The organism is Acinetobacter dispersus (assembly GCF_009884975.1).
Lineage (GTDB): Bacteria > Pseudomonadota > Gammaproteobacteria > Pseudomonadales > Moraxellaceae > Acinetobacter > Acinetobacter dispersus.
Genome location: NZ_CP041970.1, coordinates 1,211,099 through 1,268,769, shown reverse-complemented (window position 1 = coordinate 1,268,769; position 57,671 = coordinate 1,211,099). Strand labels below are relative to the sequence as shown.

58 protein-coding genes and 1 pseudogene (2 of these 59 running past the window's edge) are annotated in these 57,671 nt (G+C 39.4%); 37 read left to right on the top strand and 22 right to left on the bottom strand.

Annotated elements, in window-relative coordinates; genetic code table 11:
• From mtlD to FPL17_RS05710, 7 genes and pseudogenes are all read left to right on the top strand, one after another.
• A protein-coding gene (gene mtlD / locus FPL17_RS05740; RefSeq protein WP_159883880.1) for a bifunctional mannitol-1-phosphate dehydrogenase/phosphatase crosses the window boundary here: on the top strand, positions 1-1,420 show its 3' portion. Its footprint begins 704 nt before the window's first position; the window shows 1,420 of its 2,124 coding nt (coding positions 705-2,124); its start codon lies off the left edge, out of view; the stop codon is at positions 1,418-1,420.
• 84 nt (positions 1,421-1,504) lie between these two features.
• A complete protein-coding gene (locus tag FPL17_RS05735) occupies positions 1,505-2,128 on the top strand; it encodes a 2'-5' RNA ligase family protein (protein ID WP_159883878.1) in 624 nt (207 codons plus the stop codon).
• A gap of 2 nt (positions 2,129-2,130) precedes the next feature.
• Positions 2,131-2,649, top strand: a complete 519-nt coding sequence (cobU, locus tag FPL17_RS05730; RefSeq protein ID WP_159883876.1) for a bifunctional adenosylcobinamide kinase/adenosylcobinamide-phosphate guanylyltransferase — start codon at positions 2,131-2,133, stop codon at positions 2,647-2,649.
• Position 2,650: 1 nt separating this feature from the next.
• Positions 2,651-3,720, top strand: a pseudogene (gene cobT, locus FPL17_RS05725) (nicotinate-nucleotide--dimethylbenzimidazole phosphoribosyltransferase).
• A complete protein-coding gene (locus FPL17_RS05720; RefSeq protein ID WP_159883874.1) occupies positions 3,710-4,315 on the top strand; it encodes a histidine phosphatase family protein in 606 nt (201 codons plus the stop codon). The pseudogene cobT and the gene FPL17_RS05720 overlap by 11 nt, the downstream one beginning before the upstream one ends.
• Before the next feature lie 92 nt (positions 4,316-4,407).
• Complete coding sequence (locus FPL17_RS05715) at positions 4,408-5,991, top strand: histidine-type phosphatase (RefSeq protein ID WP_159883872.1); 1,584 nt, start codon at positions 4,408-4,410, stop codon at positions 5,989-5,991.
• Between the two features lie 100 nt (positions 5,992-6,091).
• Complete coding sequence (locus FPL17_RS05710; RefSeq protein WP_159883870.1) at positions 6,092-6,835, top strand: adenosylcobinamide-GDP ribazoletransferase; 744 nt, start codon at positions 6,092-6,094, stop codon at positions 6,833-6,835.
• Positions 6,836-6,896: 61 nt separating this feature from the next.
• Here the strand turns inward: FPL17_RS05710 and FPL17_RS05705 are convergent, their stop codons facing one another.
• From FPL17_RS05705 to FPL17_RS05695, 3 genes are all read right to left on the bottom strand, one after another.
• Entirely contained in the window at positions 6,897-8,360 is a 1,464-nt protein-coding gene (locus FPL17_RS05705; RefSeq protein ID WP_159883868.1) for a PepSY domain-containing protein, read from the bottom strand.
• Positions 8,361-8,363: 3 nt separating this feature from the next.
• Positions 8,364-10,475 carry a TonB-dependent receptor gene (locus tag FPL17_RS05700; RefSeq protein ID WP_159883866.1) on the bottom strand — a complete coding sequence of 704 codons (2,112 nt, stop codon included), beginning with the start codon at positions 10,473-10,475 and terminating at the stop codon, positions 8,364-8,366.
• A 73-nt stretch (positions 10,476-10,548) separates the two neighbouring features.
• Positions 10,549-11,052: a hypothetical protein gene (locus FPL17_RS05695; RefSeq protein ID WP_159883864.1), complete on the bottom strand. Its 504-nt coding sequence runs from the start codon at positions 11,050-11,052 to the stop codon at positions 10,549-10,551.
• A gap of 119 nt (positions 11,053-11,171) precedes the next feature.
• Here FPL17_RS05695 and FPL17_RS05690 point away from each other — a divergent pair, with 119 nt between their 5' ends.
• Positions 11,172-11,990, top strand: a complete 819-nt coding sequence (locus tag FPL17_RS05690) for an AraC family transcriptional regulator (RefSeq protein WP_159883862.1) — start codon at positions 11,172-11,174, stop codon at positions 11,988-11,990.
• Between the two features lie 24 nt (positions 11,991-12,014).
• Here the strand turns inward: FPL17_RS05690 and FPL17_RS05685 are convergent, their stop codons facing one another.
• The 3 genes from FPL17_RS05685 to FPL17_RS05675 all read right to left on the bottom strand — a co-directional run bounded on the left by FPL17_RS05685 (position 12,015) and on the right by FPL17_RS05675 (position 14,857).
• Positions 12,015-12,617 carry a LysE family translocator gene (locus tag FPL17_RS05685; protein ID WP_159883860.1) on the bottom strand — a complete coding sequence of 201 codons (603 nt, stop codon included), beginning with the start codon at positions 12,615-12,617 and terminating at the stop codon, positions 12,015-12,017.
• A 142-nt stretch (positions 12,618-12,759) separates the two neighbouring features.
• Positions 12,760-13,851 carry a 3-deoxy-7-phosphoheptulonate synthase gene (locus tag FPL17_RS05680; RefSeq protein WP_004653380.1) on the bottom strand — a complete coding sequence of 364 codons (1,092 nt, stop codon included), beginning with the start codon at positions 13,849-13,851 and terminating at the stop codon, positions 12,760-12,762.
• A gap of 118 nt (positions 13,852-13,969) precedes the next feature.
• Positions 13,970-14,857, bottom strand: coding sequence for a sulfite exporter TauE/SafE family protein (locus tag FPL17_RS05675; RefSeq protein WP_151716744.1), 888 nt, complete (start codon positions 14,855-14,857; stop codon positions 13,970-13,972).
• A gap of 216 nt (positions 14,858-15,073) precedes the next feature.
• Here FPL17_RS05675 and FPL17_RS05670 point away from each other — a divergent pair, with 216 nt between their 5' ends.
• Positions 15,074-15,448 carry a hypothetical protein gene (locus FPL17_RS05670; protein WP_159883858.1) on the top strand — a complete coding sequence of 125 codons (375 nt, stop codon included), beginning with the start codon at positions 15,074-15,076 and terminating at the stop codon, positions 15,446-15,448.
• 36 nt (positions 15,449-15,484) lie between these two features.
• Positions 15,485-15,676: a hypothetical protein gene (locus FPL17_RS05665; protein ID WP_151716742.1), complete on the top strand. Its 192-nt coding sequence runs from the start codon at positions 15,485-15,487 to the stop codon at positions 15,674-15,676.
• Positions 15,677-15,732: 56 nt separating this feature from the next.
• Here the strand turns inward: FPL17_RS05665 and FPL17_RS05660 are convergent, their stop codons facing one another.
• Genes FPL17_RS05660 through FPL17_RS05650 form a run of 3 tightly spaced genes read right to left on the bottom strand, consistent with a single transcriptional unit; the run spans position 15,733 to position 17,857 of the window.
• On the bottom strand, positions 15,733-16,011 hold the full coding sequence (locus FPL17_RS05660) for a DUF1634 domain-containing protein (protein ID WP_159883856.1): 279 nt from the start codon (positions 16,009-16,011) through the stop codon (positions 15,733-15,735).
• Complete coding sequence (locus FPL17_RS05655) at positions 16,008-17,561, bottom strand: PepSY-associated TM helix domain-containing protein (RefSeq protein ID WP_159883854.1); 1,554 nt, start codon at positions 17,559-17,561, stop codon at positions 16,008-16,010. Before FPL17_RS05655 ends, FPL17_RS05660 begins: the two co-directional genes overlap by 4 nt.
• 2 nt (positions 17,562-17,563) lie before the next feature.
• Positions 17,564-17,857, bottom strand: coding sequence for a hypothetical protein (locus FPL17_RS05650; RefSeq protein ID WP_159883852.1), 294 nt, complete (start codon positions 17,855-17,857; stop codon positions 17,564-17,566).
• Positions 17,858-18,105: 248 nt separating this feature from the next.
• Here FPL17_RS05650 and lpxB point away from each other — a divergent pair, with 248 nt between their 5' ends.
• Positions 18,106-19,284 carry a lipid-A-disaccharide synthase gene (lpxB, locus tag FPL17_RS05645; RefSeq protein WP_167515357.1) on the top strand — a complete coding sequence of 393 codons (1,179 nt, stop codon included), beginning with the start codon at positions 18,106-18,108 and terminating at the stop codon, positions 19,282-19,284.
• A 42-nt stretch (positions 19,285-19,326) separates the two neighbouring features.
• Here lpxB and FPL17_RS05640 read toward each other — a convergent pair whose 3' ends face one another.
• On the bottom strand, positions 19,327-20,196 hold the full coding sequence (locus tag FPL17_RS05640) for a DUF2797 domain-containing protein (protein WP_004653389.1): 870 nt from the start codon (positions 20,194-20,196) through the stop codon (positions 19,327-19,329).
• Between the two features lie 37 nt (positions 20,197-20,233).
• Between FPL17_RS05640 and FPL17_RS05635 the strand changes: the two genes are divergently transcribed.
• Together FPL17_RS05635 and FPL17_RS05630 are read left to right on the top strand one after the other, a co-directional pair.
• Entirely contained in the window at positions 20,234-20,695 is a 462-nt protein-coding gene (locus FPL17_RS05635) for a DUF6231 family protein (RefSeq protein WP_151716737.1), read from the top strand.
• 147 nt (positions 20,696-20,842) lie between these two features.
• Positions 20,843-21,460: a YidB family protein gene (locus FPL17_RS05630; protein ID WP_005188693.1), complete on the top strand. Its 618-nt coding sequence runs from the start codon at positions 20,843-20,845 to the stop codon at positions 21,458-21,460.
• Positions 21,461-21,523: 63 nt separating this feature from the next.
• Here FPL17_RS05630 and FPL17_RS05625 read toward each other — a convergent pair whose 3' ends face one another.
• From FPL17_RS05625 to FPL17_RS05615, 3 genes are all read right to left on the bottom strand, one after another.
• Entirely contained in the window at positions 21,524-22,621 is a 1,098-nt protein-coding gene (locus FPL17_RS05625) for a porin (RefSeq protein WP_159883848.1), read from the bottom strand.
• 252 nt (positions 22,622-22,873) lie between these two features.
• On the bottom strand, positions 22,874-23,287 hold the full coding sequence (locus tag FPL17_RS05620) for an HIT family protein (RefSeq protein WP_159883846.1): 414 nt from the start codon (positions 23,285-23,287) through the stop codon (positions 22,874-22,876).
• 95 nt (positions 23,288-23,382) lie between these two features.
• Positions 23,383-23,652: a YARHG domain-containing protein gene (locus FPL17_RS05615; RefSeq protein WP_005152820.1), complete on the bottom strand. Its 270-nt coding sequence runs from the start codon at positions 23,650-23,652 to the stop codon at positions 23,383-23,385.
• Between the two features lie 2,260 nt (positions 23,653-25,912).
• Between FPL17_RS05615 and FPL17_RS05610 the strand changes: the two genes are divergently transcribed.
• The gene (locus FPL17_RS05610; protein WP_159883844.1) at positions 25,913-26,497 is read left to right on the top strand and encodes a lysozyme; all 585 of its coding nucleotides are present in this window, start codon (positions 25,913-25,915) and stop codon (positions 26,495-26,497) included.
• Positions 26,498-26,745: 248 nt separating this feature from the next.
• Positions 26,746-27,858 carry an OmpW/AlkL family protein gene (locus FPL17_RS05605; protein ID WP_159883842.1) on the top strand — a complete coding sequence of 371 codons (1,113 nt, stop codon included), beginning with the start codon at positions 26,746-26,748 and terminating at the stop codon, positions 27,856-27,858.
• 497 nt (positions 27,859-28,355) lie between these two features.
• Here FPL17_RS05605 and FPL17_RS05600 read toward each other — a convergent pair whose 3' ends face one another.
• Together FPL17_RS05600 and FPL17_RS05595 are read right to left on the bottom strand one after the other, a co-directional pair.
• Positions 28,356-28,673 carry a DMT family transporter gene (locus tag FPL17_RS05600; RefSeq protein ID WP_005188669.1) on the bottom strand — a complete coding sequence of 106 codons (318 nt, stop codon included), beginning with the start codon at positions 28,671-28,673 and terminating at the stop codon, positions 28,356-28,358.
• 199 nt (positions 28,674-28,872) lie between these two features.
• Positions 28,873-29,316, bottom strand: a complete 444-nt coding sequence (locus FPL17_RS05595) for a BLUF domain-containing protein (RefSeq protein WP_032864497.1) — start codon at positions 29,314-29,316, stop codon at positions 28,873-28,875.
• Between the two features lie 467 nt (positions 29,317-29,783).
• Between FPL17_RS05595 and FPL17_RS05590 the strand changes: the two genes are divergently transcribed.
• The 5 genes from FPL17_RS05590 to FPL17_RS05570 all read left to right on the top strand — a co-directional run bounded on the left by FPL17_RS05590 (position 29,784) and on the right by FPL17_RS05570 (position 32,836).
• Entirely contained in the window at positions 29,784-30,377 is a 594-nt protein-coding gene (locus FPL17_RS05590; protein ID WP_005212262.1) for a LysE family translocator, read from the top strand.
• A 48-nt stretch (positions 30,378-30,425) separates the two neighbouring features.
• A complete protein-coding gene (locus tag FPL17_RS05585) occupies positions 30,426-30,635 on the top strand; it encodes a hypothetical protein (RefSeq protein ID WP_005188660.1) in 210 nt (69 codons plus the stop codon).
• 162 nt (positions 30,636-30,797) lie between these two features.
• The gene (locus FPL17_RS05580; protein WP_159883840.1) at positions 30,798-31,679 is read left to right on the top strand and encodes a DUF4882 family protein; all 882 of its coding nucleotides are present in this window, start codon (positions 30,798-30,800) and stop codon (positions 31,677-31,679) included.
• A 256-nt stretch (positions 31,680-31,935) separates the two neighbouring features.
• Positions 31,936-32,217: a hypothetical protein gene (locus tag FPL17_RS05575; RefSeq protein WP_159883838.1), complete on the top strand. Its 282-nt coding sequence runs from the start codon at positions 31,936-31,938 to the stop codon at positions 32,215-32,217.
• A gap of 61 nt (positions 32,218-32,278) precedes the next feature.
• Entirely contained in the window at positions 32,279-32,836 is a 558-nt protein-coding gene (locus tag FPL17_RS05570; RefSeq protein ID WP_159886803.1) for an isochorismatase family protein, read from the top strand.
• A 115-nt stretch (positions 32,837-32,951) separates the two neighbouring features.
• On the opposite strand, the gene FPL17_RS05565 is transcribed toward FPL17_RS05570, so the two are convergent.
• The 3 genes from FPL17_RS05565 to FPL17_RS05555 form a co-directional block, all read right to left on the bottom strand.
• A complete protein-coding gene (locus FPL17_RS05565; RefSeq protein WP_159883836.1) occupies positions 32,952-34,358 on the bottom strand; it encodes a molybdopterin-binding domain-containing protein in 1,407 nt (468 codons plus the stop codon).
• Between the two features lie 323 nt (positions 34,359-34,681).
• On the bottom strand, positions 34,682-35,554 hold the full coding sequence (locus tag FPL17_RS05560) for an NAD(P)-dependent oxidoreductase (RefSeq protein ID WP_159883834.1): 873 nt from the start codon (positions 35,552-35,554) through the stop codon (positions 34,682-34,684).
• Between the two features lie 3 nt (positions 35,555-35,557).
• Complete coding sequence (locus FPL17_RS05555; RefSeq protein ID WP_159883832.1) at positions 35,558-36,643, bottom strand: alpha/beta fold hydrolase; 1,086 nt, start codon at positions 36,641-36,643, stop codon at positions 35,558-35,560.
• A 135-nt stretch (positions 36,644-36,778) separates the two neighbouring features.
• Here FPL17_RS05555 and FPL17_RS05550 point away from each other — a divergent pair, with 135 nt between their 5' ends.
• From FPL17_RS05550 to FPL17_RS05535, 4 genes are all read left to right on the top strand, one after another.
• Positions 36,779-37,966 (top strand): O-succinylhomoserine sulfhydrylase, encoded by a 1,188-nt coding sequence (locus tag FPL17_RS05550; RefSeq protein ID WP_159883830.1) that lies wholly within the window; start codon positions 36,779-36,781, stop codon positions 37,964-37,966.
• 12 nt (positions 37,967-37,978) lie between these two features.
• Positions 37,979-38,308 (top strand): YbaB/EbfC family nucleoid-associated protein, encoded by a 330-nt coding sequence (locus FPL17_RS05545; protein WP_159883828.1) that lies wholly within the window; start codon positions 37,979-37,981, stop codon positions 38,306-38,308.
• Between the two features lie 83 nt (positions 38,309-38,391).
• Positions 38,392-38,988 carry a recombination mediator RecR gene (gene recR, locus FPL17_RS05540; protein ID WP_005188637.1) on the top strand — a complete coding sequence of 199 codons (597 nt, stop codon included), beginning with the start codon at positions 38,392-38,394 and terminating at the stop codon, positions 38,986-38,988.
• A gap of 289 nt (positions 38,989-39,277) precedes the next feature.
• Positions 39,278-40,420 (top strand): ribonuclease D, encoded by a 1,143-nt coding sequence (locus tag FPL17_RS05535; protein WP_005188635.1) that lies wholly within the window; start codon positions 39,278-39,280, stop codon positions 40,418-40,420.
• A 20-nt stretch (positions 40,421-40,440) separates the two neighbouring features.
• On the opposite strand, the gene FPL17_RS05530 is transcribed toward FPL17_RS05535, so the two are convergent.
• Entirely contained in the window at positions 40,441-41,175 is a 735-nt protein-coding gene (locus FPL17_RS05530; protein ID WP_159883826.1) for a class I SAM-dependent methyltransferase, read from the bottom strand.
• 215 nt (positions 41,176-41,390) lie between these two features.
• On the opposite strand from FPL17_RS05530, the gene FPL17_RS05525 reads away from it, so the two are divergent.
• The 7 genes from FPL17_RS05525 (at position 41,391) to aroC (ending at position 47,602) form a co-directional block, all read left to right on the top strand.
• Positions 41,391-41,651: a YcgL domain-containing protein gene (locus FPL17_RS05525; RefSeq protein ID WP_241311599.1), complete on the top strand. Its 261-nt coding sequence runs from the start codon at positions 41,391-41,393 to the stop codon at positions 41,649-41,651.
• Entirely contained in the window at positions 41,644-42,030 is a 387-nt protein-coding gene (locus FPL17_RS05520) for a hypothetical protein (protein ID WP_005152862.1), read from the top strand. The genes FPL17_RS05525 and FPL17_RS05520 overlap by 8 nt, the downstream gene beginning before the upstream one ends.
• Before the next feature lie 37 nt (positions 42,031-42,067).
• Entirely contained in the window at positions 42,068-42,919 is an 852-nt protein-coding gene (locus FPL17_RS05515; RefSeq protein ID WP_005188627.1) for an AAA family ATPase, read from the top strand.
• Positions 42,920-42,931: 12 nt separating this feature from the next.
• Positions 42,932-44,119 (top strand): vWA domain-containing protein, encoded by a 1,188-nt coding sequence (locus FPL17_RS05510; protein WP_159883824.1) that lies wholly within the window; start codon positions 42,932-42,934, stop codon positions 44,117-44,119.
• 37 nt (positions 44,120-44,156) lie between these two features.
• Positions 44,157-45,362, top strand: coding sequence for a tryptophan synthase subunit beta (trpB, locus tag FPL17_RS05505; RefSeq protein WP_159883822.1), 1,206 nt, complete (start codon positions 44,157-44,159; stop codon positions 45,360-45,362).
• A 126-nt stretch (positions 45,363-45,488) separates the two neighbouring features.
• Positions 45,489-46,499, top strand: a complete 1,011-nt coding sequence (gene prmB / locus FPL17_RS05500) for a 50S ribosomal protein L3 N(5)-glutamine methyltransferase (RefSeq protein ID WP_159883820.1) — start codon at positions 45,489-45,491, stop codon at positions 46,497-46,499.
• Between the two features lie 11 nt (positions 46,500-46,510).
• Positions 46,511-47,602 (top strand): chorismate synthase, encoded by a 1,092-nt coding sequence (aroC, locus tag FPL17_RS05495; RefSeq protein WP_151716720.1) that lies wholly within the window; start codon positions 46,511-46,513, stop codon positions 47,600-47,602.
• A gap of 109 nt (positions 47,603-47,711) precedes the next feature.
• Here aroC and FPL17_RS05490 read toward each other — a convergent pair whose 3' ends face one another.
• Positions 47,712-48,941, bottom strand: coding sequence for a GGDEF domain-containing protein (locus FPL17_RS05490; protein ID WP_005188613.1), 1,230 nt, complete (start codon positions 48,939-48,941; stop codon positions 47,712-47,714).
• Between the two features lie 294 nt (positions 48,942-49,235).
• Between FPL17_RS05490 and FPL17_RS05485 the strand changes: the two genes are divergently transcribed.
• Positions 49,236-49,982, top strand: coding sequence for an iron-containing redox enzyme family protein (locus tag FPL17_RS05485; RefSeq protein ID WP_005188611.1), 747 nt, complete (start codon positions 49,236-49,238; stop codon positions 49,980-49,982).
• Between the two features lie 101 nt (positions 49,983-50,083).
• Here FPL17_RS05485 and FPL17_RS05480 read toward each other — a convergent pair whose 3' ends face one another.
• Complete coding sequence (locus FPL17_RS05480; RefSeq protein ID WP_159883818.1) at positions 50,084-52,312, bottom strand: phosphocholine-specific phospholipase C; 2,229 nt, start codon at positions 52,310-52,312, stop codon at positions 50,084-50,086.
• A 30-nt stretch (positions 52,313-52,342) separates the two neighbouring features.
• Positions 52,343-52,567 (bottom strand): hypothetical protein, encoded by a 225-nt coding sequence (locus tag FPL17_RS05475; protein ID WP_159883816.1) that lies wholly within the window; start codon positions 52,565-52,567, stop codon positions 52,343-52,345.
• A 170-nt stretch (positions 52,568-52,737) separates the two neighbouring features.
• Here FPL17_RS05475 and FPL17_RS05470 point away from each other — a divergent pair, with 170 nt between their 5' ends.
• From FPL17_RS05470 to FPL17_RS05450, 5 genes are all read left to right on the top strand, one after another.
• On the top strand, positions 52,738-53,223 hold the full coding sequence (locus tag FPL17_RS05470) for a sigma-70 family RNA polymerase sigma factor (protein ID WP_005188603.1): 486 nt from the start codon (positions 52,738-52,740) through the stop codon (positions 53,221-53,223).
• Between the two features lie 7 nt (positions 53,224-53,230).
• Positions 53,231-54,199, top strand: a complete 969-nt coding sequence (locus FPL17_RS05465; RefSeq protein WP_159883815.1) for a FecR domain-containing protein — start codon at positions 53,231-53,233, stop codon at positions 54,197-54,199.
• 71 nt (positions 54,200-54,270) lie between these two features.
• The gene (locus FPL17_RS05460; RefSeq protein WP_159883813.1) at positions 54,271-54,855 is read left to right on the top strand and encodes a biliverdin-producing heme oxygenase; all 585 of its coding nucleotides are present in this window, start codon (positions 54,271-54,273) and stop codon (positions 54,853-54,855) included.
• The gene (locus FPL17_RS05455) at positions 54,848-55,336 is read left to right on the top strand and encodes a YbaN family protein (RefSeq protein WP_228277594.1); all 489 of its coding nucleotides are present in this window, start codon (positions 54,848-54,850) and stop codon (positions 55,334-55,336) included. Before FPL17_RS05460 ends, FPL17_RS05455 begins: the two co-directional genes overlap by 8 nt.
• 71 nt (positions 55,337-55,407) lie before the next feature.
• On the top strand, positions 55,408-57,671 hold the 5' portion of the coding sequence (locus tag FPL17_RS05450) for a TonB-dependent receptor (RefSeq protein WP_159883811.1). The gene runs 427 nt beyond the window's last position; only the first 2,264 of its 2,691 coding nucleotides appear in the window; the start codon lies at positions 55,408-55,410; the stop codon falls past the right edge of the window.

Genomic DNA, 57,671 nt, shown 5'->3' with positions numbered 1-57,671 from the left:
ATTATTTCCGCAAAGTGTCAATCAATTGACTGTTGGGATCCATGGCTTTGGTGCCATTGGTGGGGGATACGTAGCACAGATTCTGTCTTATTGGGATGGTTACACACGCCCAAAACGGATTCTGGCATCAACCCGAAATCGTCTTTATTTGGAATCAGTGAATAGTTTTGGCAGCTATAGTATCCGATATGGCCAGTCTTCATATGATGAGCGTATTGATAATCTCACTGTGGTTGATGCTGACAATGAACAGCAGATGTTAGAGATGTATACGCAATCTAGCCTGATTGCACTATGTTTGCCAGAACAGGCAATTGAGTCCGAGGCGAAAACGATTGCGAAGGGACTATTGGCCCGTTTTATGTCAGCAGATGCAGACAATAATGAGCCCATTACCTTTTTAATTATTCTGAATAAAGTGTGCGCAAAGTATTTGGTCTTAAAACATATCCGTGAAGCCTTACTTTCCATGACGGATGAAGATATTGCAGAACATATTTTAAGTGAACATTATTTTTGCGATACCGTGGTCAATCGAATGGTGTCAAAACTGACGGATCAGGCCTTATATCGTCAGCTCAATATCAAGCACAATTTATTTAAACAATATCAAAATGATCTCAATCCAGAAACGATTGAACTTTCAGAGGAAACCGCTCTGACTGAAAAGCAAGAACAGCAGATCACTTACTGTTTAGAAGACATGCGTGGGCAGTTCCAAACAGGGCAATTCCTACAAAATATGGACTTGATCCTATTCCATAGTGAAATGGATATGCCGATTTACGTGGAAAATCGCAGTCCATTGTTGAGCAAAATGCGTCAGATGATTTTAGTTGATCAAATTTCTGAGATTCAAATCATTAAAAATCGGCTATGGAATGGCTGTCATGCCATGTTGGCGTGGTATGCCAGTGCACTTGGACATGAAACCATTGGTATCGCTATGGCCGATCCAAAAATCATGAAATATGCAGAGCAGGTGGTCAATGAGGTTAAATTGGGTTTGGCCAATATGATTCCCAACCAAGCGAAAGAACTGGACCGTATAGCGGAAAGTTTTATGCATTCTTGCCGAGCCGCCTATAAAGATCCATGTGAGCGTGTGGCTCGTGATCCGCTTAGAAAACTAAATCTGAATGAGCGTGTTTTAGGCAGTTTAGAATCTCATGTGCAGCAACAACTTCCTTACCAGAAGTTAATGCAAGGTGCAATTTATGGCTATGCCTATGCGCTGAAAATGCTTGAGCTGGACGAGATTAAGATTGTAAAACATGTCCAGACCAATATTGAGCATATGGACATCACTGAAAATCAGAAGAAAGCCTTATTAAACCAGCTCTATCACGGAATTCAGGCGGAACTCAATGATAATGCATTCATGTCACAGTTGGAGGAATTGAAACCTCTAACTGCATAAGTGGCAATGATCACAGTGAAAGTACCTTAACTTCTATCTGGGTTTATGTTTGAATAACACAACGTTAAACAGAATGCTGAAGTTGTGTTATTACAAGCAGAGACCCAATTGATTGCGACCAAAATACGCGATTATCCTGAATGGCATAAGGGTCGCTCAGATTATGGGCTTTGGTATATTGAAATTGATAAACCTGAATTGATTCAATATTTAGATGAAATCCAGACACAATTTTCAGATCTATTACTTCCTGCACAGCAACGCCAATATCACATTACTTTATTTGTTTGTGGTTTCTTGCAGCCTGTTGTTAAGCAATTCGACGATGATTTTCAGATTCAACAATTACAGCAGCAGATCAAGCTAATTGAAGCATTACAGCTCAAACCTTTTGAGCTTGAAATCACGCACATCGATAGCTTTAGTAGTGCTTTGTTCCTACACATTAAAGATCAGCAGGGTGTACTAGCACAAATTCGTCAGCAATTTGCCTATATTTCAGAAGAGATTGCAGCACTTGAATATTGTCCGCACATTACTTTAGGTTTGTATGGTGAAGCTTGGCCGAGTGATAGGGTATTGCAGCGGATACAACAACTTCCGCCAAGAACCATAAAGATTCAGGTCAAAAAACTGACTTTTGGCTATTATAAGGCACAGATTTTACAAGGATTACTGTATCCTTATCAGCAAATTGAACTAGGTTAGATATGTTGCAACTGATTTTAGGTGGGGCGCGCTCAGGTAAAAGTCGTTTGGCAGAACAAACTGCCAAAGAGGCAGGTTTATCGGTCATTTATATTGCAACGGCGCAGGCCTTAGATGCAGAAATGCAGCAGCGGATTGCCCATCATCAACAGCAACGTCCAGCTCATTGGCAAGTGATTGAAGAACCGATTTATTTGGCAGATCGACTATTGCAATGCGATCAAGCCGATCAGCTGATTTTGGTTGATTGCTTAACCTTGTGGCTGACTAATCTGTTATTGGCTGAAGACCCAGCCTTACAGCAACAACAGATGCAAAAACTATTCGAGGTCTTACCGCAACTGCAGTCTCAAATTATTCTGGTCAGTAATGAAACTGGGCTTGGAGTGGTACCGATGGGAGAAATCAGTCGTCGTTTTGTGGATGAAGCAGGGCGTTTGCATCAGACCTTAGGGCAACTTGCCAATAAAGTCATGTTTTGTGTAGCAGGCTTTCCAATGATTTTAAAAGATGAGAAATAACATGACTGAACAAGCACAATGGTTTTTAGCTGCAGTACAACAACCAGATTTAGATGCCAAACAACAAGCTGAACAACGTCAACTGCAATTGACCAAACCTACAGGGGCTTTGGGGAAACTTGAGCAGCTAGCCATTCAATTGGCGAGCTTACAGGGCACAGTACATCCTCAGATTCAACAACCTTGGATTACCATTTTGCAGGCGATCATGGGGTGGTTGCAGAAAATATTTCGGCTTATCCGCAAGCCGTGACCCGTCAAATGCTGCAAAATTTCGCCTCAGGCGGTGCAGCCATTAGTGTCATTGCCAAACATCATCATGCACATTTACAAGTGGTGGATTGCGGAACAGTGGGTGAGGTCTATGATTATGTAGGGGTTGAGCGCCATTGCATTCGTGCAGGTACAGCCAATTTTGCCCAACAAGCTGCAATGACCGAACAGGAATGCTTGGCGGCTTTACAACTGGGTAAAGACAGTGTTGATCGTGCCAAAGCTCAAGCTGCCGATATTTTTATTGCTGGTGAAATGGGGATAGGCAATACCTGTTCAGCTTCAGCACTGGCTTGTTTATTGTTGAATGAAGGTGCCGCACAACTGACGGGTGTGGGGACAGGAATTAATAATCAACAGCTGCAACACAAGGTCTCTGTTATTGATCAAGCAGTGAAACGACATCAAGCAGATGTTGCTGACGATGCTTTAAAAATCTTGGCTGCGGTTGGTGGTTTGGAAATTGCTGCAATGACCGGCGCTTATATCCGCTGTGCACAACTTGGTTTGCCAGTCGTGGTGGATGGTTTTATTAGCTCAGTTGCCGCTTTATGTGCGGTACGCATTCAACCCCACAGTCGCGAATGGATGCTGTTTGGACATCAATCGGCTGAATATGGCCATCAGCGCGTGCTAAAAGCCTTAGAGGCTCAGCCCATTTTAAATATGAATTTGCGTCTTGGTGAAGGCAGTGGTGCAGGAGCTGCATTGTCGATGCTGCAACTGGCTTGCGTGTTGCATAACCAAATGGCCACCTTTGCTGAAGCTGCGGTGACAGGTGATAAAGTTGCACCTTGATTTGCTGCGGCATGGTGAAACCACACTCAGCCACACCTTGCGTGGGCATCTTGATGATGCCTTGACTGAACAAGGTTGGTTGCAAATGCAATCCACCATTCAGCAGCAGCTTGATGCTCAGATACAGTGGGATGTGGTCATCAGCTCGCCCTTGCAACGCTGCCAAAAGTTTGCGGCAGAATTAGCCAAACAACTCGAATTGCCCTTACTACTCAATGCTGAAATCAAGGAAATGTATTTTGGTGATTGGGAAGGTGTTGCGACTCAAACTATTTATGAAACAGCACCTGAGCGATTGGCTAATTTCTGGCAATTTCCAACACAATATCATGCACCGAATGGGGAGTCGTTGAATCAATTCCAACAGCGTGTCATGCATGGTTTTAATGAAATTTATGTTCAAATGCAGCAACACAACTGGAACAAGGCATTGATTGTGACGCATGGCGGGGTGATTAAGTTGCTGACTTGTCTGGCCCGTCAGCAAAAGCTGGATGAACTATTAACCATGCCTGCGGAGTTAGGAAAATTATATGCTTTAAACCTAACCCAAGTTGACAATAAAATTCATTTTTCTGAAAAGACAAAGATCTAGCAGATTCCAGTATTTGCTTGGGTCATGTAATCGAACTGTCATTGCGACTGCCTATGATACATGGCATTTCTTGACCTATAAGCAAATCATTCATGAATATATTATTGAAAAGCAGTGTGTTATGCGCAAGCATTTTATTGGCAGCATGTAATAGCGACAATCACTCAGAATCGAAAAGACCCCCTGAAAATAACGCTGAATCAAAATATTATCAGACCAAAACTCCATACCAACCACAACAAGATCTCAAAAAATATGAAGCCATTCCGCAAGGCTTTCAGCCTGTATTTACTGAACTGGTTGCACGTCATGGCTCTCGCGGTTTATCCAGCATCAAATATGATTTAGCGTTGTATAACCTTTGGAAACAAGCCAAAGCTGAAAATGCACTCACACCTTTAGGTGAAAAGCTGGGGGCAGATTTAGAAAGCATGATGAAAGCCAATATTCTTTTGGGTTATGGGGTAGAGGGCATTCGTCAGTTTGGCTATGGTAACGAATCCATGACCGGTATTCAGGAGCATCGTGGAATTGCAGATCGCTTATTAAAACGCTTACCCAATCTATTTAAAGCTGCCTCGACCCAACCTGCTTCAATTTTAGTGCAAAGTTCAGGTGTAGACCGTGCAGTGGATAGTGCCAAGTTTTTTACCGCTGAATTGATCCAGCAGCAACCGCAATTAAAGGCACACATCACCCCAGTCTCATACACCAGTTTAGCCAGTAGCAGTGTGCCATCAATTGAAGATGGTGGGGTGGATCGTTTTAAGCTTTATTTTCATAGTTTGAATAAAGAGCAAGATTTAGCACAACCCTTATCCGCACAACAACAAGCGATTTACGATGCCAGCCAAGCCTATCAACATTTTGAAGAAGAGGATGCAGATCTGGTCAATAAGTTAAATGAGCTTACGAAAAATATTCGCGCTGAATTAGTGGCAAAGAGTGTATTGAATCCACTGTTCAAAGCCGAATTTATCCAAAAGTTGGGAAGCACAGGCTATGTATTTAGTAATACTGGTTCATACAGCGTCACTTCACCTAAAGGTGAAACCATCACTGAAAAAGGCAAGGGTAAAAACAGTATTGCCAGTGCTGTGGATGCGGCGGCCTATGTATATGAGTTATATTCAATATCAGGTGGTATGAAAACTGAACTGAAAGGTGTTGATTTTGAGCAGTATATGCCTGTAGATGCTGCAAAATTCTATGCTGAATTTAACGATGCCAATGATTTTTATAGCAAAGGGCCAAGTTTTACCGAATCGAAGAACGTCACCAGTGCAATTGCTCAAGGCTTAAAGCAGGACTTATTTAAACAAGTCGATGCGATTGTAGATCAGCAGCAAGCACATCGTGCGGTATTACGTTTTGCTCATGCCGAAATCATTATTCCTTTGGCGACCAGTTTAGAGTTGTACAATATGATGCAGCCTTTACCTTTACGTCAAACTTATAGCTACAACAGCAGCGCTTGGCGGGGTGAGCTAGTGTCACCAATGGCGGCGAATTTACAGTGGGATATCTATCAAGACAAGCAAGGCACAACCTTGGTGAAGATGTTCTATAACGAGAAAGAAACTTTGTTTAAGTCGAGCTGTAACTATGCACGTTATAGCAACAACAGTTTTTATTATGACTATTTGAAGCTTAAACAATGTTATCAAATTCAATAAACTAAGATATTCAGCCTTTTCATTTGGGAATCGCTTGCTATTCCCAATTTTATTTCTTCATAATTCAGGCATGATGAACCCGTTGTCATTGAGAGGTTGCATGACACCTTTTTGGATTGCCTTGCAGTTTTTGACTGTTTTACCCATTGAACTCAAAACGATGCCAAGCGCAAAGCAGAATGCTCAGGCCATGCTGTTTTATCCTTTGGTGGGTGTATTACTTGGTCTCATTTTGTTTGCATCTGCCATGTTATTGGCAAAGCTTCCGATCATCTTGAGCGCAGCACTGATTCTCGTACTCTGGATTTGGCTGACAGGTGGATTACATCTGGATGGTTTAGCGGATACAGCCGACGCATGGGTCGGTGGATTTGGTGATCCTGAAAGAACCTTGAGCATCATGAAAGACCCTGCATGTGGTCCAATCGGGGTGCTGAGTTTAATTGTCGTTTGCTTGCTAAAATTTGTTGCCTTATACGTTTTGCTTGAACAACAACTGGCTGCTTTTTTAATTGTCTTGCCCATGCTTGGGCGCAGTGTGCCAGTGTTTTTATTCCTCACCACGCCTTATGTCCGTGCTCAAGGCTTAGGGCGGTCTATTACCGAGTTCATGCCAAAAAAGAGACTTTGGATAGTTTTTGTCATTACAATAGCATTGCTTTGTGTGTTTAAATGGCTTGGATTAATTGCCTTACTGGTTTTTTTAGTGCTACTTTTTTATATGCGATCAGTATTTATTAAACGAATTGGCGGGATTACTGGAGATACAGTAGGCGCTGCAATTGAGCTGGCTGAAACTGGAGTGCTTCTCAGTGCTGTGATTACTTCGTTCTATATCATTTAAAAAAATTGATCACTTGGATTGGCGTGATCCTCCTGCAAACAGAAGGATCACTTTAACGATTTTAACGTTTACGCAGTTGAACCCAGAAACCCAACACAGCGAGTAAGGCAACCAGTGCTGCAATCGTAGCCAGAATGATATCTCGAAGCGTTTTATCTATCGGCAACCATGTCCATTTGTGTAAATAAGCAAAACTAAATCCTTCTAAGGCATCTTGTTGTGTGACCTGAGCTGCAATCACACCGCTGCTCGGTTCTATATACAGTCTGAGTTGATTCTCTAACAGGGTCTCAACCTTGATCACGGGTAAGCGTTTGTTGATAAACCCATATTCTCCTCCAAAACTTGTCACCCATGAGGCCTGTTGAACTTGTTCTGGTTGTAAAGCTAAATAGCTTGCGGCTAATTGTTTGCTTTGTTCAAGAATATCAAGCGCTTTACCATTACCTGCATCTACAAACTGAATCGCGGGAGCAGCTGCTTTGGTCGCGTGATGATCATGCATTTTGCTTGCCGCCGTCATGCTGCCTTGTAAAGGGCTTTGTCCGACAGCTTGAATCATCCATGCAGCACGAGTATGTGTTTGGCTAAAGGTGGTGGGTACAAGATCCAGACGCTGAATGGGCTGCTGAGTGACCTGCTGCCATGCTTCGGTACTTAGATCAGCTGTATGAAAAACAGGTTGAATGTTTTTAATATCGGGCTTTTTTTGCCAGATATGATAGAAACCACTGAACACCCAAAGCAGAATAAAGACACTTAAACTGATACCTAAATAGCGATGTAGAAAGCGGATCGGTTTTTGCCCTAGACGGTGATTGCGGCGATTATGAATCTTAAAGAATAAGCCAATCCCCATAAAAAGCATGCACAGTATGCCAATCAAAGCCATTTGCATGAGAATAGTTTGACCTGTCCAAACTTGATCACCCCACGTCCAGGTATGACCTAAGCGGAATATTTTTGTCATCCACATCTTTTGATCATTAGACAGTGTGGCCAGTCGTGCTTGTGAAGGGTCTATATAGGCACGTAAACCATTTTGAAAATCAACACGCCAAACAGGCAGTAAACGATTAACGCTCGGATAATCATCACTGAATGTGGTGATAATTTGACTGGATACGATTTCCTGATGAGAGAGACCCGTGTACCAGCGCGCTATACGCTCGGCATCTTGTTGTTCGGCATTAACCAGCAATTGACCGGTCTGACTATCATAGTATTCAGCAATCTTTCGGTTGGGCTGTAATATGCGATAGGCAATCTGCTGATTTTCTAATTCAATCACCTGTAAGGCTGAAAATTGCGCGATTTGATGTTGCTTCAGAACATCCGTTGCTGCTAAGGCATGTGTTAAATCCAGTTGTTGAGATGGAGGTATCCGTTTCACAGGCTGAGGTTGTGTTGCACTCATCATCGGATGCAACACACCTGTTAAAGACCAAAGTAAAACGAGAACGCCCAACACCATCCCAAAACTACGGTGTAAAGACAGTAGTTTTTTCAGTTGTTTGGCATTCATTGCTTATTTCCCAAAATGGTAACGTAAACCTAATAAATAGGTTCGTGGTGCAGCGGGGGTATAACTGACTTGGTTATTACTAAATGAGGTACTTTCCGCATAATGCTGATCTGTGGCATTCAGGATTTGCCCATAGATCTCATAAGCATTTTTACGGTAATTGGCACGTAGGTTGAGCAAAGTATGACCATCATACTTTTCCGTGTTGGCATCATTGATCCAGTAAGCGCCGACATAAACCGCTTCTGCAGAAAGTAATAGCTCAGGTATTGGCTTGATCTGGTATTCAAGCGTACCAAATGTTTTCGGCGCACTCGGCATGGTGTTGCCGCTATAATCTAAAACACTCGACGGTTGAAACTGCTGATACTCATGTTTGGCCACACTGCCTGAGAGTTTTAAGCGCTGATCATATAAATCACTGAGCTTCAAGGTTCCTCCAATTTCAATTCCCTGATGTAAGGTTTTACCTGTGTTGCGTGGTTCGCGTGTGTTATCTGGCTTGGTATAGCTAATCACTTCATCTTCGCCTTCTAAGCGATATAGGGTGATTTCACCGTCTAAGCGATCATCCAATAATTTAAAACGCAGACCTGCATCGATGTTATTAAATGTGGCTTCTTTTAAGTCTGGTGTCACCAAATTTGCACCGTATAAACTGCTCACTTCGGGTGGTACAAAGCCTTGCGACCAGTTGCTATAAAGATCAATTGCTGGCGTGATGTTCCATACAAAACCGACTTGAGGGCTGGCTTTATGAAAATCACGTTTTTCATTCGGTGCGCCTGTGGTTTTTGATGGGGTTAATTTATTTTCATAGTCATAACGAATCCAGTCATAGCGTGCACCACCGACTAAATTTAAAGTCGGTAACACTTGCCAATTGGCTTGCGCATAGAGGGCTTGGTTATTGACGTCTACCTTAAAGTCGCGCAAGCGCTGGCGTTGTTGATAACCGGTATACACCAAGGTATTCGGGTCTCGGAACACCTGAATATCATTGGTTTTGGCTTGGTTGGGTGAATGGTCCGCCATCGCACCAACAATCAGTTTGACCTGATCAAATGTAGCCGAATGCTGCGCATTTAAACCATAGGACTGAAAGGTGTTATAGGTAGTTTGTCCACTATAAGTGCCTGTCGGTTTGCCATTTTTAACATCGGTACGGATGTTATAACTTGGGTTTTGCTCGGTGGCATTGTCTCGATAATATAAGGTAACTTGGCTTTGCTGCTGATCATTCCATTGATGGCTAATTTGAGAAGAAAGCCGTGTGGCATCAACTTCACGATAGGTAAAGGTTTGGTAGCTGTATCCAGGGCGGTTGCGATAATCGTCCAGATTTAAACTACCGGTCATATCCGCTTTTAAATGGTTATAGCTGACAATATTTTTGATTTGTGTGGCATCAGAGATGTGCCAGTCATGTCTGAGCGTCACACTCTGTTTATTGCTTTCAGCGTGGTCTTGCCAGCTATCACCACGATCACTGGCATAGGCAGAAAGTCTTAACCCATGCTCACCCCATTCGCTATCAAAGATATTGGATGCACCGACATCGATACGGCGATATCCTTCAGAACTGGCACTGATGCCAAGATCGGCTGTGGGTGTAGTACTCGGTGCTTTGGTGAGAAAATTAATGGTTCCACCAATCGCATTGCTGCCATATAAGCTACTGGCAGGGCCACGTAAAATTTCAATGCTATCAATACCCGCTAAATTCATTTCATATAAGGCATTGTGGTTAAACACACCCACAGGACGAATCGAAATACCATCTTCTAAATATTGATAAACGGCTGCTGTGGTAATCGGTTGGCGAATGGACATCATATGCTGTTCATTGCCCAAGTCATTCATTAACACGCCTGGGGTTTGATTCAGCACCTGTCCAATAAAGGTTGCATGTTTATCTTCAATGTCCTTGCTATTAATTTTACTTATCGCAGCAGGGGTATTATTAATCGATTCACCTTCACGACTGGCGGTGACAACAATGGTGGCTAAGGTTTCGGTGGTATTAGATGGCACAGTTTCAGCAAAAGTAGCAGAACTATAGCCAACAGACAGGCACGCAGCCGCTAATACAGACAAACGGAATTGAGTATTCATTTTGAACTCTATAAAAAGCAAGAACTAAGGACGTACCAACGTTATTTACGGGGCACGAAGTAAAATTTGCGATTTATAAAGCGAGTGGCGGGGCTTGTTTGATTGGAAAAATATAGAAGATGCGGGCGATGTGCAGATCTTCTGTCCACGTATGGCACAGGCAGCGAACGCGACTGAACCAAGCCAGTAGAAATATAATAATGAATGCAATAAGCGGGACAATCGCAGCGGCATCTAAACCATGTGAGCATAAAGGACAATGCTTCATGATTTGGCCCGCCAGTGCATATACTTGTTGTGCATATTCACTGAGCTGAGTATGTTTGGCGTGTTGTAGCTGCGGTCCGTGATGCATGTCGTGCATGCTATGTTGATGATGACTTGAATGTGTCTGTGACATCAGCGAGACATTTTGAATCTCTGTGACTTGGCAATGGCTTGGCATTGCATAAAGTGCAGGTACGATGCCTGTATGGACCATCGTTGGTAAGAAGATATGCCAGAGTAAACAAAGCAAAGTTATCGCGCCGAAACTGGCACGCCACTTAAGCAAATGTTGACGAAAACTGGACTTCATATCAGCGATACGTCGTAGGAGAAATGTGGCAGCAGTATAATCAAAAAATGACTTATAGATCAAAGCAAAATTAAGGTATTCTGAGACTGCTGAATTCAATAATTTATAGGCAGATCAGCGTGTCAAAAATAGTAAATCATTCCGATTGGATTGTGCGGGCTTCTGATAGTGATCGCTTGGAACGAATAGAAGCTTTCTTTTCTGATCATGCATATGAACCGCACCAACATGATACTTTTGCGATTGGTCGTACCTTGTCTGGTGTACAAAGCTTTCATTATCGTGGTGAGGTTAGACATAGCCAGCATGGCATGACCATGGTATTGCATCCAGATGAAAAACATGACGGTAGTGCAGGGACTCAAGAGGGTTTCCACTACCGAATGATGTACGTTGAACCTGCATTGATTCAAAAGATCATGAAAGGCAAGCCGCTGCCTTTTTTCAAAGATGGGCTGAGTGATGATCCACGGCTTTATCGAGTCACCCACACACTTTTGCAAAATATGCAGGATCCATTGGATCTTTTAGAAGAAGAAGATGCTTTATATGACTTGGCGACAACCTTGTATGAAGTTGCAGGTCAGCCAGTACGTGCGCGGCAACGCTATGATTATATTGCGGCGGAGCGTGCTAGAGAGTTTATACACGCTTCACTGGGTCAGAACATCAGTTTGGATGATTTAGAACAGAATATCCAACGTGATCGTTGGAGCCTTTCTCGTGATTTTAGACTGCTATTTGGCACCAGTCCGCATCGTTATATGACCATGCGTCGGCTAGATATCGTGAAAAGGTGTTTGATGTATGGAGAGTCGCTGACACAGGCCGCCATCATTGCTGGTTTTTTTGACCAAAGCCATATGACTCGGCATTTTAGCAAAGCTTTTGGAATTACCCCAGCAAGATGGAAAGAGATTTATACACATCAGAAATAAGCTGTGCTTGCGACTAAAAATGCTTTAAATAAGATGCATACCTTTTAAGAAATCACTCAACATAAATAGACCTGAAATAATTAAGAAGATACCCAGTATTTTATTCAGATGATTGAGCCAAATCGGATTACTCAAATTTTTGCCAATTACTGTTCCAGCAAATGAATAAAGCAACGGAGCACCCGCTGCACCAAGAGAAATGAGTAAAGATACAATCAGAATCAAGCTGCCAGTAATATGTGCAGCAGGGTACATAATGGTAGTGACAGGTAAAATCACCAAAATTGCTTTCGGATTCAGGCTTTGAATCCAGAAACCATTCCAAAAGTTGAGGCTTTTGTGTTGGGTTTGATCTGTTTTTAATTCTGTATGCGCTGTCATCATTTTATAGGCGATATAAAAGGTATAAAGCGCCCCGATCAAGGCAATAAAATGCAAATACGCATGGGGAATCAATGCTGCACCAGCATAACCAAATACAACAAATAGCATCAGCATAGAACAACCCACACCAGCAAAAAAGCCCAATGTTCGAGTGAGCTGTCCTGTTAGCCCAGCATTTAATCCCATAAAGTTTACAGGACCAGGGCTGTACATCACACTTAATGTATAAAGAAAAATTTCCATGATCAACCTAAATGAATCAATAACAAAGGATGATCAAAATAGGGCAAAGTGCCATGGGCTGTATTGTACGTTTGTGCAAGCTAGCTGAATTGACGAACAAAAAAATAGGCTCATAAGAGCCTATTTTTTTGTGAAGATCGAATTAACGTGTTGGTAAGACGTCTTTCAATGCTTCATGCATTTCGAGTAATGCTTTTTCTGTGGTTTCCCAATCGATACAGCCATCAGTCACTGACTTACCGTATTCAAGATCACAAAGGTTTTCAGGAATATCCTGACGACCACCTTTTAAGTGACTCTCCACCATGATCCCAACGATTGATTTGTTACCATCAAGGATTTGTTCCGTGATGTTTTTCAAAACCAAAGGTTGTAAGTACGGGTCTTTGTTTGAGTTGGCATGACTAGTATCAATCATGATCTTGTTGCTGACTTTAGCTTTTGCCAAAGCTGCTTCAGCTTCAGCAACTGAAGTTGCATCATAGTTTGGCTTGCCATTACCACCACGTAATACCACGTGCGCATAAGGGTTGCCTTTAGTATTGATAATCGCAACTTGACCATTTTCATTCAGGCCTAAGAAGCTGTGACCATGTTTAACAGATTGCATCGCATTGGTCGCAACGGTTAAACCACCATCGGTACCATTTTTAAAGCCAACAGGAGATGATAAGCCTGATGACATTTCACGGTGAGTTTGGCTTTCCGTGGTACGTGCACCAATCGCAGACCATGAAATCAAGTCTTGATAGTATTGTGGTGAGTTTGGATCAAGTGCTTCAGTCGCACATGGCAAACCTTTTTCATTCAAATCAATGAGTAATCCACGGCCGATATGTAAACCTTTTTCAATATTGAAAGAGTCATTCATGTCAGGGTCATTGATTAAACCTTTCCAACCGACTGTGGTACGTGGTTTTTCAAAATAAACACGCATCACCAAATATAAGGTGTCTTTTACTTTTTCGCTGAGAACCTTGAGGCGATCAGCATATTCATGTGCAGCTTTAGGATCGTGAATCGAACAAGGGCCAATCACCACAAACAAGCGTTTGTCGTTGCCATCTAAAATGTTACGTACAGTTGCACGTCCTTGTAACACAGTTTGAGAAGCAGCATCAGATAAAGGGAGGTCAGCTTTCAGTTCAGCTGGGGTAATCAAAGTTTGAATGCTTTTAATATTAACGTCGTCGATATCTGGCTGAGAAACTGGATTTGACTGTAGAGTATTCATTGCTGTCACAAATTCAATCGAAAGAAAAGGTTATTTTGTCTACGAATATAGCATGAAATGCCGATTGATTAACTAGCGAAAAGCATAATTTATGTAGAAATAATCGGCATTACAACGCTTAAACAATTGTTGTTACGTGCTTTGTTTGCTGAACCACAACCGCTTGATGTGTTTCAACTGGCTTTGGCTTCGCCTTAATTGGGTTCACCATGAAGTTCACCCCCAAAGCAAATAGGGTAATGCCTAGAATTTTACGGATTAGTCGTTCTGGCATACGTGAGCTGATGAGTGTACCGACAATAATGGCTGGAATTGAACCCACCAACAGCCACATCAACAGGGTAAAGTCGACATTACCTGAGGACATATGACTTAGACCAGCAACAGCTGTCAGTAATACCGCATGTACCACGTCTGAACCAATGATACGGATCATAGGAAGGTTCGGGAACATAAGCACTAAGGCCATGATACCGAAAGCACCTGCACCCACAGAAGACAAAGTCACAAAGATACCGAGTACAACACCCATAATGACAATGTAATGACGTTTGTGTTGCAATGCATGTTGTTCACTTTCCATATCCGCTTGTTCACGGTTACGGAACTTGTCAAAGAACTTTTCTATCTGTGCACGGAAAACAATTGAAATACCAGTCAAGGTCAACATAAAGCCCAAGACCATGGTCAATACCGCTTTATAATGGGTAGATTGACTTAAATAATGTTCAAGAACCCAAGAGGTTGCGAATGAGGCTGGAATACTTCCCAAAGACAGCCAAAGTACAATTGGCCACACAATATTCAGTTTTTTGGCATGAACGACTGAACCACAGAATTTAGAAATTGAGGCATAAAGTAGATCAGTACCAATGGCGATATGTGGTTCGATCTTAAACAGACTGATCAGGATTGGGGTCATCAATGAACCGCCACCGACACCTGTAATACCGACACAGAAGCCAACCAATACCCCAGCCATAATAAATTCTATAGGACCAAACATCGACAATATGCCTAATTATGCAAAAATCAGCATATCTTATGCTTTTTTTAGATAACTCGTTGTGATGAATAATGATTTACTTATGCAAAAAAAGCTAAAGAGAACCAAATTTTCGGCTTTTTAGATCGTATTTTATTCAGATTAGCTTGCTTTATGCGCTGTAATTGGTTTATTTTGAGATTTATACACGGATTGTATGTCTGATCATTTCACCTTATGTCTATTTTCATTCGAAGCCTCATTTCATTGCTTATTGCTATGTGTTTTATCACCAATAGCTATGCAATGGCTGTGTCTATGAATGAAGAGAGTCAATCTGCCGTAGCGCACGTCATTTCAAATCATGCTGCAATGTCTGATTGTGGAATGCCTACGATGACTAAGCATGACCCTATGGACAGTGGCAAAATGGATACATCACACTGTCAAAAGAGTCTGTGCTGTGTCGCTGCAACTTTTGAACATAGTCATCATTCCATTGAACGAAGCATACAATTAATTAAAACAGTAAATTCAGCTTATGTAGATCAATTGACTTTAGGCATTTATCAGTTACCTTATCGCCCTCCAAATCATGTCCTGGTTTTATAAATTCAAATTTCTTATTTATATTTAAAGGACATGATTATGTTTAATATTAAAACCTTATTGCTTTCAACGCTTCTATTGGCCACAACTGTACCTGCTTTTGCTGCAAGTGATTGTTGTAAGGAAAAAGAGGCCACCACAAAAAAAGAGTGCTGTGAAAAAAAGATGAAATGTTGTGATGACAAAGACAAAACTGCTTCTCAGGAAGACCATAGCCATCACGGGCATTAATTTCTAAGTAATAAAGCTATCCTTGGCAGAAGTTGAGGATAGCTGTTGTCGCAAAATCATTTTAGTTTTTTAGTGGGTCTAAGCTCATTCACTGATAACACCAAGATAAAGGTCACAGGTGTAGCAAAAATCCACCAACTAATGAATCCAATGGAATTACCATATTCTAAACAAAGCAGGCTGCCAGCCAGCAACAAGCAGAAATAAGCTAAGACTTTCAGATGTGTTTGATAGTGAATGAAAATCTGTTGTTTTGCTTTGTTGATCTGCTTGGAACTGCATTTATACAGCAACAGCATCCCGATCAACGTCAGTATAAGACTCAAAATAATCATGCTTTAACCTCATTTTTGGCTAATTTCGCTTTGATTTTTTGAGCAGATTTCACTTGAATCGGCTGAATATTCCTAAAAATAAACACAGCAAATAGGGCGCAGACCAATAGAAATAGATCAATCCGTAAGAATATCCAATAGCTGTGTAAATCGGTGATGAGCTGATGTTGAATTAAGTACACCAAGTTATAAACAGGCAGAGCCAAAGCAATCAAGCCGAAAATGCAGATCTGTGATTTCCATAAATATTGTTTTTTGGTCAATAAAGCGATGATAAAGCTCAGTCCCCATATACTGAAAAAGGTATAAATTTCATAGTTGGGTGTGGTTTCAGTGATATGGGCCAATCGATTGGCGAATAGATAGCCGAGCATTGCCATAGGAAGGCCGACAAAGGCTGCAACATTTAAACGATCCACCAAATAATAGCCAAAGTGGAATTGATCAGATTTGTTTTGAATCTGACGTTTTAAGCTCCAGAGCAATAGGCCAGAAGCAATCATTAAGCAGCCTAAAATTCCCGAACAAAAGAAAGCGAAGCGCAGTATCGGCTGTGCGAATGTTGCCATATGGAGACCATAAACACCCGAGTGTAGGGTTGCAATTGCACTATTATTACGGGTATTTCCTAGAATTTTTCCTGTACCATCAAAGGTAATTTGTGCCTGATTTAATGTGATCGATCGATCTTCTAATTGTTTAAAGGTAATGATGGCTTGGTCGGTATTGGGGTTTTTAACTTCAATTGAAGCCAAAGCCTGTTCACCCCATTGTTGTTTTACTTTTTCTAATAACGTGTTGATTGGCAACATTTCAGCTTTATTAGGAGGTGTGTCGGTCGTTGCTTGGTTCACTGTTCTGATTTCAGTAAAAAATTGTAATGGATTGTCTGGATAGACCTTTTTCATTCCCCAAGGCAAATATAGATAAAAGAAAATCGCCAAGCCTGTGAAGGTAATGGTGAGGAAAAATGGGAGTGCCAACACAGAAGAAACATTATGAAAATCTAACCAAGAACGCTGTGATTTAAAGGTTCTAAGGGTAAAGAAATCGGTAAAAATCTTTTTATGGGTGATGATGCCTGAAACCAAGGCAACTAACATGATGAATGCTGCGAGGCAGGCAATCAATCGCCCAACCATGATAGGCACGCCATAGAGCTGAAAATGAAAATTGTAAAAGAAATCTCCACCTTGAGTTGCAGAGAGTTGAAGCTCTTTACCCGTATTGGCATCTAAACTACGGCTTTCATAGCCACCACTGGCTTTCTCCCAATACATTTTATTGACAGGCTCTTCGTGATTGGCAATATTGAGATACCATGATTTTGCATCAGTCGCATTCTTAGCTAAATAATCCGTTGCTGTACGAATAGCAATGTCTTGATTAACTTGATATTGAGCCAGTTGCGGTTGCATCCATAGATTAATCTGATGGCGATAATATGAACTGGTACCCATTAAAAAAATGGCAAATACAAGCCAGCCAAAAATTAAGCCTGTCCACGCATGCAACCATGCCATTGATTGACGAACGCCTTTATTTTGCATTTTTAATTTAAACCTACAGATAAGCCAAACAAAGCACCTGTCAAAATCAGGCTGATCACAGTGAGTTTGAGTAATGAGTTTGCACAAAAACTAATGATGATGAACCCTAAATAAAAGAGGGTTGCAATAAATGCGGCCAGATAAACGGCTTCCGCTTTATCTAAAACCACTGTTAATAACATGGTTAGGCTAATACTTAAATACATCATACAGAGATAGCCAAGAACAAAGCTCAGCACAAAACGATAGAAAATGCTCAGTCGATAGACAAGCGGAATAGATGCAGATTTAGCCATAAAGGGTCTTGAAGCGGAAGAAGGGAGAAATAAATCACATATGGAAATGATTCTTGTTTATATTAAATCTTCGCTGAATTTCAATCAATTCTTCATTCATCGTAAATCTAGATTGTATTTAGAATAATAAATGCCATCTCAGATAATATTTGCTGTTCACCAATCATGAACAAATTGCATTATTTCTAGTGATTCGGTGTAAAATCATTCTGTTAGAATCATTTAAATATTTCAGTGGGGCGTGGGTCTTGTTAAAGCAAAAACTAAAAATTGGTATCGTGGTGGGGGAAGTTTCTGGAGATACTCTAGGAGTGAAACTCATGCGTAGTTTTCGCGAACAAGGTATTGATGCTGAATTTGAAGGAATTGGCGGTCCGCAAATGATCGCAGAGGGATTTCACAGCTATTATCCGATGGAAATTCTTTCGGTGATGGGAATTGTTGAAGTCCTTAAAGATTTAAAAAAACTGTTTGCTGTGCGTGATGGTCTAGTTGAACGTTGGACAGAGCATCCCGTTGATATCTTTATTGGTATTGATGCACCCGATTTTAATTTACGCTTATCTAAAACCATTAAAGAGAAGCAGTTACCGATTAAGACTGTACAATATGTCAGTCCATCTGTCTGGGCATGGCGTCAAGGTCGTGTACATGGTATTAAGCGTAGTGTTGATTTAGTTTTATGCTTATTTCCATTTGAAAAAACCTTTTATCAGAATTATGAGGTTGCCGCTGCCTTTGTTGGGCATCCATTGGCAAAGCAACTACCTTTAAAAAATCCAATTACTGAAGCCAAGCACCAATTAGGTTTGTCTGCGCATAAAACCCATATTGCTTTATTACCAGGAAGTCGCCGTGGTGAAATTGAACGATTGCTGCCATTGCTCACGGGTGCTGCTGAAATTCTTCATCGAAAACATCCTGATCTCGAGTTTTTAATCCCTGCAATTAATGATGCGCGCAAGCATCAGATTGAACAGGGCATTCAAAACCTAGATACGAGTCTGAAATCTAAAATTCACGTACTTGAAAATAGCGATGCCGAATCAAAAATTGGCCGTATGGTGATGAATGCCAGTGATATTGTGGCTTTGGCTTCTGGTACCGCGACTCTTGAAGCGATGTTATTGCATCGTCCAATGGTGACTTTTTATAAATTGAACTGGCTGACCTATCTGATTGCGAAATTCATGGTCAAAATTCCATACTACTCATTGCCGAATATCATTGCAGGCAAGAAAGTAATTGAGGAACTGATTCAGGCCGATGCAATGCCTCAGCATTTAGCCACTGAAATCGAAAAATTAATGGATCATGAAACGGCGCATATTCAAATGATGCAACATTTGAGCATGCATAAACAGTTGATCTCGGGTAATACCGAAGATCCAGTACAGGCGATTCTCAATTGTCTGAATGCAGGCTAAATAAAAAGGTGGCGATTAGGCCACCTTTTTTATGCATATGCTTCAGGCACGAAGGATTAGTTCATAACCTGTATATTTACGAATATTGATCACACCAATATCAAATAATAAGTATTGACCTTTAATCCCTTGCAACACACCTCGAATTTTTGGGGTTTTATCCAAATTCAGCGATTTAATCTTTTCAGGATAATGCTCAACGGGATAGATAAATTCACGTGGTGTTTCATCTTCCAAGAATTCCAAGCTTTCGTTAAATTCTAGGTTCTGATTGAATTCTTCACGGATGCTTTGAATTTTCGGAGCGAATTCTTCAAGAATTTGATCACGTTGCTCAAGCAGATTTAAAGGTTCAGCTTCACCTTTCAGCAATTTGCGCCAGTCGGTTTTATCTGCGATTTGTGTACCAATTAAAGTTTCCAAATGCCCAGACAAACGACGTGAACCAACTTTCATGATGGGTAAAGCTTGCGTTGCACCTTGGTCTAGCCAACGTGTCGGCATATTGACGATACGGGTAATCCCAATTTTTAAGGCGCTTGAGTTGGCTAAATAAACAATATGTGGCTGGAAACAAACATCATGTGCGAACTGGTCTTCACGACAGGTTCCCAAGTGATAATGGCAGGTTTCAGGCTTCATAATACAAAGATCACATTCAGCTTTTGTTTTAAAACATTTAAAGCAGTGACCTTGTGAATAAGACTTTGGTGTTTTTGCGCCACAAGAGGTACAAAAGATATTGCCAGTCCATTCGATCTCAATTTCTTGACCTAAAACAAAAGGAAGGTCAGTTTCTGAACGATCTAATATAAATTTATATTCAACATTTGCCTTGCTTGTTGATTGATCAGTTACACTATGCGTTTTGAGCGCTGCATGCATTTTATGACAAATGCCTTGTAGTTCCATTAATAAACTCTCATCTTTTCAATCAAGGGTTGCAGTTATGGCTGAACAAAATGTCATCACTTCTATGCTAGACGATTTATCTCAAGAACAGCCCATTCATACTGCACTTTGTATAGGTCAGCAGATTGACCAAAATGCTTCAATTCAATGGCATTATTTTAGCGTAACTGACTTTTTAAGTCTGCCATTTACGCAGCGTTATGATTTAGGTTTTGTATTATTTGATACAGAAGAAATGCAAAACCTCACTGAAACGCAAAAAGCACAGTTGTTGGTGAAATTACGTGACCTGATGGCCAAACGGATTGTGGTGGTTAGCAAATTAGATGATGAGAAGCTATTGCGTTCGCTTGGTTTCACTCAGCTGATTGATAAAACCCAACATGACCGTGATTTTGCCTTGTGGCAATTCAATATTTTAACCTATAAGCATGTACCAGATTGGTTTAACTCCAAGTTCTGGGCAAATCCAGAGAACTGGAATAAATTCCGCTGGTAAGTCCTTAAATGTCTATATTTTAGGTAAATAAAGATTAGGTGCGGATACGTTGCAAGTTCTTGCAAAATTTAACAATTTACCTTTGTTTTGTATTTTCAAAGCAGCGTATGCTTTTCGGATAAATATTCCAAAAGGAAAGTGTAACTCATGACAGATTTAACCAATATTGTTGAAATTTTAGCAAAGCAAGCTTTAGGCGGTCAGCAACAATCAGGACAGGCTGGTGGTTTAGGTGGCATTTTAGGTTCTGTCTTAGGACAACTTGGTGGACAGCAACAAAATACGCAGAACCAACAAGGCGGTTTAGGTGGGATTTTAGGTTCAGTATTGGGCCAATTGGGTGGAGGAAATACTTCAACTCAAAGTAATGCGACGGGTGGCGGTAACACAGCACAAACATTACTAATTGCCGTTTTACCTTTAGTTTTGGCGTGGATTCAAAAACAAGGCGGTTTGCAGGGTGCTTTGGATAAACTGAAAAATGCAGGTTTATCTAATCAAGTACAAAGCTGGGTAGATCCGCAACAGCAGAATGCTGCTGATGTTCCAGAACAGAACATTCAAAGCCTATTCGATGACCAAGATGTTGAGCAAGTTGCGCAACAAACTCAAGCACCTAAGCAAGCTATTTATGGTGCAATTGCTTCTGTTTTACCACAAGTAATTGACTCTTTAACCCCACAAGGCAGTAGCACCAATCCTCAAGAAGCCAATCAAGATATTCAACAAGTGCTGAATTTGGTCAGTGGTTTTTTAAAGAAATAAAAAAACAGCAAAAAATAAAAGGGCAGATTGCCCTTTTATTTTTTGTATGACTTGAACTTCAAATTAGAAGTTATATTCCATACCTAAACCGATTGTTGTTTTCTTATCATCTTTTACTAACCAATCACGTTTTTGTTGACCTACAACACCGTAGAAACGTGTTTGTTTATTGATTTGATAGTCAGCGCCTACACCGTAAAGATCTTGTTTACGATCATCACGACCATTCACTTCAGTTGTAGAAGAGATATATTCTGCTTTTAACTTCACTGGAGTTGATGGGATCGTATAAGCAGCTGTTACGCCATAAGCATCTTCTTGTAAACCTTTGTATGAAACAGCAGGTGTAGTACCGACCACAACTGTATCATCTGTTGGTTGAGCAGTTTGCCATAGAGCACCAAATACCAAACCATTAACGCCCGCAGGTGTTAAGTCTAAAGAACCAGTTACACGGATGGCATCTGAATAAACGCTATTATCGCCACTTAGGTCGCTATACGCGTTGTATTTAGATGCTACACCAAAGTTTCCAGCAACAGCTGCTGCTAAGCCCCAGTCCTTATTTTCATAAGTAAGCGAGGTAGAAACACCATCACCGAAACCATCACGGCTGCCTTTTTGACCTTTCGCATCATTTTTAACAGCAGATGATTCTTCACCTTGTTGGAACATGATGTTAAATGCTAGACCACCTAACAATTTCTTATCAGTTTCAAAACCAATTACGTTCTTTAAGCGATCTTCACCAACTAGAACTTTGGTCATATCTAGTTCGTTGTGATCGTTAAAAATATCTTGGTTGTTACCAGCAGCATTTTTAAAGTAAGAATCGAACTGACCAACTTTTAAAGTACCGATACCGTCAGATTTGATACCTACGTAGCGGTTACGGTTGCTGAATGATTGGTCGCCATCACCATCCGCATTGAATTGCCATTCAATCAAGTAAACTGCAGAAAGGTTATCAGTCAGTTTTTCTTCGCCTTTCACCCCGATACGAGAAGCGTTTGAGTTTACTTTAGTTACGCTTTCATCTTTAAAGCCATTATTATCAATTTGGTCCAAAGTCACATTGAGCTTACCATACAATGTTGGTGCTGCTTGCGCTGCATTCATGGCTAAAGTTGCTACAGTAGCAGCAAGAAGCAATTTTTTCATTGAGATTTCTCCAAAACACTTTTTGTAAATGGCTGATGCCTTAGTTACTGTTATGAGCTTGCTTATGTACATAAAGTTACATAGCTCACTGACTTGTATGCAGTATCGGTAAACTTTGTGACAGAGAAGTGAAAGAAAAATGACAGTTTGATGACGATTCATATTTAGTAATAATTATATTTCTTATTATTTTTCATTTAATTAGAACACAAAAAAACGGAGTAAAAACTCCGTCCTTTTAAAAATCAAAAACTAGAGTGCAGCTTTGATCTTTTCAGCTAATGCTTGAATTTTTTCTTGATCACCCATTTTTGCCGCATGACGACCAAGTTCATGCACTGAACTTGGAATCAAATGGAAGTGGACATGAGGTACAGTTTGCCCAGCAGCTGCGCCAGACAATTGCATCAAAACAATGCCTTTAGCATCTAAAGATGTTTCTATTGCTTTTGCAATTTTTTGCACAATTTGGATGGTATATGCTGCCGCTTCAGCTGGTAGATCTAGCAAAGTTACGGCAGGTGTTTTGGGAATCACTAAAGCATGACCATCTGCTTGGGGCATGATATCCATAAAAGCGAGGACCTGATCATCTTCATAGATTTTGATCGCAGGTAGCTCACCACGAAGGATGCGTGCAAAAATATTTTGGTCATCGTATGCCATGATTCATCCTTTAAATAGGGCGTATGTTTTAATCGGTGAAAGCTCACTCAATTCATATAGAGTGATACGGAGTGGTTAACTCAGTAAAAAACTGTTTATTTGCAGTTTAGCTCTTTTTGGCGAGCCTTGATTTCATCAAGTCGTTGTTGCTCTTTGTCTGAAAACTTAGGTTTCGTAGTGTGGCAGTTTTCATTACCAAATTTTGCTTTGGCATCTGCGTCTTTGAAACAGAAACCTTTAGATGCATAGATCAGATTATAGTCATCCTGTAACTTTTTACATTCTTGTTCTGGTGTTGCAGCTTGTACACTAAAACCTGTCAGGGTAACTAAGCCCGCGAAAACTGCAACCATTAACTTATTCATGAGGTGTTCCTCTAATCAAAAAAGTATAAATCAAAGCTGTATGGAATTTATTCATATGGCACTTGATTGCTACGTATATACCAATATAAGGTTAATTAATAAAATTTCAATGAAACTGTATAGTACGAGTGTAATTTTACTCCATAATTTATCCATATAATACGGAAAAACCTTATATATCAATGGTATTTATTTAATGCCATATAAAACAAGTAATTATATTTATTGCTGTTTCAGATAATGCCAACTTAGTTGTATGGCACTTTTTCTATTTTATCTGGTTATCTAGGCAAATAAGAACTGTACATTTAAATATTGTGAATTCTATCGTGAAAGAAAGATGGCTTAAATGAAATCACTTAGGACATAGACACAGAGGATGGTTATTGGATGAGTTGGGTGAATAAGGAGCTTGTTGGAATTAAAGGTGATCATGGTTTGATGCACGTAGCATGAGTTACTACGAAATAAATTAGATCTAATTGTCGGAAACAAGCTGCATCTATGTCATGAACAGCGTCTAGAGATACTTAATTATTTAGATAATCTTTAGAATAATTGCAAAATAAGCACAATTTTGTTGATTTACATCACACTTTTATCTATATTTGCCGTGTTGTTTGATAATAACTAAACAACAATAACCTTCATTCAGCGCAAAAGAATTAAGGGGAAGCCCACTCATTAGAGTGGGCTTTTTAATTTGGGAAAGTATATTTGAAGATCAAAGATCTCATTTAGCCTATATCCACGCATTAAACTGATTTACAACAAAATTATTTGACAGAGATAACTGTTACGAAGCTGGAGAGTAAAACTGACCTCTTATTCTTAGCGGCAAAGATCATATGAAAAAAAGTTGAGTACCCAATATTGATCACTCAGCCTTTTGAGATCGAGCTTGATGATAACTATGGGCTAAAACAAGAGTGAGGTTAAAACTTCATTTCAATGATCTTAGTTATTTATCAAAATTTCAAAACTCAATGTTAAAAATGACCCTTCAATAGTTTTAAATCTTTCGATGGAAATAAACATTTGTGAATCAACGCACACTATGTAAAATTTTGTAACAGGGAAAATCACTTAAACTAAAAGAATTATGCATAAAATTCAATCATTCAACTCTATTGTATAAAGTTTGTAATAGAATTAATTTATATGCTCTTGAAATTGTGTTTTGGGGAACATGATGAATGATGGGCTGGGAGTCGTTGTCTTTTATATTTTGAATATACTTGGTTTGGTAATTCTTATTGTGGGTAGTGTACTTGGAGATTTAACATTACTTTCAGTATGTGTTGGTCTTATCGCTTGCGCATTCTTAATTAAATATGAGTTCAATGTATCCGTTATTTTTTGGAAGAAAGTCGAATAATTTAAGATTTCTAAAGACCGTACCAAAGAGTACGGTTTTTTTATATTTGAAATTTAAACTTAATTTAAGGTGTTGATTTATATTGTTAAGTTTGGGGTTGTGAAAGGTTGTTGTTGCGACAGTAGTAATAAAAATATATAGAATAAAGGACTACCAATAGAAAAAAATTAAGAATACACAAAATTTATGAAGTCCCGATTTAAATTCAAGGAACATAGTTTTTACGTTTTAAAAATTAAATTGCTGCCAGAAACAGTGGAAGGCTCATAGCAAGTGATGCCTTCTAAGCTTACTGCTTGCTATGTATGTTTATAATGGCAATTCGTTGGATGTCTAGACTTCAACTGACCTGCTGAATCAAGTTAAAACAGTAGAAAATAGGTTGGATGTAGCGTAATTTTGGACTGAAATGATAATTTTTTTGTCATAATATATGTCACAATTTTGCATAAATGTGTGATAATCGCCTCGTTTTAAGGGGTGAAAATATGGATATCTTAAAATTTTTGAAAAGCTTCAATACGACAGGCTCTTATCTAGCACTTGCCACTCTATTGCTGGCTTGTCTTATCGTATATTTTTACTTTATCAATCCAAATTAAGGTTAGGATTGGGGTAAGCTAACACTGCCTTCCATATGCCTTTTTAATCTTGGAAATGTATTAAGTATTTATTCTTAGAATGATGAGAATAAAGTCACTATACTTCGGAAAGCGTTTTTATTGCCAAACTAAAAGCGACATTATTCACAAATCTTATTACTTGATTGATAGTTTTAAGGAATGCTGATCGAAAGTGCTAGTACAATTTGATGATGTGTGCTTTGACCATTATCATTTCATTGAGCTCGTAAGTGATAAAGCTGTTACACAGGAATGATCGATGAAAGCGCTATTTGATTGCTTAAGAAAAATAGCTGTTGGCAGATTAATAAGAATAAAGAAGTACGCTAACGATGAATTAAGCAATATTGCAACAGCAAGCGATGTTGTTGAAACACTAGGTGTTGCCGTCGACTCTAAAATGACAATAAGTGTTGATGGTACTCACCTGATTACAAACTTTGAAGATTTAAAATTACAATCCTATGATGATGGCGTTGGTGTGTGGACTATTGGTTTTGGCACCACTGTTTATCCAAATGGTATTCGAGTTAAAAAGGGTGATTGTTGTACATTAGAGCAGGCAAAGTCCTTTTTTCAACATGATTTAAGACGATTTCAATCGACAGTCAATCATGCAGTAATTGTTCCACTGTCTCAAAATCAATTCGATGCACTGGTTTCTTTGACTTATAACATTGGGCCAACAGCTTTTAAAAACTCCACACTTCTGAAAAAACTAAATGCGAATGACTATGTCGGTGCAGCAGATCAATTCCTTGTTTGGAATAAAGGTGGAGGCAAAACGTTAAAAGGGTTGGTTCGGCGTCGTGAACTGGAAAGAGACTTATTTTTAAAAATATAAGCATTATTTGTATGGCTAAGCGTCATAGCTTTAGATTTTTTCATTAAAATAACTTCATTTTGTTTTTAAATCTAATTTACTAATCGGTAAAAAATGACTGTGTGTTTGTTAATCAGTTCACACTATTTAAGTGATTAATCACCTTTTATCTGGAACTAAAATTTAACGTTTGATAAAAAAATGTTTGTGGTTATATTCGGAAAACATATTGCTAAATCAAGCAATGTGGAATTTCAGGATGAAATACAATGAAAAAAACAGCAACAAAAATTGTAATAGCAACCACTTTACTCACATTAACCCACTTAACTTATGCTCAGGAATTCAAGCGATTTTCTGTTTCGGTAGGTTGGTTACATGTCATGCCTCAGGGTAAAGCGAATCCTTTTAATATTAATACCAATGTAAAAAATGGAACGGTAGCCAAAGTTGGAAGCATTTCAACGACTAGCTTCCTAAATTCGGTTGATCCTAATGCAATGGGAACGGACTTGGGAGGAGAGAAATTTAATCAAAAAGAATTTCTAGATTTGGCTTTAGCTGATCCTTCGATGACAGCTTTACTCACAGATGGGAAAGGCAATATCCTACCTGAGGTCGCAGGGGATGCTAATATTTATGGATTGGAGAACTGGCAACAAAATAATGCAGGTCTAGAAGTTGATGATGTAGACACCTTGGGCCTGATGTTCAATTATTACTTGAATGATAAAGTTTCATTACAGCTTATTGGTGGAATACCGCCAAAAGTTGATATTAAAGGTAAAGGGGAAATCTCAGCCCCATTAACTGGATTGGCTGTTTCGCCGAATGACATTGTAAAAATTCTATTCCCTGATGGAATTACACTGGGTCAATCTGTGCCGATTACTAATTTAGGCAATAAATCTAAAGCAGCAACAGTGCGTGCCTGGACACCCGCAATAGAAGCACAGTATCAGTTTGGGAAAAGTGGCGTAGATAAATTTAGACCCTATGTTGGTGCAGGTTTGATGTACGCTCATTTTAATCAAATTAAACTCAATGATGGTATCCGGTCAGATTTAATCTCTGCTGGGCATATGATTCAAAACGTATTAGATGGAAAAGCCGGGGCTGCATTAGACCGTAAAGTTTCGAGTGGTGATATGGCTGTTAAAGTCGATGCTGATGATGCAATTGCACCCATTGTTTCAGTAGGCTTCACTTATGACTTTAATGATGCATGGTATGGCGTTGGTTCAGTTTCCTATGCGAAGTTAAATAATAAGGCGACGATCAATGTTGTCAATAATACAACTGGAAATACATTAATCCATGCAACAACAAAGATTGATATTGATCCGCTTATTACCTACGTGGGTGTTGGCTATCGCTTCTAAATATTAGATAGAGGCTGTGGAGAAGAGTACTTCGTTGAGTGGTTGCTTTTCTCTACATGATAATTCTCTGTTTTAAGAGATATAAAATACATATTGTTATGAGTAGTAACGCTCAATAATAAATATGCCGATTGCCGTCGCAGGTATTTGGGTTATGTGAGCGACACCAAAAGATAAAGTGCACAAGTGGTTGTTTTTTGTTCAAACAAAACGTGAATCAAAGCTGAATTGTGTGATAATTCTCTTAACTTATCAATAAATTGAGAAATATGACTATTTTAAAATTCTTGAAAAGCTTCAATACAACGGGGTTCTACTTAACACTTGCGAGCATTCTGCTGGCGACTCTTATCGTATATTTCTATTTTATTAATCCAAATTAAGTACGAGATTTAGATTAAGGAAAAATACTTTTGGCTTATCTTGGGGAGGTACACAGAACACTGTTCTCCAAAAGTAATAAAAGCCCTCAGATGAGGGCTTTTATAGTCGTTAAACTAGTGTGTGGTGACCTTCATCAACACAACACCGAATATGATCGATGCAGCTGCTAATAGGCGTAAAAAACCCATTGGCTCGTGTAGGAAAAAAATTCCAATCAGAAATGCACCGACAGCGCCAATACCGACCCAAATTGTATAAGCAGTACCTAAAGGTAAACTTTTCATAGCCACGGCGAGTAAGCCAAAGCTTAAGATCATGAATACAATAGTAATGACGCTAGGGGTAAGCTTGGTAAAACCGTCAGACATTTTCATTGAATATGCCCATACGATTTCAAAAATACCAGCTAAGATGAGATAAGCCCAAGCCATTTCGGCACCTCTTATTAATATTTTTAGGTCGTCCTAAAGCTTGAAATATTGAACAAAGAGGTCGTCCTCTTCGTAAGCTATATAAGCACCACTGCGTAATTACTTCAATTTATTTTTGTTAAATTTTTCCTATTGGTAAAAATATCTTGACTAAACAAATACCCTTTAGTTATATCCCTAAGATGGAAAGCGACTTCATTTACGAAACATAAGCTTGTACATCATATTCAGGCTCACCAGCGAGAACGGAGACAAATTTTTCAACAGTTTCGGCTGTTAACAGATAAGGGTTGAACTCTTCTAAATGATATTTCAGGAAAAAATCTGAAATGTTTTGATTAATAGGTGAAAATTTCATAGACCACTGTGAGAAAAATTGATTCTCACATTCTGTGTAATAGAGGATTTCACAATTGATATGTCGTTCATCTTTCACAATCTTGTTATAAAATAAATCATCAACTATATGCTTTTGGCCTTCTAAGCATTGCACAAAATAACCATGCCCATAATATAAAACACCTCTAATATCATTGCGATAATTAAAATCCACCGCTTCATCTAAGATTTTAATCAGATCGTTTTTTAAGTTTGAGTCAATATTCTTAATTTTACTTACATATAAAAGCCTTACAGACTTCATCATGGGTATGCTCATTTTGAAGGTTGAACACTTGTTATATAGAAAAAACAATGCCTTGTATACTTTAGTCTGTAACAGGAACGATCGATTTCATTAATCATCATTCTCTAAAGTAGGAGATAGAGGGTAGATAAGATCGGGTACCTCACAGATAGATATCTATTACGTTGGATATTGATATCTGACTAGATTTTCATGCCTTGATTGCATTTATGCATTTTGATCGAGAATTGAAATATTATGTGAACTAGAGCAGGCTATCTACATGGAATTACTAATAAAATGTGATTTTTATCACATGTTTATGAGAAATTCATGAAGTATTGAATTAAATTTATAATAAATTAAGGTGCTGATTTATAAAATAAAAAAACCATCACAATATTTTTGGTTACAACCATTTTGTCGACAAGTAATGATGTATTTTGCCATATTGCGTTTGCGAAACTTAGCAAAGGTATTTGTCTATGGTGTCATTTCTGTTTATTGGTTTGATTATTACGATCTTACTAACACCAGGTCCAACGAATACATTACTGGCTTCCTCTGGAATCCAAGCCGGTATTAAACGCTCACTGAAACTGATCCCTGCGGAGGTGATCGGTTATTTTATTGCCATTACAACATGGGGCTTTTTACTTGAGTCCGTTTCACACTATGTACCTTGGCTACCTCCTTTAATTAAATTGCTCAGTGCGACTTTTATTATTTATTTAGCAATTAAATTATGGATTACTTCAACAAAAGACCTAGATTTGAATCAACCTTTGATTACATCTAAGGCGTTATTCGTAGCGACCTTACTTAACCCGAAAGCTTTATTATTTGCTTCAGCCATTTTTCCACATACTGCTTGGCTCAACCTTCATGAATATCTTGTTCATATGGGAATGTTCTTAGCTTTGATTACCCCAATTGCTTTCTTATGGATTGCATTTGGATCTATTTTAATTTCCAACAAAGTTTCTTGGCTGAATCAACGTAATTTGCAACGTTCAGCAGCATTTGTTTTAACTTTCTTTGCGATGCCGCTGGCTTATTCAGCAATTTCATCGTTCTAAATTTTGGTTTTGCTGTTGTATTTAAAATTTAAAAAATTGGAGTTTTTAATGAACACTATAAAAATTAAGGTAAAGGATCAATTTGAAGCTGAAAAGATCGCGACAGCCAAAGTAAAGGCCATTAATGATCAAGAAATTCCTTTCTTTAAACGAATTGAACATATCGAAGTTGAAGGAGAGATTCTTTTGCCCAATATGGATTTACTTTTTGAGAACCCCAAAGACGGAAGTATTTATCGATATGTAGGGGCCGCATAGGCTACTTATTATTTGAAAAATGTTGACCCACGCTCAGGCGTGGGTTTTTTATGCGCACTATCTCCATGAGTAAAATGAAAATGGTATCCATTCATCTGTTTTTACTCACTAATTTAATGAAAAATGTATACTGAACGTTCTATTATAAAAAAGAGATAACCTGTGAAAAAGATATTTTTAGGGATATTTATTAGTGTAATAACAATAGGAAATAGTTTTGGCGAATGTACATATAGCTTAGATGCTAGCTTACAAGATATAAAAAATTGGCAGACTAGTAGTAATAACAGATTCCCCAATTACCCGAGATCGTTTGAATTAATACCGAATATTAATCAAGTTGAACAAAAAGTGAGTGGTCCAATAAGCTTTTTAAGTAATACTCCAGTTGATCATTATGCAACCTCTAAAAAATTAGCAGTTTTTAAAACTCAGTATCCTTTTACTGATAAGCTACCTTCAAACACATCATTTATAGATAAGTCTGTCAGCCCAAATGGTATATTGGTGTTGGAGTCTGTTATTGATATAGCTAATTTAAATGTTGATATGGGAACAATTAAAGACTCTTACGAGTTTGGCTATAGTTTAATGGGAGCATCTCAACAAAAACTGGAACTTGGTTTAGATGTAGTATTTGGAAAATATAACAACACAACGGTATATGCAGATGGAGATTATATTCATGTCACTGGTGGGTCATTCAAACCAGATGGAAATGGTTTTACTACACTAAAAGAAGTTGAACGCAAGACTCATAAGGTTACAATTCCAGCAGATGGGAAAGTAAAAGTAGGAATATATGTAAATCAGACTACAAAGCAAGTGGGCTATATCATTAATGGTGTGAATTATGGTTATTTAAATATTAATCTTCAAAATGCTATTACTTCATTTGGTTATTCAGCAGGTATCAATCAAAATAATAATGCAAACTCACTTTTGATTGGTAAAAGTGTTGGGCTACAGCTCGTCACTGATCACGCTAAGATGCAATTAACATATCCATCAGGAGCAAAAGACATCTGTGGAACAACTCTTTAAATGATGCCTCCTTCGGGAGGTTTTTTTTACTTGCCTAAGATAGAATCTTACTTGGTAATACTCTTAACTTTAGTGTTCAGGGGTAAGCCGAGGCTGCTTATTAGATTAATGGATTATGGGCCAGTTGATCTAAGTGACATTCTTTTTTAATTTATCTTAATGCTATTTTTTCAGTTGTTTTCATTAAAGATTTTCTTAATGACTTTATTTTAACCGTTTGGTAAATTAATCGCACGAATAACAAACGGCTTATAAAATGAAATATATAATTTTTGGAATAATTGCAACTTTAATATCAACAACTACTTTTGCTCGTGACACGAATTCAATGCGCTCCTCATATGAGCTGGTTAATGTAGGGGATAGCGAAAGTGATTTGCTCAGGAAAATGGGAAAGCCACACCCAAGATATTTCATTCACAAAGAAGGTCGTCGCTCATGTGAGGCTACAGAATATGTTTATGAAATTGATATGCAGATCTACACGGTTCTGGTTTGTAATGGAAAAATTTTCAAAATTGATGTGAATACTAAATAAGCTTTATGACTAAATTGATCTTGAAGCACTAGAGGAGACTACTATTTCAATTCAAGCAAATATTGTCGATACTTTAATTGTAGTTGATATACAAAACGCTTTTGTATCAGGTGCGGAAGCAGTGCCTGCATCAAAGCAATTACTTGCTTCAATCCGTATTTTACTTACTAAAGCAAGGTCTGCTCATGCACCAGTGATTTTCCTGCAAAATGATGGGGAGGTTGGAGCTTTAGATGAACCATATCAAGTTGGCTGGGAGTTATTTTTTCCTCCACAGCCACATGAAGTTACTATACGAAAAAGTGAAGATAGTGGTTTTAAAGGAACATCACTTCAACAAATTTTGGATGATCATCAGGTTAAGTCTATAGCCATATGTGGTGTTTTATCTGAAATGTGCGTTGCTGCAACAGTACGTGCCGCTTTAGAGCTTGGTTTTAATGTGTTGTTACCTCATGATGCGCATGCGACTTATGATGTACCTGCAGGGCCAGGATCGAAAGGCGTGCCTGCTGCTATGGCAGCCAGAGCAGCAGAGTGGTCTCTTGGAGATGAAATCAGGATTTGTGCCTCGGTAGATGAGGTTTTCTTTATTGAGCGAAATCATGATTTTATGTAGCAACAGAAAAATGTCTCATTCTGAATTTTTCGAATTATAAAAACGAATAAAAGGCCATCACTAACAAGGTCATGGCTTTTTATACATTGCACAACTTTAATTATTCAATTTGCACCTAATCAATCTTTATAAAATGAAGTACTTCATTTGATTGAATTGGTTGCTCTGCAAAAGGAACAATCACAATACAATTTGCAGTAAGAAACGGTTCTAACTGATATGTGTGCTGTTGTTCAACGATCTTTAATGAATATTGACCATCATCTTGCAACTGATATTTGCCCCATAACAATTTTCTCTTATTTTGATCTGTCTCAATTTTTTGTTTGACACGACCTTCTATGAATATTTTATTGAGAAAATCGGGATCATGTTTATTTAAAATATACTTCACCATGAAATGCATGAGTAAGGCAATATCTTGCATATCACCAGGTAAATTAATGATCGTCGTCTTATCTTCTGTAATGATGACTTTTAAGCCTTTATGGTTACCCTGATCATCGTATAGTTGAACCGTTTCACGTATGGGAGGTGTTCTAGGCATACTTCTAATAATGCTCATTTCATTAGCAGGGATAGAGCGTGTTTGGAAATTTGAGGTCATACTGCCAGGATCAAAGGCAGAAAGTCTACCGATTGAAAATACTGAGCCACCAATGTCCTTATGAGAACATAGAATCATCACATCAAAATTAGGAATATGATCTTCAAAAAATTGATTATAATCCTCCCAATTTGTTGTTAATGAATCATCCAAAGTAGGATCTTGTTCTTTCCTAAGACTATTAAATGCAGAATCATAACGCTGTGGTTTAAGCAGTTTTATCTCGATCTGTTTATAGCCCCACGTTTTCAATACGTCTTTAACATACAAACTTTCTTCACAAAATGAATGCTCATCATCAAAGCTATGCATACTAACGACAAGAATTCGTGGATCTCTATAAATTGTTAGTTGTTTAATTCCAGCGCGTCTGAGCGCAATCAATTTTTCTGGTGAGATTTTCTCATTTTTAGCTAAGATCAGATCACCTTGTTTAATTACGCTTCCTTGCTGGATGACGCCTTGCATTAAAGATATTGGCGATATAATTTTTTTATTATCGTAATCAGAAACATCTAAACGCTCATCGTCTTCTGGAATAATAGAATCAACAAATTCAGGTAATTTCGTATATTGTGGAATTTTGAGTAGATTTTTACCTCTTAGATCTAGTTTATATGGGTTCACTGATCGATAGAGTTGCTGCCCCCAGCAGTATAAGCGATCAATTAATACAGGATGTTGTTGACTTGCAGTTTGAGTTGATTCTGAATTAATTGACCAGCCTGTGTATGCTGATAAGTGATGGGGTGGATAATACTGTAAAGCGTGAACATCATGAGCATTTACTTGATTAAGTGCAGTTTCTAAGTCTACAGTATCCTTTAACTCACCTAGAGGGAGTTGCACAAAAAGGCGATAGTAGATTGTAGTAAGATCATAGGGAAGATTTTCTGGTACTGGAAGTTTACGCATAAATATATAAGTCGAAGAGATAACTCTAATTCGAGAGACCTCTTTAAATTAATAATGAATCAGAAATTAAAAAGAATAAAAGGTCATCTAAGATTTAAAAAAAATTAATGATTAGCTGTATAGACTTTTTTTATTGTCTATTTCAGTCGGTAGAAATTTCATTATTCCCTCAAAAATATGTTATGAATTATTAAAGTATAAGATGAATAATTTTAATTAAAATAAGCATTTTGAACAATCTAAATAAACAAAATGTTGATATAAAAAACCGCTCCAAAGAGCGGTTTTAATGTTTTAAAAAGATTTTTTACACTAAAATTTTCTTATTTCAGTGTAATTTTACTCCAAGATTCATACAATTTAACGGCTGCTGAGAAGTCACTATCAGGTTCAGCAGTGAGGTTAGCCGCCTGAATCAAACTTTGCGTTAATGATAGAATTGGAGCAGGGAGCTTGGCATCCTTGACGAGATCAAGCGCAATCCCCGTATCTTTTGCAAGCAATGGCAGTCCAAAAGTCACAGGAAACTCACGACTTAATACACGTTGCGGAAAAATTGTTTCCGTAACTAAACTTTTGCCACTAGAAGCATTGATACAGTTCAGTGCAGCATCCAGATTGACACCATGTGCTTTTAAGGTACTAAAACCTTCGGCAACAGACCATAAATTCACAGCGAGCAACATATTATTAATGGCTTTTACCGCGAAGCCAGCACCAGACTCACCAACGTGTTGAATTAATTTACCAACTGCTGCCATTGCAGGGTAAGCACGTTCAAATGCATTGACATCACCGCCAACCATGACAGTTAAAGTTGCATTTTCAGCACCAATGGTTTGTCCACTGACAGGTGCATCCAAAAAGTCGACATTTGTAGCTTTCAATTTCTCAGCCAGACGGCGTGCAGCGTCAGGCACACCACTGGTACAGTCAATCCAGATTGAACCTGATTTGATCTCAACATTTTCGATTAATGCTTCAACATCATCGCTAGTCGGTAAACAAGAAAAGATAATATCAGCCTGAACCGCTTGAGTGAGTTCAACTGCTTGAGTTCCAAATTCTGTTGCATGTTGTTCTGCTTTACTAAAATTTCGATTCCAGACATAAACATTTTCGAAATATTTAGGAAGATGCGCTGCCATGCGATAGCCCATAGCACCTAAACCAATGAATGCAACAGATTGAGTCATACTTTACCTTTTTATTTGCGTCGATCGTTCGGCTAACCATGTCGCCAGCGTTGGCCAGAACTCAATGGAACTGTTTTGACTGGACATTAAACCTAAGTGCCCGCCAGGGATAAGAGTAAACGTGACATCTTGGCTGCTTGTCAACTGGGTCAGTGGAAACGCAGACTCAGAAGTCACAAGTTGATCGCCTTTACCTGCGCCCACGAATAGAGAACAATTGATGTTCTTTAATTCAATGGTTTTGTTTTTAAGCTGAATTGCGCCGTTTTTTAAAGGGTTCTGCAACCAAACATTAAACAACATATCTTGGTTCACACCACCCGGATAATCAATCATGTTATTTAAGAAATGGCTAAGCGTCGCATCTTCTTGTACCAGCTTCAGATTATCTAAGTTTTTCAGTAATTGTATATTGCCGTCAATCCAGCCTTTAGGGTCTAACAGCTTGAATCCAAGCGAGTTTAGGAAGCCAGGTGAGTGAATCATTAACTTTGGTAAACGGTTATAAATGTAATCTTTAATGGTTGGGTTACGGGTGGTGAGATACGCCAAAGTTTTATAGAGTTTGCCAATATAACCCGAAGCGTAGCTATCGATTGGGCTACCTAAGACCACAAGGTTTTTCACCACACTTGGCTGATGGCGAGCGGTATAAAGCGTGACAAAAATTCCCGCCATGCTCCAACCGTGTAGTGAAATCTTTTCAGATTTAGAATGCTGCTGAATGGCTTCAATACATTTTGGAATAAACTTATCAATAAAAGATAAGAAGTTAATTTGATAATTTTTATAAGTCAGTTTACCCCAATCAATCAGATAAACATCAAAACCACTTTCCTGAAAGTGTTTGACCAATGAACGGTAAGGATATAAATCATAGATATCCATATTGATCGCTAAAGGCGCGACAAAAACTAAAGGTTCTTTATAACGTTTGTTCTCTGAAGCGTAGAAACGGACACGGGTTTGTTTAAATTGCGCAATCACTTGATATGGTGTCGATTGAGACAAAACCAGTTTGTCGGCATCGAATACACGCATAGCCAGATGTTTAAAATTTATTTTTTGCTGTTCCACAAGCGATTTCATCTTAGAATGTCTCATCATGAGTCAAGATTGCACGAAGTCTAAGCGATAATTTCATCTTACGCCTTGACCTTAAATACCCTAGGCGATCAAAATATTGGCACATTTAATCATTATGATCATAAGGCATACAGAACGATGAATCCAAGCGATGATTTAGAATACCAATTAGAAACACTGGCAATTCGCACAGGGCATGATCGTACCTCTGAAGGTGAGCATAGTGAGCCAATCTTTCTGACCTCATCATTTGTGTGCGAAAGTGCTGCTGATGCTGCTGCAAAATTCTCCGGGCAAATTGCTGGTAATACCTATTCACGTTATACCAATCCAACTGTACAAGCTTTTGAAAAGCGTTTAGCGGTACTGGATGGTGCAGAGCGTGCAGTGGCGACCAGTTCAGGCATGGCAGCAGTCCATGCAATGTGCATGGCCTATTTAAAAGCTGGTGACCATGTCATTTGTTCTCGTGCAGTATTTGGTTCAATCATCGCGTTGTTTGAAAAATATGTGGCGAAATTTGCAGTTGATGTCACTTTCGTAGATCTAGATGATCTAGAAGGCTGGAAACAGGCGATTCGTCCAAATACTCGTATCTTATTTATTGAAACGCCGTCTAATCCTTTGGCACAAGTGGGTGATATGCAAGCGATTGCTGATATTGCACATGCCAATGGCGCGTTGTTTGCAGTGGATAATTGTTTCTGTACGCCAGTATTACAACAACCGATTAAGTTTGGTGCGGATTTAGTGCTTTATTCAGCAACGAAATATATCGATGGTCAAGGTCGTGCGCTTGGTGGTGCAGTTGTTGGTAAAAATGACTTGCTTGAAGAAGTAAATGGTGTGATCCGTACTTTGGGTAACTCGATGAGTCCATTCAATGCATGGATTTTCTTGAAAGGCTTAGAAACACTGAGCATTCGTATGAAAGCGCATTGTGAAAGTGCACAAAAATTGGCGGAATGGCTTCATCAACATGAAAAAGTTGAAAAGGTGTACTACGCAGGTTTACCTGATCATCCTGGACATGAGCTGGCGAAAAAACAGCAAAAAGGTTTTGGCGGTGTTGTATCTTTTGTAGTGAAAGGCCAACGTGAAGGTGCTTGGACTGTGATCGATAACACACGTTTCTTGTCGATTACCAGTAATCTAGGTGATGTTAAGTCAACAATTACACATCCAGCAACGACCTCGCATGGTAGAATGTCGGCCGAAGCTAAACAAGCTGCAGGAATTGAAGAAGGTTTGATTCGTGTGTCTGTTGGTTTAGAAGACATTGATGATATTATTCGCGACATATCACGCGGTTTAGATTTAATTTAACGAGAGAAACTTATGAACATTAATATGCTCATGCAGCAAGCTCAGCGCATGCAAAAAGATATGGAATCAAATCTTAAAAAAGCCAAAGAAGAGCTTGCAAAAACTGAAGTTCATGCGGAAGCTGGCGGTGGTTTAGTTAAAGTAACCATGACTTGCCGTAATGTGGTTAAGCGTATCGAAATTAGTCCTGATTTATTACAAGACGAAGCAGATATGATTGAAGATTTGATTGCTGCTGCGATGAATGATGCCGCACGTCAAGCAGAAGCCATTTCTGAAGAAAAGTTAAAAGATGCGAACACCGGTATGGGCTTACCACCTGGCTTATCTGGTTTATTTTAAATCCCTCCCAGCCTCCCTTTAAAAAAGGGAGGAGTACCCCTCTTTATTAAGGAGGGGTTAGGGGAGATTATGAGAGTTAATTTGTGTTTAGTGAAAGATTTGAACAATTAGTTCAAGCATTGCGTATTTTACCAAGCGTTGGTCCTAAATCAGCACAACGTATGGCATTACATTTGTTAATGAAAAATCGTGAAGGTGCTTTTGCATTGTCACATGCCTTACATGAAGCATCTAGCCATATTCATGAGTGCCATATTTGTCATTCATTAACAGAAAATGAAATCTGCGATATTTGTGCTTCAGCAGAGCGCGATGAACAATTGTTATGTGTGGTTGAATCACCCGCAGATGTAATGGCAATCGAGCAGAGTGGCAGTTTTCGTGGAAAGTATCATGTTCTCGGTGGACACCTTTCTCCATTGGACGGTATTGGCCCTGAGGAAATTGGGATTCCTTATCTCATTCAGCGTCTCAGTGCAGGGCAAATTCAAGAAGTTATTTTGGCGACCAATGCCACTGTAGAAGGACAGGCCACTGCGCATTATCTGGTTGAAGCAACCAAACATTTACCGATTCATATGACTCGAATTGCACAAGGCGTACCTCAAGGTGGTGAGCTGGAATATGTAGATAGCCATACTTTGAGCCAAGCTGTACATAACCGTATGCGAATGAAATAATAGCTTTCATTCGCATTTTTTTATATTTATATTAAATTCATGCTGTTAATTTAAACAAATAATTAAATTTTACATATTGTCTAACATTATCGTAGATCTATTTAGCATGATTTGTGGCACTATGAGCAAGCGAAAAGGATTTTCGTTTTTTGATAAAGGGAAGAGGAGTGATTTCATGTTTTGTATATGGAATACCAGTTATTTTTTTGTATTTGATTTCAGTTGAGCAAGGACTGGTACTTAACAGTTCTATTGCGCATGGTTCTATATTATTTTTATTTGAGCACACATGTTTCAGTTTATCCAACAGCAAAATGATTTAGCTGTTCTCCTCAGCCAGATGGAACAGTGTTCTGTCTATGCACTTGATACTGAGTTTATTAAGGTAGATACCTTATATCCTAAACTTGGTGTCTGCCAAATCAATTTAAACGGTCAGATTGTATTACTTGATGGTGCAAGCTTGGATTTTACCGAGTTTTGGCCAAAAATCTTTGCTGCACAACAGAATGTTTTCCATGCGTGTAGTGAAGATATTGACCTGATCTATCATTATGCAGACCAAAAGCCATTAAATAATGTATTTGATACCCAAGTTGCACTGGCATTTTTGGGGCATGGTTTACAGGTGAGTTATCAGAACGCACTGAAGACCTGTTTGAATATTGAGATTGAAAAAGATCAAACCCGTTCAGATTGGCTAGCAAGACCATTGACGCAAGAGCAGATGTGCTATGCAGCGAATGATGTGATTTACTTGACCAAACTTGCTGATACGTTGAAAAATGATCTGAAAGTAAAGGGGCTGTATCAATACGTATTGGAAGATTGTCAGAATCTCACCAAAGAAATTGCCATTGAAACACCATTGGCAGAACTATATACCGATATTGGTAACTATCGACATTCACGCCGTGAATTGATGCAACTGCAGCAATTGAGTATATGGCGAGAACAGATTACCAAGGCATTGAATCAGCCACGTAGTTTTATTCTTAGAAACTCGACCATGATTGATTTGGTGGAAAAGAATCCACGTAATAATTTCCAATTGGCGCGTATTAAAGATATTCGTCCAAATATTGTACGTGAGCATGGCAAAATGATTCTTGATTTACTCAAGTTCTTGCCACCTGAAGAAGAGTGGCCATTGCGTATCGCTAAACCGATAAAGAGTAATTCTAAAGAAGTTGCACCTAAAATTGATGCGCTGATTGAAAGTGTGGTCCTAAAAACGGGGATACCGAAAGAAGTATTATTGCGCAAGAAGTGGATGAATGCGATCTATGAGCATGTGGTATTCCGTTTAGATGAGCAGTCCTTACCGAGTTATTTAATGGGCTGGCGTTATGACATTCTGACGCAACCATTGATTGCGTTGTTAAAAGAAGATATTGAATATTTAGCGATGCAAATGAAAATTGCACGTTAGAAAATCAAAGAGCTAATTTATTAGCTCTTTTTTTTAGCTTTGATGATGAGCATCATGGGCCGTCTCAATTCATTTTGCCAACCAAAGTTTGCAACCATTTCTGCAGGTGGTGTTGGTTCAATCACTGCTGTAATTTCAAAACCTGCCGTTAATAAAGCTGTAATATGAGTTTCTATTGTTCTGTGGTATTTCACAACTTTCGCATCTAGAAAATGGGTTTCTCTTTTGCCTTGTTCGAAATAGTGATCAACAGGCCAGTGCATCGGCTGTTGCTCTGCATCATAGTACCAATCTTGTTGTGCGCGGGCTGTGAAAATAGGGTGTTCAACCGAATAGTACAATTCGCCTTGAGCCGTTAGTAATGATGCCGCCTTGGCAAACACAGGCTGGATATCTTGAATATAATGCAAAGCGAGAGAACTGATTATGACATCAACGCTTGCTGTATCTGCCACATAGTCTTCGATCGCGGTTTGTTGATAATCTACGTTTTGCGCTGATGTTAAGAGACGTGCTTTTTCAAGCATTTTAGCGGATAAATCAATTCCGATCACTGAACGAGCACCGTGTTCAGCAGCAAACTGACAATGCCAGCCATAGCCACAACCTAAGTCTAAAACTTTTTTGTCTTTTAACTCAGGCATATGTGCTTTAAATGCTGACCACTCACCCGCAGCATTTAGTCCATGCACGGAACGAGGCATTTTTGAGTATTCGGTAAAGAAGTGCGGATCATCATATTTGTTTTGTTGCATCGTTGTTTCATCTAAAAATCATGGTCTGATTATGACATTCTGCGCGGATACTCGGGAATAGGCTGTATTGTAAATAAGGAAAAAAGACGACTCTAGCGTTAACAATCCTTAATGTATCCATTTTTATTTTCATGTATGCTGTCTTTGATTGTTAATAGATGTGAGTAAACATGCACTGCGATATTTATAGATCGAGCAAGAAAGATGAAATGTATATGTATATTGCTCGTCCAAATTATCCTGATGATAAGGAACAAGAAAACCCATTTGAAGGTGTTCCAGAAACAGTTTTACAAGCATTTGGCAAAACCACTTTTGTCATGCATTTAGAACTTCATAATGAGCGTAAACTTGCACGTGCCAACGTTTTACATGTTTTAGATTCATTAAATACCAAGGGCTTTTTTATTCAAATGCCGCCAGAAGGATTGATCAATCCAAATGCGGTAGAACCTGAGGGCTTACGCGGTGCTTGAAACTCTAACAGCAATTTGGTCAAACATTCTTTCAGTACTGGATCAGTTTCCTGAAGAAAATGTTGCGATCATTGTTTATGTTACAGGGACACTGATTGCATTGTGGTGTTGGTATCGTTTGATGTCACGCCTACCGAATCCAATTGGTGGAATTTTGTGGATTGTGGCTTTTGCAGTTCTTGCAACACCTACAATTTCTGAAGGTCCAAACTCGGCCTTAGCACCAGCAATTTTTGGCTTGCTTTTTGGTGTTTTGACTAAAGAGCATGTCTTAATCTGGTCAAACTTATCATTGATTTTGTTTGTCATTGGTTTGGGGTTATTGATCGGCTTTTGCTGGTCAAAATACACTGCAAATAAAACTGCACGTTCAGTTTAGATACGATGTTAAATATAGAAAAATAAGGTTTTTTTAAATGTCTGCTGATACACAACACTTTACTGGTACAGATCAATATATTGCGACCGATAGCTTAAGACTCGCAGTGAAAGCTGCACGTGCCTTGCAAAAACCACTTTTAGTTAAAGGTGAGCCTGGCACTGGTAAAACCTTGCTTGCAGAGCAAGTTGCGGAAAGTCTTGGGTTGAAGTTGATTACGTGGCATATCAAATCGACAACCAAAGCTCAGCAAGGTTTGTATGAATATGATGCTGTGTCACGTTTGCGTGATAGCCAGTTAGGTGATGATCGTGTCTACGACATTAAAAACTATATTAAACCTGGTAAATTGTGGGAAGCTTTTACCAGCGAAGAGCGTTGTGTCTTGTTGATTGATGAAATCGACAAAGCGGATATTGAGTTTCCAAATGACTTGTTGCATGAACTCGACAAAATGTCGTTTTATGTTTACGAGACAGGTGAGACCATTACTGCAACACAACGCCCGATCGTGATTATTACTTCAAATAACGAGAAAGAACTTCCAGACGCATTTTTGCGCCGTTGTTTCTTCCATTATATTGAATTCCCTGATGATGCGACCATGCGTGAAATCATCGCGGTGCATTTCCCGAATATTTCAAATACTTTGGTCAGTGAAGCCTTACAGGTATTCTTTAAATTACGTGAAATTCCGAATCTGAAGAAACCGCCATCAACTTCTGAATTGATTGACTGGTTAAGCTTATTGATGGCAGATGATATGCCTGAAGATGTATTGCGTAACCACGATAAATCTAAAGCGATTCCACCATTGTATGGTGCATTGATTAAAAATGAACAAGATGTGCAATTGCTTGAACGTTTAGCCTTTATGTCACGCCGCTAAGAGTGTTTAAAAATGTTTGTGCGACTGTTTTACACCTTACGCAAATATGGCGTACCTGTAACAACACGTGAGCTCATTGATCTTAATCAGGCGGTAGCTTCAGGTCTTGTGTTTGCAGATCAGGAAGAGTTTTATCAATTGGCTAAAACAGTTTTAGTCAAAGATGAACGTTTCTTTGATAAGTTTGATCGTGCCATGAAAGATTACTTTGACGGCATCGAAACTTTTGACTTGGATGAATTACTGAGACAAGTTCAAAAGTTGCCACAAGACTGGTTTGATCTTGAACTACTCGAGAAGCATCTTACACCTGAGCAACGTGCAGAATTGCAAAAAGCAGGTTCTCTCGAAGAACTGATGAAAATGTTGGAAGAACGCTTACGTGAACAACATAAAAAGCATCAGGGTGGCAATCGTATGGTTGGCACTGGGGGAACTTCACCTTTTGGTGCTTTTGGTGATCATCCAGAAGGTGTCCGTATCGGTGGACCTGGACGTAAGCGTTCCGCAGTCAAAGTTTGGGAACAACGTAAATACCAGAATCTTGATGATGATCAGGTTTTGGGTACACGTCAGATGCAAATTGCTTTACGTCGTTTGCGAAAGTTCGCACGTCAAGGTGCAGCGGAAGAGCTTGATGTCGATGGCACCATTCGTGAAACGGCTAAACAAGGCATATTGGATGTCCAATTGGTTCCAGAACGCCGTAACCGCATCAAAGTTTTAATGTTGTTTGATGTCGGTGGTTCGATGGATGCTTATATCGCTGAGTGTGAAAAGCTATTCAGTGCGGCCAAATCAGAGTTTAAAACCCTCGAATATTTCTATTTCCATAACTGTCTGTATGACTATGTCTGGAAGGATAACCATCGTCGTAGCTCGACACGTATGAATACATGGGATCTGTTTCATACCTATGGACGTGATTATCGGGTCATCGTCGTCGGTGATGCCAGTATGGCGCCGTATGAGTTAAAGTCTGCGGGTGGTTCAGTTGAATATATGAATGAAGAATCAGGGGAAGTTTGGCTCAGACGTTTGCGTCAGCATTTTGATAAAACGGCTTGGCTTAATCCTGAAACGGAAGGTTATTGGCATTACACTCAAACCATTAACTGGATTAAAGAAATTTTCGAAGATCATATGTTTCCAATGACCTTGAAAGGCATTGAAGACATGACTCGCTATTTGTCACGTTAAAATTTTATATCAAGACTTTATAAGAACAGGAAAATACATGGAACATCAAATTAATGGCGTAGCTTTGCCCAATGAAGCAGGTTTCTTTGGGAACTTTGGTGGTCAGTTTATTCCACCACATTTAAAAGAAGCGATGGATGAAATTAATGCAGCCTATGAAGAAATTCGTCATACGGCTGAGTTTAAAGATGAGTTAAACGACTTATTTAAAAACTATGTTGGCCGTCCAAGCCCATTGTTCCATGCTAAGCGTTTGTCAGAACAACTTGGTGGCGCGCAGATTTATCTGAAACGTGAAGATTTAAACCATACTGGTGCACATAAGATCAACCATTGTTTGGGTGAAGCTTTACTTGCTAAATACATGGGCAAAAGCAAAGTCATCGCTGAGACGGGTGCTGGTCAGCATGGTGTCGCTTTGGCAACAGCATGTGCTCTGGTCGGTATTCCGTGTGAAATTCATATGGGACAAGTCGATATCGAAAAAGAGCATCCGAATGTCGTGAAGATGAAAATCTTGGGTGCGACGCTGGTTTCGGTGACACAAGGTACGGCAACTTTAAAAGATGCAGTGGATAGTGCTTTTGAAGAATATTTAAAAGATCCTAAAAACTATATCTATGCCATTGGTTCGGTGGTTGGTCCACATCCATTCCCTAAAATGGTTCGTGATTTTCAATCGATTATTGGCAATGAAATCAAAGTCCAATCCAATGAGCGATTTGGACAAAACCCTGATTATGTGGTTGCCTGTGTTGGTGGTGGATCAAATGCGATTGGTGCATTTACTGCATTTTTAAATGTGCCAGAAGTAAAGTTGGTGGGTGTTGAGCCAGCGGGTCATGGTCTAGATACTGATAAGCATTCGGCAACCTTAACTTTAGGTAAACCGGGTCAAATTCATGGTATGGCTTGTTATGTACTGGAAGATGATCAAGGTGAGCCGCTACCAGTCCATTCCATCGCTTCAGGATTGGATTATCCTGGTGTAGGCCCACAACATAGTTTCCTGAAAGAGTTAGGTCGTGTGCAGTATGACACGGCGACGGATCAGGAATGTTTAGATGCTTTTATGACACTTTCTCGTGTAGAAGGTATTGTACCTGCTTTGGAAAGTTCGCATGCAGTGGCTTGGGCGTTACGTGAAGCACCAAAGTTAGATAAACAGATTAAGATTGTGGTCAATCTTTCTGGACGTGGTGATAAAGACTCGGATTATGTGGCTGAAAAATTAGGCTTATAAGCTTTTTGGCTTATATCTGAGATTAAAAGACCGCTTCTTGTATAGAGGCGGTTTTTTTATTGTTAAATCGACCTTAATCCCGTTAGAATAAAGCGTTTTGCAATTAGCACTTTTGGAGACGCCTAAGTGGAGCGACCTACGATCAGCCCTGAACATATACAAGAAGCGGCTGAAAATTTAGTAACCATTCGAGATTTCATCCGTTTTGGTGTAACCGCAATGCGTCAATATGACGCGCACTTAGGTCAAGGTACTGAAGATTATTTTGCAGAAAGCTCTGCACTTGTTTTGCAAACACTTTCTCTTGAATGGAAAGCGGATGCAGAAATCTTAGATTCAAAGCTATTACCAAGTGAAAAAGCTGAATTTTTGAGTCTTTTAGAACGCCGTATTAATGATCGTATTCCAACGTCATACCTATTGAATCTTGCATATTTCTTCAATAAACCATTTTATGTGGATGAGCGTGTTTTGATTCCACGTTCACCGATTGCTGAGTTGATCGAACAACGCTTTGCACCATACTGTTTAAATGAAAATGGTCAGATGTTAGAAGCATTAAACAACTTACCAGAAAGCAAAAATCCAAAAACACCACAACGTATCTTGGATATGTGTACGGGTTCTGGCTGTATTGCGATTGCTTTAGCTTATGCATACCCAGAATCAGAAGTCGACGCGACTGATATTTCGAAAGAAGCACTGGAAGTGGCTTCAATTAATACAGAGCATCATGATAAGCAATATCAAGTTGCGTTGCTTGAGTCTGATTTGTTCGCAAAAATCCCTGCTGAAAATCAATATGACCTGATCGTGAGCAATCCACCGTATGTGGATGCGGAAGATATGGCTGATTTACCAGAAGAATTCCTACATGAGCCTGAACTTGCATTGGCTGCAGGTCAAGATGGCTTGGATCTGGTACGTAAAATGTTAGCTCAAGCTGCTGATTATTTAACTGAGGATGGTTTAATTGTCATTGAAGTCGGTAATTCTGAGTGGGCAATGCGTCAGAACTTCAATACAGTTGACTTCCATTGGCTCACTTTCCAAAAAGGCGGTTCTGGTATTTTTGCTTTAACTGCTGAACAATGCCGCCGTTATAAAGAAGTATTTCAGCAATCAGTTCAAAACTAAGGGGTTAAAGCATGGCAGGGAATAGTATTGGGCAACTCTTTCGAGTAACGACCTGTGGCGAGTCACATGGTGCTGGCTTGATGGCGATTGTCGATGGCGTGCCGCCTGGTCTTGAGCTTTGTGAAGCTGATCTGCAAAAAGATTTAGATCGCCGTAAACCGGGAACATCAAAGTTTGCAACGCAGCGTAAAGAGCCTGATCAAGTCGAAATCATTTCTGGTGTTTTTGAAGGTAAAACTACTGGAACATCGATTGGTTTATTAATCCGTAATACGGATCAAAAATCAAAAGACTACGGCAATATTGCTCAAACTTTCCGTCCTGGTCATGCTGATTATACCTATACACAGAAATACGGCTTCCGTGACTATCGTGGCGGTGGTCGCTCAAGTGCACGTGAAACAGCGATGCGTGTTGCGGCAGGTGCAATTGCCAAAAAATATCTTGCTGAAAAGTTTGGTATTGATATTCGTGGACATGTCACACAAATTGGTAATGAAGTCGCTGAAAAATTGGATTGGGCAGAAGTACCAAATAATCCATTCTTCTGCGGTGATGTTGATGCGGTTCCGCGTTTTGAACAGTTGGTCACTGCTTTACGTGAGCAAGGGACCAGTTGTGGCGCAAAACTTGAAATTGTTGCTGAAAAAGTACCTGTGGGTTGGGGCGAGCCTGTATTTGATCGTTTAGATGCAGATATTGCCCATGCCATGATGAGTATCAATGCGGTTAAAGGCGTTGAGATTGGTGATGGTTTTGCGGTTGCTGGGCAGTTTGGTCACGAGACTCGTGATGAGCTGACAACAGACGGATTCCTTGCCAATCATGCAGGCGGGATCTTGGGTGGAATATCAAGCGGTCAAAGCATTCGTGTTGCGATTGCATTGAAACCGACTGCAAGTATTACCACACCAGGTAAAACCATTACGATTGAACGTGAAAATACTGATGTATTGACCAAAGGTCGTCATGATCCATGTGTGGGTGTACGTGCAACGCCAATTGCTGAAGCGATGTTGGCGATTGTATTAATGGATCATTTTTTAAGACATCGTGCTCAAAATGCAGATGTAATTCCACCATTTAAACCAATCGAACCTTAATAAAAATATTAAGCCGCACGTATAATTTATTATATCTGCGGCTTACATCACATTTTAAATTACTTTAATTAAATATTAGTTTAATATTCATTTAATAATGATGAATCAATTATAAAGCTTCAGAAATCATATTATCTGATGTTGCAATATGATATTGGTTTCGACCATTACTTTTTGCGATATATAATGCATGATCTGCCTGTGCAACAAACTCAGAAAGACTGTCTCCTACACAAGGCACCATTGTTGCGACACCTACACTAATAGTCACATGTTTTGAAACATTGCTACGTGGGTGCAAAATTCCAATATTACGTACTAGCTCCATCAGTCTTTGTACCTGAGTGATGGCCTGATCTCGATCAGTCATCGAAAATAATAACAGGAACTCTTCTCCACCATAACGTGCGGCAAGATCACCACTACGCGAGGCGATGGAGCCTAACATGATGGCAATTCGTCGTAAGCACTGATCTCCTTGAATATGTCCCAATGTGTCGTTGTATAGCTTAAAAAAGTCGATATCAATCATCATGATGGTAATCGGCATTTCATGACGTGTTGCGCGTTTCCATTCATTTTCAAGCACCTCATCTAGATAGCGTCGATTGGCGAGACCAGTCAAAGCATCTTGTTGAGAAAGAATAGACAGTTGTTGTGCTTGTCGCATCAATTCCAAGCGGTTAAGTTCGATCATACAGTTTTGCAGATAGTTCTCACGGTGCTGCCGATCAGTTGCATAAGCAAGCGCCATACCCAAGAAACTACTGAAGGTATAGGTACGGTTCAGGAAGGTCCAGTCAATTGCACCACTGAACCATGTACTCGCTGCAATACCAATCAATCCACCGACCCAACCTGCAATAATCGCAGTGTAGAAGCGCATTCCAACAAAGCCATAGATGATCACTACGGCATACATCATGGCTGCATGAAACAGGACATTATTTTGACCTTGTTCCAATACGTTAATGATAGTGAAGGAAATTGCGACAGCACCTGTCGAACCAATACAAACGTAATGATCAAACCATTTGTTCATGATTGGCAGAAAAGACAGTAACCATGCCAAGGTAATGATAATACCTACCCAGCCGTAAGTTGCCATCCAAGTAATACGCAAGTCTGTAGGTAAAACTTGATAGATACCGAAGCTAAGAAATAGATATAAACCTAAAATAATAGGGGCGCGATAGCGAAACTCATGCGCAGCCTCATTTCTATACTGATCTCGATAGATCGCTTCTAATTCTTTAGGAAACCAAACTAAATTTAGCCCGCGAGAAATTAACAAGTCGATTTGTTCTTGTCCCAAAATATTGGAAGCTTTCAACTTCATCTTATCTCTCACCACTCCCAAATGTTCTTATAAATGTCAAAATAGGGATTATTTTTTTACTACGTTACACTGATTTAAATAGAATGTGTATTAGATTATAAAAAAATATTAATTTTTATATAATGGTCATTGCCTAATATAATGATTCAAGCTTAAATTAGATTCAAGAAATAAAAACTGTTACAAACTAAATCACAAGCGATTGTATCTTTACAATATTAGGATACAATTTATAAAAAAGCAGCAATCATGGAACATGGTTGGATTAAGTCATACGAAATAGGATGCATCGCAATGACTGCTATGAATCAATATGGAACAAAACTAGAAATTACACCTCATTCGGGTTGGGCTCAACGATTCTGGGATGAATTATTACCCTCAAAAGAACGGGTGAGTAAACATCCTTTATTTTTGGATATGGCCAACGGCTGTTTAAGCCTTGAATGCTTTCGTTCTGCTTTACTCAATTTTTATCCACTCGTCGCACATTTTCCATCATATATGGCAGGTTCTCTTGCAAAAGCGACAGATTTTTCACTTGATGGGGTAACCGAAACCCGTGACTGGCTGATTCAGAACATTAAAGTTGAAGAACGACATTTGAACTGGTATCAGGACTGGGCGGGTGGCTTTGGTCTAACCGTTGAAATGTTGAATAATGTGAAGCCGCCTGTTGCAATGAATGCGGTCAATCATTTCTTGTGGGATGTGAATTTCCGTGGTGGTTTGGCTGAAAGTATTGCCGCAACCAACCTAGCGATAGAGTGGGCAACAGGCGATTGGACCATTCAAGTCTATAAAGGGATTCAAACCTATACCCAACACCCGGAAGTCAATATTAATAAGCGTTCTCTTGCTTGGTTAAGAGCACATGCACATTATGATGATCTTCATCCATACGAGGCAATGGAACTGATTAAGCGCTTGTGTGACAAAGACCCTGTACTGCAAAAGAAAGCTTTCTTGGCGGCAAAGGAAGGGCTTGAATATTATGAGTTGGCTTTGGATGAGTGCTATAAGCTACAGCATAAAAATTAAGAATTCGCTATTCAGTCTGAATTTGGTTTGATTGAGACATGGAATAAAAGTCTCCTTGGTTTTGGAACTAAGGAGACTTAAGTGCTTATTCTGTTTAAATCTTAAACCATCGCAGGGTCACTCACAGAGTCTTCACCTGTTTCTACACGACCAGCAAAACGACGATAAAACTTAGCATCTTGAGTACAAGTCACCGCAAAATCATACCATTGCCAAGCATCTTTCAATTCCCAATGCTGAGTGCTGCTTTGTCCTGCTTTTACGGTCAGTTTCAGAGGAGCATCAGTACGATAAACCACTGGGGTGATCACCAACTCAATATCTTTAGCACCCGTATTGTTCAGATCGACATAGACATTGCCGTTGGCTATATCATAGCAAACACGAATTTCGGGATTGATTTGCAAATCTTGATTACGGTTTAGATCACCCTTGAAGTGTCGATGAAAGCCATTTGGTCCCATCACCCAAAGATCGTATAAGCCTTGATTGTCTTTCTGGGCATTCCATACATCGTCTAGTGTTTTTCCTGCCTCTACAATGTAACGGCGTGGAACTCGACTTAAATTTAATTTGTCATAGACATGAAACACTGCACCTTGTGTCCCTGTATTTGAAAACAATAGTTTGACTGTTCCGTCATTCAGGCAGCGTGCACTGGTATGCAATTCATAAGGTAGAGCTTTTGAACGACGAATACCGCTGGCTTGAATAGGCAACTGCAAATTGCTTGGAATGGGAACATTGGGTAACTTTTGCTGGGAGCTACGCAATTGATCCGCTTGCTCACGGGTTTGTTTACCGTTTAGTGTTGGCAGTACATCTTCATTCGGTGTTTTAAAGTTAAATGCAGAGGTCAGATCTCCACATACAGTACGGCGATAAGGACTGATATTGCTTTCTTTAACGCCAAAACGTTTTTCGAGGAACATCAATACCGAGGTATGATCAAATACTTGTGAGTTGACAATCCCTCCACGACTCCAAGGTGAAATCACAAATAAGGGAACGCGGGGACCGGGACCATAAACACCATTGTCCTTATTCGGTTGGCTGGTACTGCCTAGCGGAGCATCATGCACATAATATTCATACTGCATATCGGCTTGGCTAAGTGTTGATTTGCCTGCATAGGTATTATTAGCTTGCAAAGTCGGTGCTGATGGAGAAGGAACATGGTCAAAATAACCATCATTTTCATCAAAATTGATTAGGAAAACAGTTTTGCTCCAAACTTCAGGCACGGCTGTTAACGCATCTAAGATTTCTTGAATAAACCATGAGCCTTGTACGGGACTTGATGGGCCAGGATGTTCACAGTAAATGGAAGGTGCGTTGATCCAAGACACCTGTGGCAATTTGCCATTTTTGATATCATTTTTAAATGCATCTAGGAATTCTTCGGGTTTATTACCGGGTAAGGTATTGGCAATGCCTTTATAAAGCGGATTTTTGGCATTATCCGTGGTTGCATCATAGGCTTTGTAAGGCAGCTTTTGTGCGGCTGCATTATAGGGACTGTTTGGTGCTCCACCACTTGAGACTGGATAACCCGAATCGATATTGGCTTTTCTAAAAGTGCGGAAGGCACCTAGCATGTTATCACCCCATTCATCGGGCATATTTTGATAACAAATCCAATTGACTCCTACTTCTTCAAGGCGTTCAGCATAGGTTTTCCATGTATAACCAACATCTACCGTTTTTGGATCTCCATCAATCCAGTCCCATTCATTATTGACAAAGGCTGTACTGGTCGGCACTGCACCATTGGTTCCTGTTAAGTGGAATGAACGATTGGCATCTGTACCAGTATGCATAGCGCAGTGATAAGCATCACAAATGGTAAATGCATTGGCCAATGCAAATTGATAAGGGATTTCCTGTTCCTTGAAATACCCCATGGCATAGTCAGTTTTATAGGTTGGCCAGTTTGACATACGGCCATTGTCCCATGCTTTTTGGCTATCTACCCAAGTGTGATTGGTACCAGGTGCACGTTGGGCATTATTGCTTGAACCATCTAGATGAAATGGTGTTAATAATGCTCCATTACTACGTTGTTGTTGCCAAACGGTGCGTCCATTTTGCAAAGGAATGGTGAAACGATCGGCAAAACCACGAACGCCTTTTAAGGTTCCAAAATAATGGTCAAATGAGCGGTTTTCCTGCATGAGGATCACGACATGCTCAACATCTTGAATGGTGCCTGTTTTATTATTTGCAGGAATGGCCAAGGCTTTTTGAATACTGGCTGGAAAGGTGGTCAAAGCGGCAGCGCCAAAGCCCGTTTTAAGTGTATTTGCTAAAAATTGACGACGATTAATCACGATATTTTCCCTATCTAGTTGTTCTTATGTTTATGGTGCACAGCGCATGACTGGTTTTTTGCTGTCATCAGGTTTCGCTGCGACCTGATCGTCGTTTGAGTCATTACACGCGGTGAGTGCGAATAAGAAGGGGAAAACATAAAGACATGCCAACCATCGTTTGGTTTTTTTCAACATTTGCTTCATCCATAACAAAGATGTCAACACACTAGACAGACCGTGTGACAGCTCAGTGTCACCTTTATGACGATTCATTGACGTTTCATATGAAAGTGGGTGTAAAGCGTGCAAATTGATTACTGCAAAAACTAGTTTTAAAAAAATCAATTAATCAACACGTAGATTTCGATTCAGATAGAAAACAGAGGTGATCATTCTCTTATTTTTTGTTAAGATGTTATTAATGATTCTCATTATCTTTTGAAATGTCTGATCCAGTTAATACGCTCTATCGTCAACATCATTCTTGGCTGTACCAATGGCTGAAACGACGCCTCAATCACAGTGAAGATGCAGCAGATTTAGCTCACGATACTTTTATTCGTATTTTAAAGCGTAAAGATCAATTGTATTTTGATCAGCCGCGTGCGTTGTTAACCACAGTTGCCAAAGGCATATTAATTAATTGGTACCAACGTAAGTCGATAGAAAAAGCCTATTTGGAAGCACTGAGTAGTCGACCTGAGTATGATGAGATTAGCCCTGAGCAAAAAATCTCAGCAATTGAATCACTCTGTCTGATTAACCAACTTTTAAATCAAATGCCTGAACGTCAACAGCAGGTATTCATTTGGTCTCAACTTGAGGGGCTTACACAGCAAGAGATTGCGAATCGTTTAAATATTTCTACACGAACAGTTATGCGAGATTTGGTTGCAGTACTGACTCAATGTTTAGCGATCATGGATTGAGATTGATATGTCTCAAACACAAATTTTAAAAGAGGCCGCTGAATGGATTGTGCTGATTCAGGCATCAGCATTAACCGATGCTCAACAGATTGAATTTGAAGCGTGGAAAAATCAAAGCGAAGCGCATCAAACAGCATGGCTTAAAGCAGAGTATTTACTGAGCAGTTTTGAACATTTTCCTGAAAATGGCCATGAAATCATAAAAAAAGGCAATCAAGCTGCACAGTTTCAGTGGAGCAAACATCTTGTCGTGGCTTGTATTGCGTGTCTGGGAAGTATCATTGCATGGAATTCTGATTATAAATATTTGTGGTTGTCTGATTACAGTACGGCCATTGGTCAACAGAAGAATGTGACACTTGAGGATGGAACACAACTTCAATTAAATACTAGTACAGCACTTGATGTTCGCTATACACCACATCAACGAACGCTGCGATTGCACTACGGTGAAATACAGATTCATACTGCAAAAGAGACTCACAGCGATCGTCCATTTTTTGTCGAGACTGAAAGCGCGCATTTACAAGCATTAGGAACAGTCTTTAATGTGCAGTATCTCAAAAATAAACAACAGCAAACCTGTTTAGGCGTGATTGAAAGTGCGGTCAAGGTCACGCTGAATCAATCTAAAAAAATGACAGTTGTGCAGGCAGGTGAGCAGCTATGTTTTGATGATACTGATTTTAAAGCATTGGGGCAGCTTGATCCGAATGTATTGGTTTGGAAAAATCAGATGATCATGGCATTTGAAATGCCTTTAGAGCAGCTATTGCAAGAGATTGGGCGTTATCAGCATCATTATGTTGATATCGACCCTCAATTAAAAGCATTAAAGGTCTCTGGTTCTTATCCTGTTAATAACTTGACTCAGTTGCAGTCTGCTTTGGAATTAAGCTATCCGATTCGTATGCAGCGACATTTAGGCGATCATGTCATTACAATTCAGGCTAAAAATGAAAAAAGAGAAAAATAATTGAAAATTGCTGTCAGCTTTTTGGTCTTAGACGGGTAATACAGTTAAACCTAAGTAACTGGAGAAATCTTATGGCAACTTCACTCGTCCTCAATCAGCTTGCATCACGGTTAAAAAATGAAACCGCGAGCCAGCACCAACAGATGCATCTTTTGATGGAGGAAGCTCAAGTATTTTCTGATACACAGCGTTATGCAAAATTTACTTTGGCTCAATATTATTTTCAGCAAAATGTTGAATATTTATTCAGGCACCCTGAAGTTTCCGCGCTTATTTCTGATTTGGATATTCGCGGTCGCTCCCAAGCAGCATTACTGGATCTTTATGACTTACAGCTCAAACCTGAGGCTCAGGAATTACTTACTGAAAATGTAGGTTTTCCAGAAGCGCTCGGCTGGATCTACGTATCTGAAGGTTCAACTTTAGGTGCAGCATTTTTATTTAAACAAGCACAGCAGCTTTTAGGACTGAATGCTGAATTTGGGGCACGTAATTTGGCTGCGTATCCAGAAGGTCGAGCAAGGGTAAGGGTATGGAAGCACTTCATTACTGAACTTGATACTGCTCAATTGAGTGAGAGTGAACAAGATCAAGTCATTTTAGGAGCCAAACAGGCATTTGATTACTTTGGCAGCTTGCTGAAAAATATTGATTAAGCAGCAATCCTATGCCAAAAATGCTTCTATAAGGTATAAGGCGAAAAGTACAGATTGCAGTGATGTAGATAGTTTACAAGCACCGCAAAAAGAAAAACTCCATGCATCGATCATCATGCGTGGAGTGTGTATCGCTCTAACCATTATTTGTCTGATTTTGGCAGTGCTGGGTATCGTATTACCCGGCGTGCCTACTTTTGATTTCTTATTTCTCGCTACCTTTTTTGCTGCTAAAGGCTCTGCAAAATTGCATCGCTGGATTCATCAGAATCGTTACATCCATCTGCTACTTACCCAATATACGGGTGGATTTAAATCCATTTCCCGTTCACGTAAATATATGATGACACTAACGATTGTTTTAATTTCAATCAGCTTGATACTTTCATCTCTGCATTTGCACATCAAGTTAACTTTCATACTTATTTTACTTTTTTTCGTACTGTGGATATGGAGTAGAGCAGAAAAAATTGAAATTTAATGTCATATTTTTGGAAATCACTGGGTAATGATTATTGAAAATGAAAATCATTAACAAGTGTGGATCTTCCTATGAAATTTAAAAAGCAAACATTAGCAATACTCATACACTGTTTTTGTATCAGTGGAGCTTATGCCGAAATAACCTCATCTGTTCAGATATTAGATAAGCCAGCTGTGGAAAGGACCTATCAAATTGCAGAGAACCAATTGGGCTACGTGCTGTCAAGCTTTGCGGCACAGTCTGGCATTGTGTTGAGCTATGATTCTAATCATTTAAAGGGGTTAAAAAGTAAAGGAATCGCAGGGAAGTACTCTGTTCAACGTGGTTTTGACTATCTCTTGGCAGATCAACCTTATCAAGTCATCAAACAGGGGCAAACCTATCTTTTAGTTCCTAAAAACAGTTCCATGCTCAGTCATTCAGAAAAAATGACTTCTCATACAAATACGCATTCACACTTAGAGCAGGATGCTAAAGCTATTGTGGTCATGCCAGAAATAAAAGTGAATGCCGAACAACAAAAGCAAAAGGTAAATACCACTCATCTTGATCGAGAACAGATTAGCCGATTTAGAGGAACGGGTAATGGGGATGTGTTTTCCGATATTGCAGGGGTACAGGTCAACAGCTTACGTAATGAGGCAGGTGCGATAGATATTGGAATTCGTGGCATGCAGGGTGAAGGGCGCGTCCCCGTGATTATTGATGGTAGTTTACAATCCAGTCATACTTTCCGAGGTTATCAGGGCGAGAGTGACCGTACTTATATCGATATGGATTTGATCAGCCAAATCGAGGTTGAAAAAGGTGCATCTCGGGCTAAGTTTAGCGTAGGTGGAATTGGAGGGATTGTAAAAATGCGAACCCTAAGTGCCAATGACATTTTATTGCCGAATCAAAATGCAGGTGTCATGCTCAAAGGAAGTTTTTATAACAATAACAGAACGCCTCAAACCTCAGATAATGAAAAGGAGCAAATGTCTTATTTGCTGCACAATAAAATTTCATCTAACAATTTTCAAAATGGTGCTGGCACATTGGCACTGGCTTATCGGAACGATATGTTTGACTTAGTCGCTGCGTATAGTAAGCGAGAAGTTGGTAATTACTATGCTGGAAAACATGGTATTGAGTATTACGAAAAGCGGGATATTGTCGATGTTGGTCCAGGCCAAGAGGTGGTGAATACCAGTTATCAAAGTGATTCAGGCATCATCAAAGCTGGAATGAATATCACCGATGAACATCGTGTCGAAGTAAATTTACGTCGTCATGTCCAAAAAGCGGGTGAAGTCATGGCTTTTTATTGGAATCGATCTAAAGTGATTGACCCTAACTCACCACCATATGGATATATCGATGACGAGTATGTTGAGCCTAAATATATAGAAGGTGCTTATACCATGCCGCAGTGGTCTTTAGGTTCAGCAGCCGTTAATGCTTTCAGTACCAGTTATACTTATAAGCCGAAACATAACCCTTTGGTAGATCTCGAATTAGGGGTGTGGCATACCAACGCTAAATATCGCCAGCACAATGGCATGATTGGGATGAAAAATTCCAGTTACGGAGATCAATATTGGGGGAGTTTCCAAGATTATCGTAATGGTTTAAACCTTGAAAATACCAGTAAATTTGATCAGGTCACATTGAATTATGGTTTAACCTACGATGAACAGCGTATGAAGCCGCGTCATCTGGTTGATCATGAAATTGCACGCGATGGATTACGCAAAGAGTCCTCAGTTTTCTTCAATGGCGACTATCTTTTTAATGACTTTAGTTTAAGTTTAGGGAGTAAATGGCATAAAGCCAAAGTGAAAGACTATGGCGATCAGTATCGACCAATGACACCTGTGGCGCATTCAGATTTAAATAACAAGGGTTATGCGGTACGTGACTTTGGCGGCAATATCGATTGGATGTCTCAACTTAACTATAAATTGTGGGACGGTATCGATATTTATGGAAAACTCTCCAATACACATCGTAGCCCAAGTCTGTTTGAATCAACTGTTTCAGGTCAAACCTTTAGTTATGATCCAGACCTGCCGATTAAACCTGAGAATTCACGTCTTATTGAATTAGGATTTATCGGTGAGCGTGAAAACGTGTTTGCTCACGATGACCATTTGAAATTTAACCTGAATTATTTCCGCAATCAAACGAAAGATTTTCTGACACAAGGCGTACAAAGAAAAGAAATTCCGAATCAAATTACGCCTGACTTTATCCTTCCCTATACAAGCTCTTATACATTCGTCAATTACAATCAAGTTGTAATGAAGGGCTTGGAGTTTGATCTTTCCTATAATCATCCGAGTTTCTTTAC

Excerpts from the sequence above, each read along its gene's own strand:
- FPL17_RS05695 (WP_159883864.1), bottom strand. The coding sequence starts at position 11,052 with ATGAAGTCCAGTTTTCGTCAACATTTGCTTAAGTGGCGTGCCAGTTTC.
- FPL17_RS05655 (WP_159883854.1), bottom strand. The coding sequence starts at position 17,561 with ATGCAAAATAAAGGCGTTCGTCAATCAATGGCATGGTTGCATGCGTGG.
- FPL17_RS05535 (WP_005188635.1), top strand. The coding sequence starts at position 39,278 with ATGTTTCAGTTTATCCAACAGCAAAATGATTTAGCTGTTCTCCTCAGC.
- FPL17_RS05600 (WP_005188669.1), bottom strand. The coding sequence starts at position 28,673 with ATGGCTTGGGCTTATCTCATCTTAGCTGGTATTTTTGAAATCGTATGG.
- FPL17_RS05550 (WP_159883830.1), top strand. The coding sequence starts at position 36,779 with ATGAATCCAAGCGATGATTTAGAATACCAATTAGAAACACTGGCAATT.
- FPL17_RS05625 (WP_159883848.1), bottom strand. The coding sequence starts at position 22,621 with ATGAAAAAATTGCTTCTTGCTGCTACTGTAGCAACTTTAGCCATGAAT.
- FPL17_RS05525 (WP_241311599.1), top strand. The coding sequence starts at position 41,391 with ATGTATATTGCTCGTCCAAATTATCCTGATGATAAGGAACAAGAAAAC.
- FPL17_RS05680 (WP_004653380.1), bottom strand. The coding sequence starts at position 13,851 with ATGAATACTCTACAGTCAAATCCAGTTTCTCAGCCAGATATCGACGAC.
- FPL17_RS05460 (WP_159883813.1), top strand. The coding sequence starts at position 54,271 with ATGGCAACTTCACTCGTCCTCAATCAGCTTGCATCACGGTTAAAAAAT.
- FPL17_RS05635 (WP_151716737.1), top strand. The coding sequence starts at position 20,234 with ATGGCTGAACAAAATGTCATCACTTCTATGCTAGACGATTTATCTCAA.
- FPL17_RS05585 (WP_005188660.1), top strand. The coding sequence starts at position 30,426 with ATGAACACTATAAAAATTAAGGTAAAGGATCAATTTGAAGCTGAAAAG.
- FPL17_RS05700 (WP_159883866.1), bottom strand. The coding sequence starts at position 10,475 with ATGAATACTCAATTCCGTTTGTCTGTATTAGCGGCTGCGTGCCTGTCT.
- FPL17_RS05675 (WP_151716744.1), bottom strand. The coding sequence starts at position 14,857 with ATGTTTGGTCCTATAGAATTTATTATGGCTGGGGTATTGGTTGGCTTC.
- FPL17_RS05485 (WP_005188611.1), top strand. The coding sequence starts at position 49,236 with ATGACTGCTATGAATCAATATGGAACAAAACTAGAAATTACACCTCAT.
- trpB (WP_159883822.1), top strand. The coding sequence starts at position 44,157 with ATGGAACATCAAATTAATGGCGTAGCTTTGCCCAATGAAGCAGGTTTC.
- FPL17_RS05670 (WP_159883858.1), top strand. The coding sequence starts at position 15,074 with ATGTCTATTTTCATTCGAAGCCTCATTTCATTGCTTATTGCTATGTGT.
- FPL17_RS05610 (WP_159883844.1), top strand. The coding sequence starts at position 25,913 with ATGAAAGCGCTATTTGATTGCTTAAGAAAAATAGCTGTTGGCAGATTA.
- FPL17_RS05470 (WP_005188603.1), top strand. The coding sequence starts at position 52,738 with ATGTCTGATCCAGTTAATACGCTCTATCGTCAACATCATTCTTGGCTG.
- FPL17_RS05605 (WP_159883842.1), top strand. The coding sequence starts at position 26,746 with ATGAAAAAAACAGCAACAAAAATTGTAATAGCAACCACTTTACTCACA.
- FPL17_RS05615 (WP_005152820.1), bottom strand. The coding sequence starts at position 23,652 with ATGAATAAGTTAATGGTTGCAGTTTTCGCGGGCTTAGTTACCCTGACA.
- FPL17_RS05465 (WP_159883815.1), top strand. The coding sequence starts at position 53,231 with ATGTCTCAAACACAAATTTTAAAAGAGGCCGCTGAATGGATTGTGCTG.
- FPL17_RS05575 (WP_159883838.1), top strand. The coding sequence starts at position 31,936 with ATGAAATATATAATTTTTGGAATAATTGCAACTTTAATATCAACAACT.
- FPL17_RS05475 (WP_159883816.1), bottom strand. The coding sequence starts at position 52,567 with ATGAATCGTCATAAAGGTGACACTGAGCTGTCACACGGTCTGTCTAGT.
- FPL17_RS05705 (WP_159883868.1), bottom strand. The coding sequence starts at position 8,360 with ATGAATGCCAAACAACTGAAAAAACTACTGTCTTTACACCGTAGTTTT.
- FPL17_RS05510 (WP_159883824.1), top strand. The coding sequence starts at position 42,932 with ATGTTTGTGCGACTGTTTTACACCTTACGCAAATATGGCGTACCTGTA.
- aroC (WP_151716720.1), top strand. The coding sequence starts at position 46,511 with ATGGCAGGGAATAGTATTGGGCAACTCTTTCGAGTAACGACCTGTGGC.
- FPL17_RS05630 (WP_005188693.1), top strand. The coding sequence starts at position 20,843 with ATGACAGATTTAACCAATATTGTTGAAATTTTAGCAAAGCAAGCTTTA.
- FPL17_RS05715 (WP_159883872.1), top strand. The coding sequence starts at position 4,408 with ATGAATATATTATTGAAAAGCAGTGTGTTATGCGCAAGCATTTTATTG.
- FPL17_RS05565 (WP_159883836.1), bottom strand. The coding sequence starts at position 34,358 with ATGCGTAAACTTCCAGTACCAGAAAATCTTCCCTATGATCTTACTACA.
- FPL17_RS05560 (WP_159883834.1), bottom strand. The coding sequence starts at position 35,554 with ATGACTCAATCTGTTGCATTCATTGGTTTAGGTGCTATGGGCTATCGC.
- FPL17_RS05650 (WP_159883852.1), bottom strand. The coding sequence starts at position 17,857 with ATGGCTAAATCTGCATCTATTCCGCTTGTCTATCGACTGAGCATTTTC.
- FPL17_RS05640 (WP_004653389.1), bottom strand. The coding sequence starts at position 20,196 with ATGGAACTACAAGGCATTTGTCATAAAATGCATGCAGCGCTCAAAACG.
- FPL17_RS05710 (WP_159883870.1), top strand. The coding sequence starts at position 6,092 with ATGACACCTTTTTGGATTGCCTTGCAGTTTTTGACTGTTTTACCCATT.
- cobU (WP_159883876.1), top strand. The coding sequence starts at position 2,131 with ATGTTGCAACTGATTTTAGGTGGGGCGCGCTCAGGTAAAAGTCGTTTG.
- FPL17_RS05515 (WP_005188627.1), top strand. The coding sequence starts at position 42,068 with ATGTCTGCTGATACACAACACTTTACTGGTACAGATCAATATATTGCG.
- FPL17_RS05545 (WP_159883828.1), top strand. The coding sequence starts at position 37,979 with ATGAACATTAATATGCTCATGCAGCAAGCTCAGCGCATGCAAAAAGAT.
- FPL17_RS05590 (WP_005212262.1), top strand. The coding sequence starts at position 29,784 with ATGGTGTCATTTCTGTTTATTGGTTTGATTATTACGATCTTACTAACA.
- FPL17_RS05490 (WP_005188613.1), bottom strand. The coding sequence starts at position 48,941 with ATGAAGTTGAAAGCTTCCAATATTTTGGGACAAGAACAAATCGACTTG.
- FPL17_RS05660 (WP_159883856.1), bottom strand. The coding sequence starts at position 16,011 with ATGATTATTTTGAGTCTTATACTGACGTTGATCGGGATGCTGTTGCTG.
- FPL17_RS05555 (WP_159883832.1), bottom strand. The coding sequence starts at position 36,643 with ATGAAATCGCTTGTGGAACAGCAAAAAATAAATTTTAAACATCTGGCT.
- FPL17_RS05595 (WP_032864497.1), bottom strand. The coding sequence starts at position 29,316 with ATGAAGTCTGTAAGGCTTTTATATGTAAGTAAAATTAAGAATATTGAC.
- FPL17_RS05685 (WP_159883860.1), bottom strand. The coding sequence starts at position 12,617 with ATGGAAATTTTTCTTTATACATTAAGTGTGATGTACAGCCCTGGTCCT.
- FPL17_RS05530 (WP_159883826.1), bottom strand. The coding sequence starts at position 41,175 with ATGCAACAAAACAAATATGATGATCCGCACTTCTTTACCGAATACTCA.
- FPL17_RS05620 (WP_159883846.1), bottom strand. The coding sequence starts at position 23,287 with ATGGCATACGATGACCAAAATATTTTTGCACGCATCCTTCGTGGTGAG.
- FPL17_RS05665 (WP_151716742.1), top strand. The coding sequence starts at position 15,485 with ATGTTTAATATTAAAACCTTATTGCTTTCAACGCTTCTATTGGCCACA.